Genomic DNA, 57671 nt, shown 5'->3' with positions numbered 1-57671 from the left:
GCCTATCCTGATACCTGTTGCCTATACCTTAATAGACGACTTTAAAAACCGGTTCTTTAAAGGCCGCAGGAAAAAGGAACCTGTTTCTGCCGGGGCATAACCCCGTTTAACGCCCGCATTGACAAACGCCCTTAACGCGGTAACAGATGGGCAATGCCTTGGCTCGCCTGTTTGTATCTCTACCGGTCCTTGACGTTAATTCTTTTTTGGAATAAAATTAGATATTATGCTTGGCTTTGAAAGGAGAACATACAATGAACTACATAAGTACAAGGGGCAACTTTGAAGCTGTTAGCTCCGCCCGGGCAATCAAACTGGGCATGGTTCCGACGGGCGGCCTTTTTGTTCCCGAATTCCTTCCTGTACTATCCATGAATGACCTGGCGAACATGGTTAACTGTTCTTATCAGGAAGTGGCGGAAAAGGTTTTGGGACTTTACCTCACTGATTATTCTGCAGAGGAAATCCGGGAGTGTATAGACAGGGCTTACAACGGTCAAAATTTTGATACCCCCGAAATAGCGCCTTTGTTTCAGTTAAATAACCATACCTATTTTCTGGAGCTCTGGCATGGCCCAACAGCGGCTTTTAAGGATATGGCCCTGCAAATAATGCCTCCCTTATTATCCAAGGCTGTGAAAAAAGTACAGTCAGACAAGGGAATAGTTATTTTGGTGGCCACATCGGGTGATACGGGCAAAGCGGCCCTGGAAGGTTATAAAAACGTTCCAGGCATCAGAATCATTGTTTTCTACCCCTACGGGGGGGTCAGCAAGGTGCAGGAACTGCAGATGACAACCACCGATGGGAATAACACATACGTTGTGGCTGTAAAGGGTAATTTCGATGATTGTCAGAATGCCGTGAAAGAAATTTTTGGCGACCCGGATTACAACCGTTTTCTGAATGAACACGGCATTGAGTTATCTTCAGCCAACTCCATCAACTGGGGGCGTCTGGTACCGCAAATTATTTACTATATATGGAGCTACCTGTCTCTGGTCAGACAAGGTCAGATAAATATGGGCGATAAAATCAATATAGTTGTTCCCACGGGTAACTTCGGCAATATCCTGGCCGGTTATTATGCTTACCGCATGGGTCTGCCTGTCAACAAGTTCATATGTGCTTCCAATGAAAACAAGGTTTTGACTGACTTTTTCCGTACAGGTGCATATGACCGTAACCGGGAGTTTATAAAGACGAACAGTCCTTCTATGGATATTTTAATTTCCAGCAATCTGGAGAGGTTCCTTTTCGAAGTTAACGGGCATAACAGCGAATTAATAAACAAATGGTTCAGAGAGCTGAATGCAACGGGTGTTTTTAACATTGATGCGGAAACCAGGGCCAGAATTGATGCCATACTGGCAGCCGGCTTTGCTACCGAAGAAGAAACTCTGGCCACAATAAGAGAAGTGTTTGAGAAAAAACACTATACCGTTGACACCCATACGGCCGTTGCCCTGAAAGTATACTGGGACTATGTTAAATCTACCAAAGACCATACGCCGACGGTAATTGCTTCCACCGCCAATCCGTTTAAATTTAATGCTGCGGTGCTGGAAGCTATCAAAGGGCCGGAAGCTATCGCCGGCAAGGATGAAATGGCAATCCTGCAAGAGTTGCGGGAAGTTTCCGGCATGGAAATCCACCCCGGCCTGCGCGACTTGGACAAAAAACCTGTCCGGCATAACAGAGTGGCGGCTAAGGAAGAACTGGTTCAGGAAATAAACAACATCCTGGGCGTATAAAAGTAAAAAGCATTTATTCTTATTATTTTTCGACCCGTTGTTGAAACGATTTCTTCAACATATAGCCGGTGAAAAGACCAAAAATGGTCAGGTCAAGAAGAGCCAAGATATTTGTCCAGGGTTCGCTTTGAATGTTTTCACTGATATTCAACATGGGCATAAACAAACCCATGGTGCCAAAACCTATAGCATTAGCGACAATAACTCCTTTTAACCATGCATAATCCGTACCCGTCAGTCTTAAAATTGCAGCGATAAATAAGGTAGTAGCTATGCCGAGGGCCAAAGTGCCTGCCATGCCAATAATCAAACCATATAAAGTTTTTATATTTGCACTTGTTAAGAACACATCGGCAGCGATATTCCAAGGTGGGGTGTTCAGGATGCCGAAGGTCATTTCCAGGTAGGAAAGTAAGATAATAAGCACGGTCCCCCATATACCTATCCAGGTGCCGGCAGCGACGGTATCTCTTTTCATTTAAATCAAACCTCCATTAGGGCTTCAATACAAAGTAATTGATACGTCTTTTGTCATTAGTATTTGTTTTGATTTCTGCAACTATTCCCGGGATGTACTAAATTTCCACCTGTTTGGTCTTGCATTTAAGCAGTCTTTATGGTAATATAATTGTTGCATCGAAAAAACGCCGAAGTGGCGGAACTGGCAGACGCACACGACTCAAAATCGTGCGGGAAACCGTGAGGGTTCGAATCCCTCCTTCGGCACCAGGCTAATAACCACAAGGGTTAGCAACCTTGTGGATTTTTTATTGTCTGTTGCAGGCTTTTCTATAGATTTTTTTAAGTAACGGTGGCCTCATTTTGTAGATGGCATAATTAAAGGCTTTTGTCATGATTCTATGATGATTGATTTCTTTTTCGGCATAGTACAGGCTTCACTGACATTTCCCAAAGTTGACCAATTTCGGCCCACTTAACCAAAAACGTATATTGTCGAACAATGTCAAATAATAGTGATATTTGTAGATATTTTCTTATTGCAATTCAATTGGAAATCTGCGACAATTATAATACAAATGTTTGTTAAAAAATAGAAGATTGTCCCGATAAAGGCAAACCCGTCGAAAGGCGGGGGCGCAAAGCTGCGGGTCTAAAGCGGAAACGCTATGACAGCCGGGCTGCCGAAGGAAGTGTATATCAGCATGGGAAGAGCGCCTGTCTTCGGCATGGGGGACAGGGGCTTTTTGTATTTTTATTTGTGTTTTTAAAGGAGGATAGGCTTGTGAGAAAGGTATTTGGCAGGAAACTGTGGATGCGGGTGACGGCTGTTGTGTTGGCCGTGGCCATCAATATGGGGGCCCTGGACGGGGTAATCAGGTATACCGTCCAGGAACTGGCCCTGGGAAGTTTTGGCGGTTTTCTGAAGACTGCTGAGGCCAACACTCCGGAGGCAGAAAAGAATAAAAACAGCCTCCCGGAAACGGCCGGGCCAAAAAAACCAAAAAACCCCCGGGCAGAAGAAGCCAAGGAGAAAAATGAAGTTATCGAGAAAAGGACCATAAATGCAAAAACTTATAAAATCGGTCCGAATGAATACAAGACCGAAGTCTACCAGGAAGCTATCCACTACCTGGATGAAAATAATAAGCTGGCGGACATAGATAACACCCTGGTGGAGTCAAAACAGAAAGGCTACGCCTTTGCCAACAGGGCCAACAGCATTAAGGTGTATTTCGCAGGCTCAGCAGGAGAAAACTACCTCGGGCTTATCCAACAAAGGGATTATTCCATCAGATGGGGCCTGATCAAAGGGGAGGACGTCCCGGGGGAAACAGCCGGGAACACCATTACATACAAAGGGTTTAAGGCAAATGCTGACCTGAAGTATACTATCGACGGGTCTACCCTCAAAGAAGATATCATCCTGTACAGCCCTGATGCGGCGCCGGAGTATAGTTTTATACTGGATTTAAAGAACCTGACAGCTAAAGCCCGGGCAGACGGTGCAATTGAGTTTACCGACCGTTCCGGGAATGTCCGTTGGTTTATGCCCAGGCCATTTATGTATGATAAGGGAGGAGAAAAATCCCTGGCCGTGACGGCAGAAGTTGAGAATCATGTTGGGTTTACGGTTTTAACAGTAAAGGCAAATGAAGAGTGGCTCAAGTCAACCGGCCGGCAGTATCCGGTGGTGATCGACCCGACCCTGCAGCCCGGCCCTGTTGAGGGGCGGGATACCTTTATATCATCCCGGTTCCCAAATACCAACTACCGGGCCGCCGATTACCTCTATGTCGGTGATACGAGCGCCTATGGCGACACACGGAGCTTTTTCCATTTCGATAACCTGACCAGTGAGGAAGACATCACCGTAACTTCAGCCACGTTTTCCGTTTTTGCCCAGGAAGGGTCTTTAAGTTCCATCAGGTTGTTCCCCGTAGAAGCTAACTGGAGATGGGATTATTCCACCCTGACCTGGGATTTCTGGCAGAGGAGCGGGGGGACGGGAGCGCTGGTGGATACTTCCAGCGGTCCGGCCACAGGATGGTGGGATTTTGATGTTACCAGCTTAGTCCAGCAGTGGGTAGACGATCCTGCTTCCAATAATGGACTGGCCCTGTCCCCCGGGTCCGGTGAAGGATACAAGGAGTTCATATCCTGTGACCACGGAACAGCAAGCAAGCGGCCCAAACTCGTCTATACCTACATCAAAGGGGATCCGGTGGCAGGTCCGGCCAATTTCAGATTACATATCGACAGAAAAACCGGCCTGATCAAAGCTGACGGCACAGCCGTGGCCGATGCCCGGGTTTACCTTACCACCGATGACGGGCAGTCTTTCGGCACCACCGCTGACAGCAGCGGTAAGTGGGAACAGGATGGCATGTCTTTTGAAAAGGGCAAAACCAGGACCATTTCCATGTACTACGAGTACGATGTGGAAAGGACCGATGAACAAGGCAACACCTATATCGAGACCATCACCAGCGAAACCACCAGCCAGAAGTTCCTCATTGCCATTTACAGCAAAGGGGCCAGGACCAAGAAACTGGCCAAGTTCTACTACAAGGACGGGACCAGGGCCGCCAAGCTGAAGGAAGACAACGGGATCAAAACCGAGCTGGAGATGGTGGTCGGAGACTACGTACTGGTCCTTGACCCTATGCGGGACATGCCCTATACCGCAGGGGATATCATCAAAGACCCTGATGAGGAATACCGGCTCAGGGAAAAAATCAGGCCTTTATACAGTAACGGCGAGGTAGTGGGTGACTCTATCGACGCGGCTACCGGGAACTTCTTTGCCTTTGCGGCGGACCTGTCCTTTGACGCCAAGGGGCTGCCGGTGGAATTCACCCGGGTCTTAAACTCTCAGGAACCCGAAATGTACCGGGGGCCGCTGGGCCAGAACTGGAAGTTGGGCTATGACAAGATGCTCATCATGTATGAGGACGGTTCCATCGAAGCCACCGGAGGTGACGGGGGCGGATATTTCTTCCGTCCATCAGGCAGCGGCTATGTCAGTGATGCAGACGTGACCGAAAGACTGGTGAAAAACGGCGACGGCACTTATTCTGTGATTACCAAATACAACACGGTCTATCATTTTGATACCGACGGCATGCTGGACAGTATCACCGACAGGAACGGCAACACCATCACCCTCTCTTATGACCCCGAGGGGCTCCTAAGCGAGGTCAGCGATGCCGCGGGCCGGAGCTGCAAACTATACTATGACGAACTGGGCCGGATAACTTTGCTGGAAGACCCGGCAGGCCGCCAGGTGGAATATGTCTATGACAGCTGGGGCCGGTTGAGCGAGGTTATTGACCCCAACGGCGGGGTAACAAGCTACGATTATGACCCGAATGATGCTCACAGGGTAACCGGAGTGACCGACCCCATGGGCTATAGGGCTGTCACCAACGAATATGACAGCCAAGGCCGGGTGACGACCCAGTATGATGCCGAGGGATATTATGTAAACCTGTCCTATGGCGGCAGAAGCACGACTTTCAGGGACAAGAACGGTAATGAATTCATCTACACCTTTGACAACGAGTACAGGGTAACGAGTATAGACGGGCCGGATACGGAGAGCCTTATGGCTTTCCGGGAGGAAACGCAAAAAGCCCAGACATTACGGTTCGGGGCCGGCGGGAGAGGGGTAACCCCTGATCCGGAACCGGTGACCACTACGGCAGCGCCGGGCAGCATTGACTCTGAACCGGTCACAACTACTTCCACAGACCTGCCGCTGGTGCAGTACCGTTATGACGAGAGGGGATACCGCTATCAGGCCATTGACGCCATGGGGTACGCAACATACTACCAGCACGATGCCCGCGGAAACCTGCTGGCGGTATTGAACAGTGAAAACAAAGGCACCATATACCGCTATACCGACCCGGATAACAGGGATTACCCCACCGAAGTAATCGATGCCATGGGCAATACCACCCGCATGACATATGACGACAATGGGAATGTCCTGACCGTGACCGACCCGGAGGGGAATACCACTTCATACGAATACTACGATTCCGGCCTGGTAAAAAGCGTCAGGGACCCGGCGGGAAAAGAGGTGGCCTATACCTATAATCCCAACGGCAACGTGGAAACCGTAAAGGATGGCCGTGGTTTCATCACCCGTTACCACTATGATGAAATCAGCAGGCTTAAAGAAGTTGTCGATCCCAAAGGCAACAGGACCACCTATGAATACGATAACAACGGCAACCTGCTGCGGGAATTAAACCCCGCCGGTGAAATTGTCAACAGCTACGACTACAACAACAGGCTCCTGGGCACCAGGGACGCGGAAGGCAATGTGACCACCTACCGCTATGACAAGAGGGGCTATGTGCTGGAAGAAACCGACCCCCTGCTTAAGTCTACCCTTTCCCACTACGACGGTAACGGTAACCTTCTCTGGACCAAGGATGCCAACCTGAACAAAACCACATATACCTATGATGCCCTGGGCAGGCTGAAGAAGGTGATAGAGCCCACGGGTGATGCCGTGGAGTATTTCTACGACCCGAACGGCAACAGGACAGCAGTGAAGGACGCTAAAGGCCAGGTAACCAGGTATAACTATGATAAGTTCAACCGCCTGGAGAAGGTCATTGACCCGCTGCAGCAGTGGGCGGAGTACACCTATGACGACCTGGGCAATACCCTGTTCTACAGGGATTTTGACGGTTCGGTAACAGGGTATAAATATGATGCGCTGTCCCGGGTCATTGAAGTTACCGACAATATGGGCCATACCACCAGGTATACCTATGACCGGTCCGGCAACCAGGAGACGGTGACCAATGCCTTAAACCAGACTTATACCTACCGGTATGATGAAAACAACAACCTGAAACAGGTTATTGACCCGGCGGGCAACGTGACGGAATTTGAGTATGATGAAAACAACAACCGCATAGCCATGAAGGACGCCCTGGGCAATGTCACCAGGTACGAGTATGATAACATGAACCGTCTGGTCCGCGTAATTGATGCGCTGAACCGGGGCAATGAATTCGGCCTGGACAAAAACGGCAACAGGGTCCGGGTCACCGACGGCAACGGGCATACCACCCATTTCAAATATGACGGGGCCAACAGGCTGCGGTTTGTCATTGACCCTAAAGGCAATACGACAGAGTACCGGTATGATGATGTGGGGAACCTGCGGTTCTGTATCGATGCCAACGGGCATACGACCGAGTACAGGTACAACAGCAGAAACCTGCTTACCCACAGCATCAACCCCCTGGGCCAGACCACCGTATTTGAGTATGACGAAAACGGCAATATAGTTGCCAAGACCGACCCCAACGGAAACCGGATCGAGTATGCATATGACGAGTTAGACCGCCTGCTGGGAGTCTACTACCCCGACGGCAGTTACGTGGAATACGGCTACAACGACCAGGGCAAGCGCGAGTGGATGGAAGACATGTACGGCACCGTCTGGTATGATTATGATGCCCTGGGCCGCCTGACTGCAGTCACCAACCAGGACGACATGACCGTGGAATATGAGTACAATGCGTTGGGGCAGAAGACTCTGGTGAAATACCCCGATGGGAAGAAAGTAAAGTATGGCTACGATAATTTAAACCGGCTCATCACGGTAACGGATCGCTTAAATAAGGTTACTTCCTACGAATATGACCAGGTGGGACGCCGCACCAAGACCATTCTCCCTAATGGAGTTGTAACGTCCTACGGCTACAACACTGCCAACCAACTGACATCTATGGCCAGTATTAATGCTGACCAGAAACTTCTGGCGAAATATGAATACACCTACGATCTGGCGGGCAACCGGACCAGGCTGATCCAGACGGTGGAAGGGTCGGTATACACCACTGAGTATTTCTATGACCCGCTGAACCAGCTGGAGAAGGTTATTAACCCTGATGGCAGCAGGGTGGCATACGAATATGACCCGGTGGGCAACCGGATTAAGATGACCAAAGTAGAAGGAGATTCCATCAACACCACGAAATATTACTACAATGCGGCCAATGAGCTGACCAAATTCAATGTCAATGACGGGCCTTTCACCGAGTTCCGTTATGACAACAACGGCAACCGTATAGCCAAGATAGAGCCGGGCAACAAAGTTACCTCCTACACCTGGGATTACGAGAACCGCCTGACTGAAGTCAGGTTTCACCAGGGCAAATGGGTAGGCTTCGAGTATGACGGGGACGGTAACCGCATCACCAAGCTGTCGGCCATGACCATGCCCACATACAAGCATGACAACGGCAAGGGCAATAACCCCGGCTTCACACCGCCCGGCAAAGAGAAGGCCAAGAAGCAGCAGTCTGACCTGATATATATGCTGCTAGCCAATGGCGGTAACGGCAAAGGTAATAGTGGCGGTAATTCAGGTGGCAACGGTGGAGGAAATTCCGGCGGCAGCGGGAAGGGAAATTCCGGCAATGCGCCTGGCCAAAACAAAAACAAGTCCGGGGACGGCAAGAGTGACAAAACCCAGAACAAGAACCTAAGCAAAGAAGCCAGGGAAAAGAAAAAAGAAGCCGCTAAGTCCAAAGGCAAAGGCTACCGTAAAAAAGGCAAATACACCAACAAAGGCAAACACCTGGGCTGGTACAAGAACGGCAAGATCCCGGTTGGACCTAATGGTGAAAAAGTAGAAATTGCCTACTACCTCAACGATGTCTCCGACCCGCTCACCCAGGTACTGATGACCTACGGTGAAGACGGGAGGTTTGATGCTGCCTACACATACGGCTTGGAGCGTATTGAGGTAGAAGCCGTAGATGAAACACGCCCCGAATCACAAGACCCGCTGTATTACCTGTATGACGGCCTGGGCAGTGTGGCTTACATGGTGAAACCGGACGGCAACATACGCGACCACTACCGTTATGATGAGTTCGGCAACCCTGCGCCGGGCAGCAAGCTATCCGAAGATGGGCGAAACGTCCTGCATAACACCTTTGGCTATACAGGTGAGATGTGGGATGAGGAGACAAACCTGTTGTACCTGCGGGCCCGGTGTTATGAGCCGGAGACGGGGAGGTTCTTGAGCAGGGATACGTATGAGGGGGACCTGGAGAATCCGCTGAGTAAAAACCTTTATGCGTATGTGGAGAATAATCCTATTAGGTTTATTGATCCGAGCGGTAATAGTTTAGTAGACATTATTCTTCAGCAATTAGCAAAGGTAAAAAACACTGTAAAACAAAATGTAAGACATTACATATGGCAAAGCGGAATAAAATACTGGTTAAAACCTAAAGGATATACAGTTGCAGCGGATTTTTTGAATTATTCTTTGCAGGATAATCCTAGGACAAGGTATTTTTGGGGAGGTTCGGAGGTTGTTGAAAAGATAAAGAAATCTAAAATTTATAAAACAACAATTAATAGCATCATTAAAAATTATAAAACAGGTAAATATAGCGTTTATTATGACAAGGGTATTGAGTTCCGAAAAAACGAATCAAGTGAAACGGACTTATTTTATGCAATACATATTTCGCGAATGGTGGTTAAGGGTAAAGTATATACAGGGAAGTGGAGATTAAAGGTATGGTTAGGAGATAAATACGATTTTACTGAATGGTTAACCATTAAAAATAGAGAAATTAATATTGGAACTTTAGCAAATGACGGGGCGCACATTAGTCAGTTATTAAAAATTATAGTACCGTATCGTTTTTATATTAATTTTGAAGATACGGTCCAGTGGGTTAGATAGGTAAGGAGGTTATAATTTATAATGAACAGATATTTAATTAAGTTTTTATTAGGATTTTTATTACTTGGAACGATAATGGGTTGTCAATCATATAAATATCCAGCTGGAAGAGATACTGAGAGATTGTTTGGGGATGGAAAATACCAAATATTAAAAGTAACAGATGATGTTTTTTCTTTAAATAATGTTGAAACAGCGGAGCCTATAGAATCCCACGTTTATAAATATAAAGAAATAAATCAATTTATCTATGTTATTGGAAGAGATAATGGATATACTGTGTTAAACTACGAAACTGGGCAAATTAAGAAAAGTAAGGAATTAAAAAACTTTAACCAAAGTGAAAGAGAAAAATTTAGTAAGATGCAAGATAATTGATCTAAGTAATATAGTCAACCAATCCCCGAATAATAAGAATGGGTTCTGCGGTAACGTGGTGTAATGTCGCTTCCTGAGCTATTTGTCAGTGGCATTCCAGCCGTCAATGGCAGTTAGAAGTGGGCATTTCCCGAAATGCATGACATTTTAGAAATGTTTAGTTCCAACTGCCATTGACAGTAGAAAGGGTGAAAAACAGCTCTCTTTGTCAGAGGGCTGAGACAAGTCACTGGCGTTCGGCAATAACCCTGGCAACAGTAGTGGCGTCAATAGTGTGCTGCTGGCGGGTGACGGCGTCCACTAGGCAGTCGGTACATATAGCATTAATCAGGCGCGGGATGCCGTTAGAATGGACATAGAGGGCCTTAACCGCATCATCGGAGAAAAACATATGGGTGCCGCCGGCTTTTTGCAGGGCATGGAAAATATACTTTTTAGTTTCCTCTTCGGACAGGCCATTTAAGTGAAACCGGACATTAATGCGCTGGTCAATGGCCCTAAGCGCCCTGAGTTTGAGGCGGTCCCGGAGTTCAGGCTGGCCTGTAAGGATTAAGGCAAGGGGAGAACGGGAATCCACATCAAAATTAATGACAAAGCGGAACTCATTAATCATGGCAGTAGAGAGCTCCTGGCCTTCATCGACAACAATGACCGGCAGGACATGGTGCTTATCATAAAAGTCCCGGATGGTTTCCACAAACCGGCGTTTGGCCGTGGCCTGGAGGAAGCCGGGTTCCGTATCCAACTGGTAGAGCACCTCCTGGTAAAATATGCGGGGACTGAGGCGGGATTCGGAGAGGTAAACAAACCTGTACTTGGAAGGGTCCAAGCTCTTACAGAGCGCCCGGATAGCCGTAGATTTACCGGCCCCGATCTCGCCGGTAACCAGGGACAAATAGCGGTTTTCGATAGCGTAACGCAGCCGGGCGGTTAACTCCTGATGCTGCTCCGAAGGAAAAATGAAATCAGTGGCAATCTCTTTGGTAAAAGGGACGTGAGAAAAACCAAAAAACTCTTTAATCATGAACATCCTCCTCCTTAATCAGCTTGGCAAAAGACAAGGAATTACGCAGGCTTTCAGCCTGTTCTTTGGCCAGGGCCGCTTTGGTGGCTTCAAGAAAATTGAGGCCGGTAGACTCTCTTGGCTGTTCCTCCAACTCAGGCAAGGCCTTATGGCGGTGGCGGGTCATATTGAGGGGCAGAGCATCAGGGTATTGCTCACCCTCAAACCATACCTCCAACCGGGTTAAGTCCTGAGGGTCAAATCGTAGAGTTACCTTCTTTTTGACCAGGCGCAGGTCCACTTCGTAGAGATTACCCTGTAGGCTGACACAACCGGCCCCGTCAACCTTGCGGGTTTCCTCCCAAAGGAAGTATTTATCCAGCAGCACGGGGTCTAAATAGCGCAGTTCTTTATCACATTGGGCGAAGCGAACACGAGGTTTTTCCTTGGTTGTACCGTGAACCCTGGTCTGATAAGCCTTCTCGAGCCAGGCCCAGAAAAACTGGTTGAGGTCCTCCAGAGTTGTCAGCTTTCCCTGTTCGATAAGGAGATAAGCCTCAGGTTTAAAACTACGGTCCACGAAGTGGAAAAACCGTTCCACCTTGCCCTTACCCTGAGGTCGGTAGGGTTTAGCATGCACCAGGTGAGTTTTCAACCGGGCACAGATTCCCTGCAGATGCCGGGAAGCGTAGATAGCGCCGTTGTCCACATAAAGCTTTTCAGGAATACCGTGTTTTAGGATAGCCTTCTTAAAAACCTGTTCCAGGCTTAAAACATTTTCCTCAAAGAAGAACTCCCCGTGGGTTACGAGTCTTGAATAATCGTCCAGGAAGACAATCAGATAAGCCAGGCGGCGTTTATGGGGCTGTTTGGGATGGGGCAAATAGAGAGTATGGTGGGTATCAGCCTGCCATACCTGGTTACGGTAAGCCATCTCATAGCGGCGGCAGGCTTCTTTATTGCCTTCCATAAGTTTTTGCACCGGTTCAGTTGCATAGAGATGACTGCTTAAAGTGCTGGGTTTAAGAAAACCCTCCGGACAGGAACCGGTAAGCTCCAGGATCCGGATAATCTGCCGCACACTTCTGTCCGGCGCCTCCAGCTTGAGAGCTACCGCATTGTCCAACAAGTCAGGAGGTATGACCCGGCAACGGGCAGCGTCTTTTCGCCCTTTAGGAATTAGCCCTGCCAGGCCCTCCTTTTCATAAGCCGCCACATAACGTTCTAAGGTCCGGACACTGAACCTTTTGCATTCCCCCTTGGGGGTAAGGTGGGTTTGACAGGCCAGCTCCGTTAAGATTCTTTGGCGTTCTCCCTTGTTTAACTTCCGGGTTACCAGTGGGGCAATCAGGCTGAAGCGGAAATTGGCCAGCATATCTCGTTCCTCTTGGTTCATGCAATGCACTCCTTTCCTTGATAAAATCCACCATAATTTTCCCACAGGCAACCCGAACCGGGGAGATAGCAAATTCTGTGGACGGTTTTGGGGAGATCCGGCCAACTCGCCGGGTAACAGGGCAAAAGCCACCAAAATTTCATCAAAAAGACATAAAAAAAATCCCCGCAAAGGATGAGTTATACCAGCAAGTTACCCGGAAGGAGTAAATTAAGCATGTCAAAAACACCGTAAGAATGCAAAGGTTCTTCCGGTAAAAGAGACTGAACTATGAGATTTAAAACCTGCCCGGCATTTAAAACAAAGGCTATATCCGGTAAACCTTTGGGAATAGATAAACCGGGACGTAATTCCAATAGCCGTGTGGTAAGGTGTTTACTGACTTCCGGGGCAATCTTTTTAAACCTCTTTAGCCAGCGTCTGAAGGTACAGGTACTGACAGAATGCATCCCATGAGCAGACGAATAGGACGGGGTCTGTCTGATAGATATCCCATCAACCACATGACGTTGAAAAAGGGCGAAACGATAGGAATTCAGGAACCGGGCGTAGGGTTTAATGAAAGAAGGGATAAATGAAAAAGTCACTCTACAGTTTGGACAGCGCCGCCGGAAGATTGGGATAATAAAGCACTCGTCTTGACTATATACGGTTCGTAAATATTTACCGTGGCGATGGGTTTTACCTTTGCAGAGGGGGCAGAAATACGGGGTTGTCCGATACCAATCTAAAATTATAGATAAATAGGCAGTGACGCCGCCGGAAAAGGGTAGTATAATAGTCATTGATATCCCCTCAATTGGGGGTGTTGGGGGACCTTTGCGGGAGTGGCGTCGGCAAACAACACAGCCCGTAAAGGTCTTATCTATTTTTCAGGCATAAAAACAGCCCTATCGACCGATAGGACTAATATATCGGACAAACGATTTTGTGTCAAATAATTTTAAAAAAAAGCTCTTTTTACTGACATAGAAATTTGGAAGCGACAACTTCTGACCCTCCTTCTATTTTGGATTGGACACCATATCAAGTTTCAGAGAGCACCCATAGGTGGATAGCAATTAGAGCTGTAGAAAAACTCAAAAAAGATGGGCTAACAAAATGGTACAATACTGCGCAAAAATATAGTTATTGGTTGTATAAAGGTGTAGACGACGCTGATAAGGGGCAAGGTGCATACACTGGACACTTTTATAGTCCAAAAACTAAAAAGAATTACGTTGGTGGTACGGATACAGCTCTAAAAAGGATGAAAAACTTTTTTGAAAAGGCTGTGGGTCTCTTTAATAAGAATAAACATTATGCTTTCTATAATTTAGGGTTTTCGTTACATTATTTACAAGATTTGGGCAATCCCGCGCATGCATCCAATAACATAGCTCCGATTACTGCACATTCAGAGTTTGAAGAGGATGCAGATTGGTATAAGAATAATTTTGAAAAAGAATTATCAATAGCTAAAACTAAAATATATTATGGATTAAAAAATTTAGAGGACTTTGGCCACAGCGTAGCCGTGCAATCAAGCCGATATGCTTATGTGCTAGATGATAGAACAGATGTAGCGCAACATAGCTTAAATCCGGAATGGTGGCATAAAGTGATTAGAATTACATTAAAACAATCACAAGTAGACAGTGCTAAACTTCTAGCCTATTTCTTTGCAAAGCAGAAAATAGCTCCAAAATAAAAACTAAATAAAAATATTGGAGGAAAGGCAATGGTTACGTTTTGGATATTTTATTTCTTAACTAAAGGGATTATTATGAGCCTTCCAGCGATCTATAAACTTCAAAAACCAAAGCTATCCTTCAAAGAAAATACCTTGTTACTCATGTGTATTTTATTTCTAACATTTATTTTTGGGAGAGATCCGATTGAAGGTATTTATCAAGTAGAGGTAATTGGATACAACTTATTGGCTGCCGTCTTTGCTATGGTATTAGTTTATAGTTTTTCAAGAGTTTCCTCTTTTAAAATAGTAGTTTTAATAGCTACTTTGCTCTCTCTAATTTTATTATCTTCGGGCATATACTGTTTTAAAAAAGGTTATGACTGGGTTGCATATGGACTTCTATTATTTTCCTCTATTCCACTAGTCAATGTAACTGTGTTTATTGTTCAGAAAGCTGGTTTCGTTAGACTAATTATTAATTGGTTGCAGGAGAAAAAGTAGGAAAAGCTATGATAAAGAGGAAAAGTAAGGGGAAGAAGTAAATGTTATTTGTAGTAAGGTTATGGGTCCTCGCATTATTAAAGAAAAAAGTACAAAATCTAGTAAATAGGGAGGCAGAAAGTAACGCCTCCCCATTAATTGTTCACCTGATAAAGAGGTTACAGGCGGCTCTGATGTACATGTTAATGTCCAAAGGCGGTAATGGCGCTGGGAATAACGGTGGTATAGTAGAGGCATAGCAGCGGGCCAACTTGCTGTACCTGCGGGCGAGGTATTATGAGCCGGAGACGGGGAGGTTCTTGAGTAGGGATAGTTATTGGGGTAGCTTGGGAAGTCCGTTAAGTAAAAACCTTTATGCGTATGTGCAGAATATGCCAGTTATTTCTTAATGTGTATGATTCACCTGCTATGGAGAAGACAATTGGAAGAACTCCGTGATAACCGTCAATTAGTTCTCTCTTTTGTACTTGAATGGTACTTTCTGACATTAGGCACACCTCCTGATTTAATACAAATATTTACATAAGTATGTTATTCCGTTATTCATTTTGCAGTTAATACTTCTATTCTGGCCGGACAAGCACATCGCCTAATGCCATCGCCAGTCCTCACAATAATACCGCGTAGCCATTCGTGGCGATAAACTGGACTTTCAGGAGCTGAACAACAAAGAACGGCATACAATAAGGTATAGCCAGATAAACTAAAACAGACTGGTTCAATCAAAGTATATGTTCAATTTTAGTGTCAATTAAAGAAAAAAGGAGCAATGCAATTGATTGAAAAGTTAAACGGAGTCAGTGAGGAATCGTTAAAGGGTAAACCGCCGAGAGCTTCCGAAGTTCAGACCACAGAGCTGGTCCTCCCCAACGATACTAATTTGTTGGGCAACCTGCTGGGCGGCCGATTGATGCACTGGATGGACCTGGCCGGGGCTATGGCCGCTTCCAGACACGCTAACAGCATTGTGGCTACAGTGGCTGTCGACAGCCTTGATTTCAGGCATCCCGTCCGGCAGGGTGAAATGGTGGTCCTAAAGGCGAAATTGACCTGGGTTGGGAATACTTCCATGGAAGTTATCGTTCGCGCGTATGCCGAGAATACGATTTCCGGGAATGTGATTCTGACCAACGAAGCTTATTTTACCTTTGTCGCTCTCGATGAGAACGGCCGACCGAAAAAGGTGCCGCCGTTGGTACCGGAAACGGAAGAGGAGATGAAGGCCTGCAGAGAGGCGGAAGAGAGAAGAAAGAAAAGACTGCAAAGAAGGTTCCCGCATGTTTGAAGATGGCGAAGGGTGCTGCACTGCAAAAATGTGCCGCTGGGGAGGTAAAACAATAAGTTGCGACTTGGTGAAGGGCGGGTAGACAGTGTTTACGATAGTGAGGGCTTGAAATCGCTGTTTCCGGCACGGACGCCGGAAACCCGGCCACGAGCCATGGACGGCGATTTGGCCGGGTTCAGCGATTTCAACTGAACGGAGTTTTACACTGTCTCCGCCCGTAACCTCGGAGCAACAATTGTTTCACCTCCCCAGCAGTTATAGCCTTCTTGGCCAGGTTTTGCAGCATAAAGCTCCGTGGTAACGGAGAGCCCACCCACCCCTCCTATAGACCGGCCTGAAAATATTGGAGCGGAGGAATCATTTAAGCTCCCCTCAATCGTGCTAATTTGACTTTGTCTAAAATCTGAAGGGGTGTTCTCTTTGAGAACACCCCCTGACGTATCTCCGAATTACTTGCGGACAACGTTGGCAGCCTGCGGCCCACGATTACCCTGAACGATATCGAAGAAAACCTTTTCGCCTTCTTCAAGAGTTTTAAATCCCTCGTTCTGAATAGCTGAAAAATGAACAAACACGTCGCTGCCGTTGCTAGTTTCGATAAAACCAAAGCCTTTCTCGGCGTTAAACCATTTTACTGTACCTTCCATCACGTAACCTCCTTTTCAACAAGACTGATCAAAAAGTCAAAACCCAAAATCCTTTTGTCCAATCCTGCAGAAACAAGAGGCCAAAAACGGTTTGTGTTTCAAACTCTTTAACACGTGTATTAACAATAACATATTTCCGGAACAAAAGCAAGCAATTCAATGAAAAAAGTTTAGGTATGGGGTTCATATTATTCTTGCCAGAAGCATTTTTCTTGACCAAAGTCGGAGTAACTACAGTTATATACAATTGGACAAACTGCCCGGAGGCGTTACACTGTTATCCTTCTTTGCCCACTTCACCAGCATATAGGCCAGTGGCGTTCCGCCCAGGGCTTCGCAGGCCACTTTGAAAAGATATTGAGTAACTATCATGGTGACCAGCACTTTATTGGGCACAGTGCCATAGAAACCAATGGTAAAGAAGAACAAAGTGTCTAAAACCTGCCCTATGACACTTGAGCCTATAGTGCGAATAAACAAAAAGCGTTCGCCGGTAAATTTCTTGATAAACTCCAGGGACCAGGAGTTAGTCAGTTCGCCGAAAATATAACCTGCGAAACTTGCCAGGGTAATCCTGGGCACCGCGTTAAAGATAAATTTATAATGTTCCTGGCCCTGCCAGAAATCGGGGTAGGGCATGTAAACTCCTATATTGGTCCAGACGACCAGCAGGAAGTTGGCAAAAAAGCCCAGCCAGATTACTTTTTTAGCCGTCTTATAACCCCAGACTTCTGTCAAAACGTCACCCGTCATAAAACAGAGGGGATAGGCTATGACGGCAGCCGGAAGGACCATACCCCAGAAGGTCACCAGTTTGGTGGCCATCAAGTTGGAAATAATCAGCAGGATAATATACAGGGAAGTAATGACGGTGAATTTGTTAAAGGGACTGCCGGTGTCCATGTTTATCCGATTGCTCATTTCTTTTTGCTTACCTCCTAAAAGGTTATAACAATTCTTCATAAGAAATTGGGTCTTTTAAGCCGGCTTCTTTGAAACCTTTCAACCTCAACAGGCAACTGTCGCATCTTCCACATGCCTTTTCCCCGCCGCGGTAGCAACTGGTGGTCAATTCCAACGGCGCTTTATTAGCTACTCCCAGTTTCACAATCTCAGCTTTGGTCAGGTTTAGTAATGGGGCCTCAATTTTAATTTCTCTTTTGTCCTGGGTTGCTGCTTTGGTTGAATAATCGGCTAACTGCTGGAACCTTTCAATGAATTCGGACCGGCAGTCAGGATAACCTGAATAATCTACAGCGTTAACACCAATAAAGATTTTTTCCGCACCGATTACTTCCGCATATCCCAGGGCGTAACTTAAGAAAATCAGGTTACGGGCCGGTACATAGGTCACCGGTATTTCGGACCTGTTTTCGTCTCCCTCGGGTACATCTATGTTGGCGGTAAGTGCACTGCCGCCGATGGAGTCCATATTGGTGGTAATAATGAGGTGCTTTTTTACTTGATAATACTCAGCAACTTTTTTTGCACATTCAATTTCCCTGGAATGCCTTTGGCCATATAGAAAACTGATCGGGTAGAGCCCGTAACCTTGTTTTTGAGCCACGCTCATGCAAACTGTTGAGTCCAGTCCTCCAGAGAGCAAAACTACCGCTTTTTCCATAAATCCTCCTCTAAAATTATATACAGATATTATTATAAAAGCGAAAAACAATTTTCTAATACCTTCAGCCATAATAAAGTATTTACGACGCAAATCCTTAAAATCCTTTAAGAATTGTGGGTGTGGAAAATAAAACAAGGTAAAGCCGGCATCGCAAGTAATTATCTTACTCTTCTTCCTCCGCTACTACTTCGTAAGGTCTCATCATTTCATTATCTTCATGTTCTAAAATGTGGCAGTGCCATGGGAAGATGCCGGTAAAAGAAGCAAATCGTATAATAATCCTGGTAACTTCTCCCGGGTTAGCCCGAACTGTATCTTTCCAGCCCCTTTCCGTTGGATCAGGGGGTTCAGCCGGCCCGGTAAATACAATCTCGCCGGTCTCTTGAAACCTTTTTACATCAAAGGGTTGGCGGTCAAGAATCAGGAAACGGACCAGGTGCAGGTGGATGGGGTGGGTATCCGGGGTCGTGTTGATCAACCGCCATATTTCAATATTTCCCAATTCCGGCTCATCGGTAATAGGGTCAGACCAACGCAAGCCTTCGAGCAGTAGGAGCAGCCGGCCAAATTCATCGGCACTCTCTACCAGCGTTTGATCCCTTACCACACCAGCCATTTCTTCCTTTAACCTGGGTAGCGAACATAAGCGCGAGGGTACAATGCTGGTATCCGGCTCCGATAAGGGCAGATTAACCCTGAACTGCATTAGCTGACCTACTGGGTCGGTGTTGGGATCAACAGGGTCTCCATTTGGGAAAGGTGATGGCGCATCATTGGTAAGAATGATATTTTGGCCTGTAAAGGCAGTAAAATCAAGAACAACATCTGCTCTTTCTCCCGGACCGAGGGTGATTTCATTGGTAATTACAGGCTTTTTGAGGAAGCCCTGATCAGTACCTATCTGGATAAAGGGCTGTCCGGAAGTGAGCTTCATCCTGTAAAAACGGGAATTGGAACCGTTCAGTAGGCGGAAACGGTACTTCCTCGGTTCAACCTCCAGAAAAGGCCAGACTTTACCATTAACAAGAATGGTGTCTCCAAAAAATTCAGGGACTATTGACGGGTCCGGGAAACCGGGCGGGAACCCTTCGGGCGGCGGGTCCGGCTGCCTTGGATAAAAGAGGGACCCATCAGGGTTAAAGGACCTGTCCTGAATTACAAGGGGAATTTCAAAATTGCCTTTTGGGAGGTTCAACTGATCCTCACAGTCGTCACGGATTAGGTAAAATCCAGCCAGCCCTGCGTATACATTAAGACGGGTTATACCCAGGGCGTGGTCATGGTACCATAAAGTAGTTGCCGGCTGGGCGTTGGGGTAGTCATAAATCTTTTGAGTGAAAAAAGGTCCAGTTTGTTTAAAGCCGTTTGTGAACCAGGCTTCCGGGTATCCATCGCTTTCATCAGGGACATTTCCTCCGTGGAGGTGTACCACAGTGCGTACAAGGGGGTTAGAAGGCTGTGCTCCGTGGACCGTACTGTCCACCGGAAGGAGATGCCTGTTCACTGGCAGGTTATTTTCCCATTTTACTTTAATAGGTACGTTCTTTCTGACCTCAAAAGTAGGGCCCGGATAAGTTCCTTCATAACCCCAGACCGTTGTCTCAGGTAAGTCCCTGTGCAGTTTCTGTTTAAACTCTCTCATTGCAACCCTATAGAAATCGACGCCATTTAATTTACCTACCGGTTTCAGTATCCCTGGAATTGGCAGAGGGTCAACAAATTTTTCGAGGGACATGTGTTCACCTTCTCTTTTAAAAATTTTTTGTATTATTAATATTCTATTTATATTCAATGTAGTGATATATTGTTCAAAAGCAAATTACTATTTTTTGGTAAAGTCAAAATTATGCTGCAACCTGCTGTTTAATTGACCAAAAATTTAAGGCTCGGGGTAATTACCCAAAGCCTTATCAAATAAAAGAAGATATTTACATTATTCTAACCACTCAACTTGGCCGGTATCCAGGTGGTACTTGGCGCCAAGAATTTTAAGTTTCCCTTGTTCAACCAGTTCTTTGACCACCGGGCTTTTGGCTTCAATTTCAGCTATGACGGCTTTAATGTTTTCATTCTCAGCATTTTTGAAAAGGTCGTCACCGGAAGCGCCAGCAGCTTTAACCTTGTCAACAGAAGGCTTAATTTTAGTGAGAATAGCCCCAATGTTACCTTCCATTTTATCGCCTTTTTCAACAGCTTCCACTGTTGCCTTAACAGCGCCGCAGTTGGAATGGCCCATAACCACCAGGACAGGGGTATGCAGGTGCTCAACGCCATATTCAATACTTCCGATATCTACAGGCTCGACAACATTGCCTGCGGTGCGGATGATAAACACATCGCCCAGTCCCTGGTCAAACAGGATTTCGGGGGAAACACGGGAGTCGGAGCAGGTCAGTATGGTGGCAAAGGGATGCTGGCCTTTTTTGACCAGATCTTCCCGCTTGCTGCTGCTCAGGTCGTCGTTCAGCACCTTGCCTGTAACATACCTTTGATTACCTTCGACCAGCAGTTGTTTAGCCTCTTCGGCGGTTTTTACCTCTCCCCTGGTATAGAGTTCAGGCGCTGCCTTTTCTTTTTCGGTCGTTGGGGCAGCCGTTTGCTGTTGTACGGCGCATCCTGAAACAACGGCCACGGCGACAATGAGAAGTATTGCCAGGATGTACCGCAAGGTTTTACCTCCTTGCATGAACAAACACCTCCATGAATTATTTGATAATTTATAAAATTCTATATTCTTTGTCTGAGGTTAAAATTCCTACCATATAATAGATAAATTTTTCTTTAAATACCGAAGCATGCAAAAATTGCTGCCTCTCTTTTATACCAATATGGTTTGGGGCAGGATTATTTTTGGCACCAATAGAAAGTTGGTTTAAAAATTTTTTGCTGCCCGGAACTTTGACGGTAGGTCAAGCGTCAAAAAAATGAATGTGTTCAGGAGAGGGGAGGGGTAGTGGGTGTGTCTGTCGGACGAAGTCTTGATTGCCCAAAGCAAAGAAGGCGATGTGGAGGCCTTTACCAAACTGGTGGCCAAATATGAAAATAAGGTTTATACCATTGCCTACCGTTTTTTCGGCAATCACGCAGATGCGTCTGATATTGCCCAGGAGGCCTTCATCCGTGTCTATAAATCTCTCCATTCCTTTCGGGGAAACTCGGCTTTTCTGACATGGATGTACAGGGTGGTTACCAATGTATGCAAAGACGAACTGCGTAAGCGTGCGCGGGAAAAAACCGTTTTTATTGAAGAATTGATGGATAATAAGAAGGGATCTGCAATGCGTAAAGAAGGCAGTATCTCAAAGCTTCCGGAAGATGCTGTCATCCGGAAGGAATGGCAGCAGGAGGTTCAGGAAATTTTAAATTCCCTGTCGGTGGAACACAGGACAGTAATTATTATGCGCGATATTCAGGGGTTTTCCTACGAAGAAATTGCATCCATGCTGCAGTGTTCGCCTGGCACGGTGAAATCCAGGCTTAACCGGGCCCGGCATGCCCTGAAGGAAAAATTGCTGGTGAGGCAGGAATTGCTTGACGGCATTTCCTGTTCCAAATAGAAAGGAGGGATTGCTGTGGAATGTAAAGATTTTCGCGATTTACTGTCTGCATATATTGACGATGTTTTGGACCCATCTGACAAAGAGACCGTGGCACAACACCTTGCTCTTTGTGCAGGGTGCCGCCAGGAACTGGCAGACCTCCAAAAAGCAGTGGCTGTTATAAAGTCTTTAGGTGAAATAGCCCCGCCGGAACATTTTCGTGAGCAGTTGAAAGTCAGGTTGCAGGCTGTGCAAAAGGAAATTGGAGATGAAAAACGGGGAATGGGCAGTGCAAAAAGCAGGCTATCATTTATCAGGGATTGGAAAAAGAGCTTAAAAGGGTGGAATTTTTTCCGTGCCCGGTGGATTGTTCCGGCGGCAGTGTTATTACTTGGTATTGGTATCGGTTTGGTGGCAGATAAGGTTATGAACCAGAGAGGATTATATAACATAAGTGCATTACCCCAAATGGGCGGTTCGAAGGCTAAAGAATATAGTCTAGTGACTGGAGCCAAGGATGGTCAAAAAGCTGTAACAAAAGAAAGTGGCTCGCAGGAGCGGTACAAAGCATTGCATAATGAGGCAGTCCCAACATATGGCGGGCCGACGGGCAGCGGCGAAACCAACGATAAACAGGTGTCAATGGCCGAAAGTGATAAAGCGGATATCCTGGCCGCGGTTCCCGCAAATAACGGGGGAGCGGATATAAAATCACAGGCCGGTACCGGCGTGCAGCAGCGGCAAATTATAAAGAACGGTTGGTTAACTATTAAGGTGCAGAAATTTGATAAATCGGTACAAGATATTGGTATGTTGGCAGAAAGTTTTGGCGGTTACGTGGAAAACTCCGAGGAAAATAATGATGGCACGAAAACCGGCCGTTTCGTAGTAAGGGTGCCGGTAAACAAGTTTGCGACTGCCATAGCTGAATTTGAAAAACTGGGCCAGGTGGTTTCCAAACGACTGGCTGGTGAGGACGTTTCCATAGAATACAGGGACGCCGGTGCCCGGCTGAGAAATCTTAGAAGGCAGGAATCACGGCTGTTGACGCTGGTAGACAAGGCCGCATCCCTGAGCGATGTCCTGGCTCTGGAAAATGAGTTAACCAGGGTGCGGCAGGAAATCGAAAGTATTGAGGTGAGAATTAATTATCTTGGCAATGTTACAGAGATGGCTACCATTCACCTGGAAGTGCGGGAAGCTGGCGATAAAAATGCGCCCGACTCTCAAGGAGTTGTTAAGAGGGCCTGGAATGCTTTTGTTGAGAGCTGTCGGGATCTGCTCAGGTTACTTGAACGGTTGATTGTATTGCTGGGTTCTGTCTTGCCTTACTTGATTGTCATAATAGGTGGATTGTTAATGTTTAGATACTTCAAAAAAAGTAAGCAATAAAAAAGACACCTGGCGCTTAAGCTCCATAACAAGGGAGATTTCCAACCGAGCGACATTTCCAAGCTGGTGGCCGGGTCATCTGGAACCACACTGTTAGTTTTGCCGGATGGTCCGCTGACTTGGATTTATAGCCTATGGTGGCATATTTGAAAAATAATTTGGGACTAATGTTATCAGATTTCTGGGCGGAACATCGATTTCCAGCCCGTCAGGCAAAAAGACAGTGTTATATTTATTTGTGGTGTAGGCTGTCAGTTTAATGTTCACAAAGGTTGCATCCATAAACCTGGCACCTCGTAACAATGTAATGAATAGGAGGGATGGTAATATCCCCCCTTAATATTTTTTGCAGCCTTATTTCTGAGCCTGGAAGACAATGTTCAGCGTTACGGCACTGGCTGAATTGATAGCTGCATAGCAAAGGTCCATGCGTTGTAGCCGATACGGTTTCGTGCTCTGGCGCCGCTGTATGTGGTAGATGTTTTGTTGGCAACTACTTCAACGGCTTCAGTGGGAGACGGACTTTCAATGGCTGTGCCCGGTGGAGCACCATCTGTTGTAATGCTGACGGTACCGAAGTTCACACTTCTTCTGACACGAAAATTTTTATACGCATTTGGTCAGGTTGTCTTGAAGTACTTTAAGGTTAGGCATTTTTTTCCGTTCCTTATAATGTGTTCAAAACTGTCAATGAGTAATCTTTTGAGTTATGTTTACATAAACCCGCCTTTATTTACAGTATGCAAATATGTTATTAAATGGTTCTTACTTTCGGTATAACGGGCGGGAACTTTTATTACGGACTGACCATATTATAAGGCAGAGCAACAAAAAGAGGTGTTTCGGAAGTGGAAGGGAAGAGGCTGAGTATCTGTTTGGTGGTGAGAAATGAAGAAAAATACTTGCAGCGGTGTTTGGCGAGCATAAAGGATATAGCCGCCGAAATAATCGTGGTCGACACCGGTTCCACTGACAAAACAGTAAAGATTGCCAAACAATTTACTGATAAAGTCTATGTTATCAGATGGCGCGATGATTTTAGCAAGGCACGCAACTTTGCCCTGGATAAGGTTTCCGGCGATTGGGTTTTATTCCTGGACGGCGATGAGGAATTAGACCGTCAATGTATCCCGGCGCTGCTGGCAAAGATCAACCACGGGGACGCGGAGGGTTACCTCATTAAAGTCCTTAACTACTATGAAACCGGAGGACGGGTCGAAATATCACCGGACGTAATCTTCCGGCTCTTTAGGTATAACAGGAAATACCGTTATTCCGGAGCAATTCATGAACAGATATGTGACAGCATACTGGCTGTTAACCCTGATGCCAAAATAAGCATTGCCGAAGACATTTGTATTATCCACTATGGTTATCTAAAGGAAGAAATTGAGGCCAAAAATAAGGCGGAACGGAACACCAGGCTGCTTGAGAAAGCCGTCAAAAAGAACCCCAATAATTTACTGGACCGTTTTCACCTGGGGGTAGAACACTTTCGGGTTGCCCGGCTTGACCAAGCCCTGGAGGAATTTCTTTTCGTTCTTGATAAAGTCAACTTGCAGGCAATTTACGTTCCCAAATTAATGCGCTACATTACAAAATGCTACTATTTGCTGGGAAACCTGCAGGAAGCCCTCCGCTTCATTGACAACTCGTGGATGAAAAACTTTCCGGACTGTGGTGACCTTTATTACCTGAGAGGAACTGTTTGCCGGGAACTTGGCCTTTATACCGAAGCTTATGATTCCTTTAAAAAGAGCTTGTCTGTCTCCCCCCAGCCTGCCTATTACGGCAACCAGTACTGCCATTATAAAGATAAAATATATCACTGGCTCGGTGAATTAGCTGAATATTTTATGGATAAGGAAACGGCTCTTGATTACTACATAAAAACTCTCAGGGAGAATCCGCGAGCTATTCATTCCCTGGCCAGAATCATCAGTATTTTAAGACCGAAAGACAATCCTGAATATACCATGCAGGCTCTCAACAGCGTTTTTGACCTTTCTGACCCGGTACTCCAGGTGGATTTGGGCCGCATATTTTTCCGGGAGAGGGCTTACCCACTGGCAGTCCAATGTTGCGATACGGCGATGAGTCTTGGGGTGGAATCGGCCCCAATACATCTAATTAAAGGGCTGAGCCTGTTAAGAACCAAACAATACGTGTCCGCTATTCAGGAGCTTAACCTAATTCCCCCTGAAAACGACTTTTATTCTATGGCGCAGGGTAATCTGTTCATTCATTACTGGTTAATGAAAAAGAACAGAAAAGCTGCCACCTGCCTGAAAAATATTAAGGCCGCAGGTACTAACCCGGCGCTGGCCGAAGTTCTGGAAATTCTTCGTGAGGGCAGGCAGGTCGGTCCTGAAGATTTAAAGAACCCCAAAGAATCGGTGCTTCCTATGGTTAATGAATTACTGGAGAATTTGATAGAATCAGGTGAACTTGATAGCTTGGAGAATGCCTGGGCCTGTTTTAAACGCCTTTTTGACAGGCGGCCGGCCAGGTTATTGGGAGACCTTTTTTTTAAATATGAAAGATATGATAAAGCGGAACTTGAATACCGGCAGCTTATGGAGGAAGACAGTGCGGATCCGCAAGTATTGTATCGTTTGGGGAAATCCTGCTGGGCCCAAAACAATCTGGCTGAAGCGGAAAAACATTTATACAAAGCTTTGCAAACAGGCTGCAATTCGCCGCAGGTTAACTGGGAACTGGCCCGGCTTTATCAGGATATGGCAATAAAAATCCTGGAAGAGGGCCTGCAAAAATATCCGGAGAATACCGAAATGTTAAAACTGCAGCAAAAAATTAAGGATAACCTGATCGAGGTGCAACCATGCACTCTTTACCACTGTTATCCCTGTGTATGATTGTAAAAAACGAGGAAGCCATGCTGCCCCGTTGCCTCAAAAGCGTCTCCGGCCTGGTTGACGAAATCATTATTGTTGATACAGGGTCGACTGATTCTACCAGGGAAATAGGGAAAAAATTTAACGCCAGGGTATTTGACTGTGCCTGGGATGATAATTTCAGTAATGCTCGTAACTTTTCTCTGGCCCAGGCTTCAGGCGAGTGGATACTTGTGCTGGATGCCGATGAAGTGCTGGTCTTTGAAAGTAGAGACCAGGTGAAAAAACTTTTAAGTGATCCCGGGGTGGAGGGGTATTTTATCAGGATTGTCAATTTACTTGGAGCTCTACGGGAATTTGAGACCAGTGAAGATTTTGTAGTCCGTCTGTTCCGCAACAAACCGGAATATCGTTTTACAGGAGCAATACATGAACAGGTCAGGCTCTCCATAAGCCATCATGCCGGCGAAAACTTCCTGAAAAGAGCACCATTAACTATTTACCACGACGGGTACTTATCAGAATTAATCCAAAAGAAAAGTAAAGTCAAGCGCAATACCAGTGTTATTATCAAAGCCTTGAGGGAACAGCCGGGTAACCCTTTTCTGCTGTACAGTTTGGGTTGTGAATACTTTGTTTCCGACTGTTTCAAGGAAGCCCTCAGTTTATTCAGGCAGGCCCTGTCCGCACTTTCCGTGCGAGAAGGCTATATGCCCGACCTGATTATCAAAATGGGATTATGTCTTTATAAACTGGGCGAACTTTCAGAGATGGACCTGCTAATCACCCGATATAAGGACCTTTACCCCCTGGCGCCGGAACAGTCGTTTTTATCAGGGTTGACCAAGCTGGATATGGGAAAGTTATCGGAAGCTGAAAAAGATATCAATGAATGTATGATGCACCTGTCTTTTGGTTCCCCACATCACCTGGGAATAAAGAAACACCAAGTATATCAGGTCTTAGGTGAAATAAATGAGGCAAAACACTCCTGGGATAAGGCTGTAAAATTTTATTTTTTGGCATTACAATCCCAGCCCAATTATCTATACCCTTTGCATAAGTTAATAAACATTTACAAAAACCATCACCCGCGAGTCAGGCTAGAGGATTTTTTGGGTTTCTGCCCACCGGACACGAAATATAGGCTTTTGACAAAACTAGACTGGGAAATTGATGATGAGGCTGTAATATATCTGATTCTCGGTCTCATCCGGGATATCATGATCAGTGATTTAAATATTGCCCAGCTTTTTATTCCCAGATTTTTAGAAATATTAAATGATAAACAAATTGCGTTAAAAAATTTGCGTACTGCTGCAACTGCTGCCTTGGCAAAAGCAGCAGTTACCCTGGCCTGCTACAAGGCTGTTGAAGTAGGCAATACTTCTGAAATATGCAAAAAACTAATGGATAACATTAAGGATATTTTGCTTTGGAAAGATGAAAACAAACCATAAAGAAAACAAAAGAAACATAATAAACATAATAAACTCAGCCTGTGCATGATTGTCCGTAACGAGGAGAAAAATCTGGCCAGGTGCCTGTTAAGTTGTATCGATCTGATAGATGAAATTATTATACCTAAAGTGGCGGAATACAAAAGAAGGATCAAACCGGCAAAAAAGAGGCGGGAATTCCGGCAAAAAAAGCGGGGGGGAGAACTGGCAGAGGAAGAGCTGTGGTAATAAACTGACCTTGTCTATGATTGTCCGGAATGAGGCGGACGGTACCTGGTCAGGGTTTTGGCCCATGCCCGACACTATGTTGATGAAGCTGTTATAATTGATGATGACTCCATCGATAACACGGTAGATATTTGCCGTGAAATCCTGCAAGGAATAGCTCTTACCTCGATAACCCCAAAACGATCTACTTTTTCTACCGAATACAAGGCTACGCAAAAAGCAGTGGCAGGAAAATGTGAAAACTGACCCCGACTGAATTTTAATCCTTTACGTCGATGAGATGTTTGAAGATAAAGTTGTTGAGGAAATGCCAAAACTGATTAACCAGACGGAATTTGAATATTACGCTTTTCGTCTGTATGATTTTTGGGATGAAAAGCATTACAGAGAGGATAAGTTCTGGCAGGCCCATAAGATTTACCGCCCTTTCCTGGTCTGTCACATCCCCGGCTATGTGTACAAGTGGCTGGAGGCACCACAGTACTGCGGCCGTTTCCCCTGTAATATTACAGAGCTGAAAGGCGCTCTATCGCCATTGCGCGTTAAATATTTCGGGTGGGCCAATTCCCAGGACATAGAAAAAAGTACAAAAGGTATCTAAAGTTTGGTTCGCAAGGTGTGGCACCAAAGCCATCCCGCAGGCTTTGCCAGCCCGAAAAAAATTTAACTGGAAGCTGAGAAAAAGCAACAGGAACTGGTAAAAGAAAAGATACGGCCTGGTTTTTCTTATAACCCTGATGTGCTATAATGATACTGATATAAATGGCCTGTTACAGGATAAGGAGGGCTGCCATGACCCAGGGCAAGTTTATTATTATAGACGGAAACAGCCTGGTTTACCGGGCTTTTTACGCTTTACCGCTCTTAAAAACCACTACGGGCGTTTATACAAATGCCGTATACGGCTTCACAACCATGCTGATGAAGGTTTTGAACGAAGAAAAACCAGCCTGCCTGGCCATAGCTTTTGATAAGGGGAAAACTACTTTTCGCAATGAGCATTTTGAAGATTACAAGGGGCACCGGAAAGCAACACCTGACGAACTGAAGCCCCAGTTTCCCCTGGTGAAAGAAATTGTGCGCGCTTTTCGCATTCCCGTTTACGAAATAGAAGGTTATGAAGCTGATGATATAATAGGTACAGTTTCCTTGAAAGCAGAAGAAATGGGATATGAAACTGTAATTGTTACGGGCGACAGGGACGCGTTGCAGTTGGTTTCACCCAAAACAAGAGTTATGTTAACCAAAAAAGGCATATCAGAAATGGAACTTTACGACGAAAACAAGGTGGCCGAACGTTACGGGCTCAAACCTGCGCAGATAATAGACATGAAAGGATTAATGGGCGATACTTCCGATAATATCCCCGGGGTGCCGGGTATTGGAGAAAAAACGGCCGCCAAACTGGTCAGGGAATATGGCTCCGTGGAAGAACTGCTGGCCCAAAGAGGTACAGTTGCCGGAAAACTCCGGGAAAAACTCGAGCAGTACGCGGAACAGGCTCTTCTCAGCAAAAAACTGGCTACGATTATCAGGCATGTGCCTATAGAGATAGATTTACGGGAGTGTGTGGTGGAAGAACCTGACTACGCGAAACTTTTGGAGTTGGGACGGAGTTTAGAATTTAAGGCTTTGACAAAGCTGGCCCAGGAAAAGGCGCCGGAACAGCCGGAAAAATTATTTGAACCTGTTGATGAAGCCAAGCAATTGCAAATTAATGGCGAGTACAGACAGTATAACTTTGACGAGGCTTTAGCTTCTATAACCCGATTTGCGGAACAGAAAAAAGACATGGCCCTTGTTTTACGAACCTCAAACCAGGACCCATGGTCTGCCGGCATTCTTGGATTGGCCTGGTCAGCCGAACCGGGGAGCGGCGGGTATCTTGCCGGTGAGGAACTGCAGCCTGCAGATAAACTTACCCGTATCCTGGATGCGATCTTTTGGACGAAGGGCCGGGTATGCTTCCATGATGCCAAAAGGACCGATATCTTACTGCGACGTTTAGGCAACAAGCCTGTCCGCGCAGGATTCGACACCATGTTGGCGGCTTACCTTTTGGATCCTTCTGTTTCCAACCTCGACTTAGCTGCTTTATCTATAAAGTATTTGGGGCAGGAGTTGAGCCCTGGAGAAGACTACAGGTCTTTTTGTGCCCAGGCCGATATTATATTGCGGCTGGTACCTGTACTGCATGAGAAGCTGGCCGAGCTGAACATGCTTGACCTGTATTTTGATGTGGAAATGCCCCTCCTGCATATTCTGGCCGATATGGAATTCAGCGGGGTCAAATTGGACAAGGAATACCTGGAAGCCATGTCTGTGGATCTAAGTACGGAAATCGACCGGATTACTGGGGATATTTACAGGCTGGCCGGGGAGGAATTCAATATCAATTCTACCCGGCAGTTGGGAACCATTCTTTTTGAAAAACTGGGTTTACCGGTCATTAAAAAGACGAAAACAGGGTATTCGACAGACGTTGAGGTCCTGGAAACCCTGGCGGAAAGGCATGAAATTGTGGCCAGGGTGCTTCATTACCGCCAGTTGGTCAAGCTGAAGTCAACCTATGTGGACGGGTTAATTCCTTTGATAAATCCCGTTACGGGAAAGGTCCATACCACCTTTAACCAGACGGTTACGGCAACGGGGCGGTTGAGCAGTACTGAACCAAACCTGCAGAACATACCTATCCGTATGGAAGAAGGCCGCAGGATCAGGAAGGCCTTCGTACCTTCCGAACCAGGCTGGATAATCCTTAGTGCAGATTATTCCCAGATCGAGCTCAGGATTCTGGCGCACCTTTCCGGGGATGAAAGATTTGTCCAGGCTTTCAGAAATGACGAGGATATTCATACTCGGACTGCCGCGGAAGTATTCGGCGTGTCTTTGGAGGAAGTAACCGGGGAGATGCGCAGCCGGGCCAAGGCTGTTAACTTCGGAATTGTTTACGGCATCAGTGATTTTGGGCTGGCGAAAAATATCTCTGTAAGCCGAAAAGAAGCCAGGCAGTATATTGAAAACTACTTTGCCCGGTACGCGGGTATAAAAAAATACCTGGAGGAGACAGTCAGGTTGGCCAGGGAACAGGGATATGTAACCACCTTGCTCAACAGGCGCCGCTACCTGCCCGACATCTTAAGCCCCAACCGGAATATTCGCAGCTTTGGGGAGCGCACTGCCATGAACACTCCAATTCAGGGCAGTGCCGCCGATATAATAAAACTGGCCATGGTCCGGGTTGCCGATTGCCTCAAAAAAGAAGGCTTAAAAGCCCGCATGCTGCTGCAGGTTCACGACGAACTTATTTTTGAGGCGCCGCCTGAAGAACTTCCAAAAGTTACAGGCATTGTAAGGGAATGTATGGAGAACACCGTTAAATTAACGGTTCCATTAAAAGTAGACATGAAAAAGGGGTTCAACTGGTACGACATGGAGAAAATTAACGATTAAAGTTACAGAATGGGTTTGCTATAATTAAGGTTGTGGACACCTTATGTAAACATTTGAGGAGATGATGTTATGCCTGAACTACCCGAAGTAGAGACAGTTAAGCGTTCGCTGGAAGAAAAGCTTTTGGGCAAATCAATTCAGCATGTGGACATATTTATGGACAAGGTGATCAAAGAACCTTCCGTTGAGGAATTTCAACAAATACTAGCCGGCAGGGAAATATTAAATTTAGGACGGCGGGGAAAGTACCTGCTGCTGTACCTTTCCGGCGGATATGCTATCGTCTTCCACTTAAGGATGACGGGACAGTTGATATATTCGGAAAGAACGGCTGTCCGGGCGAAACATACCCATCTTGTATTTCACTTAAGTGACGATAATGAACTAAGGTTTACAGACCAGAGGCAATTTGGTCGCGTGTACCTGCTGCCTGACGACCAGTTGGATAAAATCACGGGGCTCAGAACTATGGGCGTGGAGCCGCTTACAGAGGAGTTTACCAAAGAATTTTTAAAGAAAGAACTGAAAAGAAAAAGGACCAAAATAAAGGCTTTACTTCTGGATCAGACCTTTATCGCGGGAATCGGTAACATATATGCCGATGAAGCCTTATTCCGGGCCAAAATAAACCCGGAGCGCCTGGCCTCTACCCTTAATCAGCGTGAAATAAGCAGGCTGCACCGGGCTATTGTCGAGGTTTTAACCGAGGGCATAGAAAACCGCGGCACATCCATTAAAGACTATGTTGACGGTGAAGGTAAGAGCGGTAATTACCAGGACTTACTTAAAGTCTATGGGAAAGAAGAAAAACCCTGTCCCGTTTGTGGTTCAGTCATTCTACGGAAAAAGATCGGCGGCCGCAGTTCATATTACTGTGGCAGGTGTCAAAAGGCGTAAAAAAGAGTGCAGGTCCGGTTCCGGACCTGCACTCTTTTTCTCCCTTTTTCATATATTGCAGTGATAATCAGAGGGGAGGGGGAAAGACCGGCGTGGAATGGGTATCAGTCCTGCTTTTTGCCCTGGCTTTGAGTCTTGACGGGTTTGCGGTCGGCGTATCTTACGGTATACGCAAAATAAAAATACCTGTACTGTCTCTTTGCATAATAAGTCTGACTTCGGTCTGTGCTATAAGTGTTTCCATGTTGGGGGGCCAGGCAATAACAAAAATTGTGTCCCTGAAAGTGGCTGAAACTGTGGGTGCAGCTATTTTAATTACTGTTGGCGGCTGGATAATTTACCAGACCAGGTTGCGGGCCCGACAGTCCGGCCAACACGGCGAGGCCGATGAAAGAAACGGGGAAAAAACTGAGTTGCTGAAGATTCAGTTACGGCCCCTGGGTTTAGTAATACAGATTATCAGAGAACCTGTCCGGGCGGATATTGATAGGTCGGGGGTCATTTCCTGGAGAGAAGCGTTTTTACTGGGCCTGGCCCTGGCAATGGATGCGCTGGCGGCCGGTTTAGGAGCTGCCATGACCGGCTTTAGGCCCTATACGGCACCCGTTATAGTGGGGGTAACCCAGTTTGTTCTGGTAGGCACAGGGGATTGGATCGGCCGGCGTTATGCCGCCAGGTGGCTTGGCGAAAAGGCTGCAACCGTCCACGGCTGGGTACTGGTTTTGCTCGGAGTGGTGAGAGTAATAAAATTATAGAGTTGGGCGCGCAAGATTACAGGCGCGTTTTTTGTTTGGCCCTTAAGAGACCATTATGGGCAGGAAAAGAATAACTTTGGTAGAACTATATTAAACTATTACGCTGAGGAGGCTAAATTTGAAGCCAACCAGGGGTCACGGAAAAGGCGGAGGTAAAGATGAAGGTTATCGGCCTTACGGGCGGCATTGCTTCAGGGAAAAGCGCTGTCAGTTCAATTTTGCGGCAATTGGGAGCCGAGGTAATCGACGCTGATGTAGTAGCGCGGCAGGTTGTTGCTCCGGGCGAACCGGCCTGGCAGCGAATTGTACAAGCTTTTGGCCCGGAAATACTGAAGGATGATGGCAATATTAACAGGCCTCTTTTAGGGCAGATAATATTTAATGACCCTGTGAAAAGAAAGATATTGAATGAAATAACTCATCCGGAAATAATTAAAAGTATAGCTGCGGAAGCAGAAAAATACAGGGCCCAAAATAAAAAAGGGCAGGTGGTGGTAATTGATGCGCCACTGCTGTTGGAAGTCGGACTCCATAAACTGGTTGACGAAGTCTGGGTTATCTATGTCAGCCCGGAAACGCAGATTGAACGGCTCATGAAACGGAATAATTTTACCAGAGAGCAGGCCCTGGCGCGAATTAACAGCCAAATGCCGCTGGAAGAAAAGCTGAGGTTTGCCGACAGAATAATCAACAATGACGGTAGTTTGGCCAATACCAGAAAACAAATAGAGCAATTAATGAAATCCTTAACTGAATAAGGGATTTTGGAGTGATTTTCTTGCTTATAGATTTAAGAAAAGTTTTGAAAAGGACGAAATGGCTTGGTTTATTGTTGCTTCTTGCCCTGCTTTTGACCAGCAAATGGTTTTGGCGCAAATTATATCCTTTTCCTTACCGGGAAATGATATTCAAATACGCGCAGGAATATGAGGTGGATCCGTATTTGGTAGCAGCCATCATCAGGGAGGAAAGTCATTTCGTCGAGGAGGCGGAATCGTACCGCGGGGCGCGTGGAATCATGCAAATTATGCCCGAGACGGGAAAATGGGCTGCTGAACAGATGAATCTGGAAGGTTTTCAACCTGACGACCTGTACGACCCAAAAATTAACATAAAAATAGGGTGTTGGTATTTAGCCGACCTGAGCAAAGAGTTTGGCAATGACAAAATACTCATGATTGCTGCCTATAATGCAGGGCGGGGTAATGTAAAACAATGGATACAGACCAGACAGTGGAGCGGCCGGCATGAGACTGTGGAAGATATACCGTTTCCGGAAACAAGGGAATACGTGAAACGTGTTTTGAAAGGATATGAAAAATACCGTTGGATATACGGCGAGGGCTAGAAAAAAATATGCTTTAATTTGTGGGTCGCAAAACCCCTGAAAATTTTCAAAAACATTAAATGAATGTAATATGTTTGAAGGAATAAAAGGAAAAATTGGGAAAGTCGTCGAATTTAGACCTAAATAGCCGGGATGAGGTGAAAACCTGTGGTATTTAGGTTTAATTGGAGGCTGTTCTTTTATACTATATTTATATGGACTTCCGTGATTTTTACCGGGTGTTCAACGGCTGCAGATAAGCCGACTCAAGGTTCAGAAAACCCACTGCTCGGAGGCGTACTCAGGGCTCACCTCCCTGCTCCCGTACAATCCCTCGACCCTGCTCACCTCTACGATTCAGCAAGCATTGAAGTAGGCATGCAAGTATTTCGGGGGTTACTTACTCTTGACCCTCAAAATATGGAGATTAGGCCGGCCCATGCTGAACGGTGGGAAATTAAAAACAACGGCCGCTTATATATTTTCTACCTGGCTAAGGGAGCCCGGTTTCATTCGGGGAAGGAAGTAACAGCCGAAGATTTTAAGTATTCTTTCGAACGAATTTTAGATCCCCATACAGCTTCCGAGCTTTCCGGGCTGTTAACGGTGGTCAAGGGAGGACGGGAAAAGCTTGCAGGTAAGACAAAGGAAACAACCGGTATAAGGGTTAGAGGCAAATACGTCCTGGAGATGGAATTGGCCGAGCCCAGCCCCACATTCTTATATGTGTTGGTCCACCCAGGTTTGGCTGTTGTTGACAGGTCTGCAGTGGAGAAAGCGGGAACAGACTTTGGGACTCAGGCGGCTCAAGGATTGCTCGCGGGGACAGGACCGTTCCGGGTAAAAGACTGGAATAACAGCCAAATAGAATTAAAGGCCAATTCCGATTATTTTAAGGGCAGGCCATATCTGGACAAAGTAATCTATCGCTTTATCAAAGAAGAAACAACAGCTTTAAATGAATACAGGGCAGGCAACCTGGATCTGGTTGACCGGATACCGCCGGGACAGCTAAAAGCTGTGGCTGGTGAATTTCCGGGGCAGGTCAAGACCACAGACCTGCTGGAAGTTACCATGTATGTGTTTAATGTAAACAAGCCTCCCTTCAACAATAAATATCTAAGAAAAGCTATAAATTATGCAGTTAACCGTGAGGAGATTATAACGGCTCTTGAGGGCCAGGCAGTATATGGAAAGGGGATTGTGCCTAAAGGTATTCCGGGATTTGGGGATGATGTCCGAGGTTATGAATACAACCAGGCGAAAGCCCTGGAAATGCTGGATAAAGCTGGGTATCCGAAAGGGGCAGGGTTGCCTGTTATAGAACTGAAATATAACACGTCAGAGCTCAATCAGCGGGTAGCGGAGATTGTTCAGGCCCACCTTAAGAAAGTTGGCATCAATGTGCGGTTGGTAAACATGGAGCCGGCGGCTTATCTGGAAGATTTGGTGGCAGGGAATTCGCAAATGTTTCGCCTCAGTTGGGTTGCGGATTACCCCGACCCCGAGACATTTCTCTATCCCCTATTTGCCTCCACTGAGGTCGGTAACGCCAATTTCGCCTTTTATAAAAATCCCCGGTTTGACCAAATTCTTCTGGCAGCAAGGGAAACAGCAAATAAAAGGAAGCGAACGGAACTATACAAACAAGCGCAGCAGATGCTGATGGACGACAGTGTGGGAGTAGTGCTTTACTATTCCGCCCAGACCGGTTTGGTAAGCCCCAGGGTGAAAAATTTATATATGTCAAGGCTTAATATAAAACCGTTGGAAAGAGTTTGGTTGGCCAGGTAGTCAGACGATTGGGAGTATCAAGGGGGTTTCCCGTTGAATTATTTGCTTAAAAACTTTTTGGGTAGTTTTATTACCATAGCCGTTATGGTTATAGTAATGTCTGTACTAACCAATTTTATACCGGGGGACCCGGCCCGCATGGCTTTGGGGAAGCATGTCAACAAGAGCTCCTATCAGTTAATGCGGCAGGAAATGGGATTGGACAAACCCGTTATTAAAAAGGTTGTGGACTATGCCGGCAGCCTTTTACAGGGCGATTGGGGACGTTCCTATGTGTCCCGCAAGCAGGTAAAGGACATCATTGCTGAAGCCTTGCCGGTGACAGCAAAGCTCTTTCTGGTTTCCCTGGTTTTTGCCTTGCTCATAGGCCTGGCAGTCGGAACTTTGTCCGCCTATCATGAAAATGCTTTTATTGACAGGTTGCTTACCGCTCTGTCTGTGGTTGGATTTTCGTTACCCCATTTCTGGCTGGCCCTGTTGCTGCAGACCTTGTTGGGAGTGACCCTGGGCCTGCTTCCCATATCCGGGGCAGGAGAAGGGCAGTTTTATTTCTATGTACTGCCGGGCCTGGCTGTCGGCATCCCACTGGGCCTGACTTATGGCCGGTTTATCAGGTATTTTCTTTTGGATATTTTAAGCAAACCTTTTATAAAGGCTGTAGAAGGCTGGGGATTACCGGAATTCCGGGTTTTCTGGCAGCATGCAGCGCCCAATATTGTTTATCTGTTGCTGATCCAGGTTGTTACCGATGCGGCCTACTTCTTTACCGGGGCTGTGATAACGGAGACCATTTTCAGCCTGCCTGGCCTGGGTAATCTTTTGGTAGACGCAGTCCTGCACAGGGATTGGCCTGTGATTAACGGCATAACTTTAATCACCGCTTCTATTATCACGGGTCTAAATTTATTTGTAAAACTTATTGGGCCTGTGCTGGATCCCAGGTCAGCGGAAGACCTTTATGAAGGGGGTTTTGGCGCATGAACTTTCCCTGCAGTTCTGCCCGCCGACCTGTTTTGATGGGCGTAGTCCTCTTAATGCCAATAGTGATTCTTATAATTTTGGGCCCACTTTTTTTGCCGAACCCCCTGGAAGTAAACGTGGAAAATGCTCTGCAAAAACCTTCCTTGGAGCATCCCCTCGGTACTGATGTTTTGGGACGGGACAACCTAAGCCGCCTCTGTTACGGAGGTAGGCACAGTTTTTTCATTTCCCTGGCGGCGTTGGCCGGATCATTGCTTTGCGGCGTGGGTATGGGTTTTTTAAGCGGCTGGTTGGAGGGATGGGGACGCGAAATTATCGACCGGATTTTAGAGGTAGTGATGTGTATACCCGGGATAATTCTGGCCTTAATTCTGGTTACGTTTCTGGGTAAAGGTGAAACAAGCATTGTCGTGGCATTGACGGTCGGTGGAACTGTTTACATGGCCAGAATGGTGCGGGGGTTGGTCCGGCTGAATAAAGGGGCCGGTTATATTTTAGCGGCACAGGTTTCCGGGCTACCCAAATGGCGAATTATAGGATTTCACCTTTTGCCTAACATATCGGGGCCCATTTTTGGTTATGCCGTAGTTCTTGCGGGTGTCAATATTATGGCTGAATCGGGTTTCAGTTTTTTGGGGCTGAGTGTGCAGCCGCCTGAACCGAGTTGGGGTTTCATGCTTTACCAATCCAGAAACTATTTGACTACGGCTCCGTGGTTGGCCCTGGCTCCGGGGACGGCAATATTTATTACTGTACTTGGGTTTAACCTCCTTGGCGACGGTCTGCGGGGATGGTTTGATCCAACAAGAAAATGTGGGGCTGGAGTTGGAGGACGAACAATTGGACAGTGTATTTTTGGACGTCAGGGGGTTAAATATTAGTTTTTCCGGGACCGGCCGTGATGTCAGGGTGGTTAGGGACTTATCTTTGCAACTAAAAAAAGGCGAATGCCTGGGTCTGGTTGGCGAGTCCGGTTGCGGTAAAACTGTTACTGGTCTTGCGGTGGCGGGGGCGTTAAAGTATCCGGAATGTAAAGTGGAGGGAAGTATCAGGTTTTTATCAGACCGTTATAATAAAGCCCCGCATAACATTAAAAGAAAAAGGATTGCCATGGTGTACCAGGAAGGAATGGCAGCGCTTAATCCTGTGCTGACAGTGAAGAAACAAATGACTGAGTTAATCCGGTTTCATTGCAGATTATCTTCAGGAGATGCCCTGGTGAGAGCGCGGCAGTTACTACAGCGGGTCGGTTTCAATGATGTTGATGACATACTCAGGCGATTTCCGGGAGAACTTTCTGGCGGTATGGCGCAGAGGGTTTGTCTGGCCATGGCTTTATGCTGCGAACCGGAGATTTTGATAGCCGATGAACCCACAACTGCGTTGGATACTATAAACAGCGCCATAGTGATGAAAGCATTGGCAGTTTTGAAGAAGGAGATGGACCTGGCGGTAATCCTGATTTCTCATGACCTAGCTGCGGTTGCCCAGAGCTGTGACCGGCTGCTGGTTATGTATATGGGCAAAGTGGTTGAGGAAGGGTCGACTTGGGAATTGTTAAGTACTCCGTTGCACCCTTATTCGCGCCGGCTCATTGAAACCTTTTTTGCTCTGGAAGAGGGAAGGCACGATATTGAACCAATTCGCGGCCAGGTCCCCGGTTACCATGAACTGCCCATGGGCTGCGCTTTTTACCCGAGGTGCGAAGAGGCTTCGGAAAATTGCTCAATATATGAACCAGAGCTGCTGAAAATATCGGAAAACCGAAAGGTAGCCTGCCACTTATACTCGGGCAGAAATAAAGGGGCGCTGTGACATGAAGGGTAAAACTCTTTTGGAGTTACGGGGAGTTACCAAGGAATACTGTATAGGCTCAGGTTTTTTGTCTACCAGGCGTGTTACGGCCGTGAAAAACATAAGTTTAGATACCCGGACCGGAGAAACTTTGGGGTTAATCGGTGGGAGCGGTTCCGGAAAAACAACCATCGGAAAGCTGGCCCTTGGACTGGTTAAACCGTCACAGGGAATGGTGCTATACAAAGGCAGGAATATAGAAGAATTTAAGGCCGCGGAATTTACGGAGTACCGCAGACAAGTGCAGTGTATATTCCAGGATGTCACCGGTACTCTTAATCCCTTAATGACCGCTGGCAGCGCTATTAAAGAAGTGCTTTCTTTTCATCATGGCAAAGGTGCGGAGGATATAAAGCAAAAGACAGCCCGGTTATTAAACCTGGCGGGTTTACGGACCGATATTTTTTACGCCTATCCCCACGAATTGAGCGGCGGTGAGAAGCAAAGAGTTTGCCTGGCCAGAAGCCTTGCTACTGAGCCTGCATTGCTGGTATGTGACGAACCTCTGGCTTCGCTGGACATTTCGGTGCAAACGCAAATTTTGCAGACTTTTCGCCGGCTGCAAGTTTCTCAGAATTTATCTTACCTTTTTATATCTCACGATCTCAGAGTGATAAGATATATCAGCCACAGAATAGGGGTTATGTATAAGGGCGAACTGGTAGAGCTTGGCCCTGTCGAAGAAGTGTTCAGCCATCCGGGACATCCCTATACACGGCTTTTAATTTCTGCCATGCCCCGGATTTTTGGGGGTGGAAAACAGGAAGCGGCGCCTGAATCGGAACGTGGTCCGGCGGAAGCATCGGGCAAACAAAAAAGCCATGGTTGCCCTTATTATGACTGGTGCCCTGAACGGGCAGAGATTTGCCGCAGGAACGCTCCTCCTTTGCGGCTGCTGGGTCCGGAACACTGGGTCAAGTGCTATATGTAACGCACAGGGGAATTTTGAATTTAGCGGCGGAGTCTCCTTCGGATTCTTTGAATCAATGCTCAGCATTGATATTGGGAAGATTTTTTCTGCGCAAAACTACCTGTACACCCTTGCAATTAGCACACTGTTCAGTTATAATAATATTGCTGTTACCGAAAGGGCAGCAGCAAAAAAGGCGGTAAGCCTTCCAAACGCGGATGTGGCGGAACTGGCAGACGCGCACGTTTGAGGGGCGTGTGGGCAACCGTATGGGTTCAAGTCCCATCATCCGCACCAAAAAAGCCAATTGTATCAAGGCTTCGCGGGTTTTTGCCCCGGAGCCTTTTTAAAATGTTTTTTGAAAAAATCGTGCGCGCGCGCACGTATTTGACTTGAAATAAAAAAAACGTGTGCGCAGAAAAACGTGTGCAACCAGGAAAATTAGTTCGCCATGAAAAGAGAAAATCCTTCCCTGTTCAGGAGCCAATCTGGTGTCAACCGGATTGGCTCTTTTTTTGTGTGTGTAGAGAGGAGGTGATTGGTTTGTTGCAGATCAAGCCGGGCCAGACATTAACCATCTACGAACTGAATCTTGACGCATATGACAGCATTTTTGAGATTGAAGGGCTTACGGCATACGACATTCTAGCCTACCTGTACCTGAGCGATTTCAGTGGTGAAGAGGATCGTTACGCCCATGCTTACGAAACCATTGCCCGGAAATGCAGGATCAGCGAGGAAGAAGCAAAACAGGTGCTGCGGCGGCTGGAAGAAAAGAACCTGCTGTCCAGGCTGACCCTGCAGATTGTTGAGCCGGAAGAAAAGCCGAAACTGCACCTGGCCGGGCCCAAAAAGCCCGTATCGGTGAATTAAATTAAAAACGGGGGAGGAATTGGCGGTGGTTGATACAAACCAGCCAGACCGTTACACACGGGAAATTGTTGGCCGAGCCGCCAAAACAGCGGTAAAATCCGTTGCAAAAAAAGCAGTCAAGGCCCTTGCCAAAAAACTCCTGGTTATACTGGGACCGTGGCTGCTGTTGTTTCTGTTCCTGGTAATGTCTGTCACCGTATTTTTCGGCATGACCTATTCAGCCATGCCGACAGAACAGGCAGTAAACCGGGAAACCGTCACCGCGGAAGATGCGGCAAGTATTGAAAAAATCCGGAACCTGGTGAATGAAGCCAACCGTAAGCATTTGTACGTGGTGAACAGCCAGCCGTCCAGACCGCTGTATCCGTCGGAATACGCCGGTAAACTGTCCGGTTTTACGGACCGGTACGGCCAGGACGTGCAGTTGCAGTTGGAATGGGGTGTGGCTCAGGCGCTGGCATTGTTCCAAACCATAGCCGAAAACGGCGACCGGATAACCGATGAAATGCGGGAACAATTTGTGAAGGATCTTGAACCGTATTTCTACTACCGTCCATCCAAGGTTTATGTCACCACAACAACAGAAACCGGCGGCAGCCAGACCTCTGTCCAGGAAGTGCATCTGCTGGTGGAATCCAATACCCTGTACGGCTGGCGGCAGTACGAATATGAATGGGTCACGGAACAGCTTGATGAAAACACCAGCATAAGGTACGAAAGGCTGAAAAATATCCGTACCCTGGAACAGTGGACCAGGCTGGACAATGCCATAAAGAATTATCTGAAACCGCGGGACGCGGAAGATTTGGCCCTGATGCGCACGGCGGTTTTGGAAAACGCCAGGGCGTATTCCAGGAAAGCGGAAAACATGGATTGGCTTTTGCAGTATGCCGATGCCGCCGAGTACCTGTCCGGGGCGACCGTCCCGCCGGAACTGACGGGGTTCTTCCGTGAGGCCGAGAAGCAGTACGGCATACCCTGGTGGTTTCTGGCCGCTGTGTCTTTCAAGGAATCCGGGTTTAACCCGCAGGCGGAGAACGAATCCAGCGGCGCGTATGGCCTGATGCAGTTGCTGCCGGAGAACTGGGCCAGGGTATCGCGAACCCTGGGCTTTGACCCGCAGGCGGACCGTGACAACCCCAGGGCGCAGATTTTGGCCGGGGCATACATGCTGTACCACTTCGGCCTGAAAAGCGTTGACTGGACCGCCGACGATTCTGTCTGGCAGAAGGCCACGCTGCCGGTGTTAAAGGTATACGGCGGGTTTGTGCACGTACCGGTGGCGAAGCGCGTGCTGTACGGCGATGACCCGCTGAAATGGGCCGAAGCGGAATACGCCGGCCCGATCTGGAAGATGGCCGTGCAGTTGCGGGACGGCAGCATATCAGGCGGCGGCGTGTGGCCGGTCTCCGGTTCCACGCGCATAACCGGCTACTTTGGCGAAGACCGCGGGTCTTACATACACAAAGGGCTGGACATAGCCGCGCCGGAGGGGACCCCGGTTTTGTCGGTGTCCGGCGGAATAGTGACCCATGTCGGCTGGGAAAACCCGCGTGATCACAGCCAGGGGTTCGGAATGTACATTACCGTCCGGGATAACAACAACCTGTATTTTTACGGGCACCTGCAGGCCGAATCGCCAACGGTCCGGAAAGGCGACACCGTGCAGCCCGGCCAGCGGATAGCCGCTGTAGGGAACACGGGCCGCAGCACGGGGCCGCACCTGGACATACGGATCAAAAACCTGCAGACCAATGCGTGGATAGACCCGCTTTTGGTCTTGACGCAAAAATAGGGGGTATGCCATATGCTGGCAAAAACACACATGAGGATAGGTCTGATCGGCACCATGCTGGTCTGGCCGGAAATGTTAAAGATTACTACAAAAGACTACAGCGCAGGGATAGTCCTGGCGATGGCCCTGGCATATATATCAAGCGGAAAAAGAATGTTGACAAACCTTCTGCAGGCGGCGTTTATAATGTACTGGACCTATTGGCTTGCTTACGAGTTTAAGGAATACTTCACCTTTTCCGCAATTATTGCGCCGGTGGTTATGATGTTCGCGGCGGCTATCGGCTCACTGCTGCCCGACCTGGACCACCCGAACTCCACTATAACCCACGAGGTAGTGCCTGAGATACCGGTACTGGCGGGTACGCGAATAGCGGAACTGATAGCAGGTGCAACCATGCTTGCCGCGGCGTGGTACATGGGCAAACACCCTGTGCTTCCCGTTTTTCAGGGGGTATTGAATTTTATCCTGATCGCAACCGGCCTTACGGTATTGATATTTACCCTGGCCGGCCACCGCGGGATGACGCACTCACTCCTGGGTCTGGCAATAACCTCAACGGCAGCATGGTATATCCAGGACGCAGTGGGGATATGGCAGCGTTGGGGCGTCAATATCCTGCCCGCCTTTGTGCTGGGGTACAGCCTGCATCTTTTGGCCGATGCCCTGACCAACAGCGGCGTGCCGCTTTTATACCCTTACAGGAAACGTTTTGCCCTGCCCTGGTTTAATACCGGCAGCCTGAAGGAACGTTTTTTCAGTTACCTGATGCTCTGCACGTACATAATCCTGCTGCTGTACCAGACCGGGTTTCTTAACCGCGGTTTTGCGCTGCTGGCCATGCTGGAAGGCACAGGAAGGGGATGGTAGAAGTTGCGACTGTTGCTGGCAACCGGTTACGCCGACGTGGATAAAAAAATCAGGGAATATATAGGGGACAAGGTAATCGGCGATATTCAGTACCGCGAAGGCGTGGTGGACGAAGCGTGCCGTATAAACGCCGACACAGTGCTGCTGTCCTGGTACCTGCCGGGGAAAGGCAGTATGCCGGAAATCCTGTTCCGGCTGCTGAAAGCCGATATTCGTCCGGTCCTGATGATGGGCGAAATGAAGTACGACAGCCCGGAAGTGCTGCAGGCGTTTCTGCTGGGTGTCCGGGATTTCACATTCAACCCGGTCCGTGTAAGCGAATTGATTCGGCAGCTTGAACACCCGTCGAAATACGGTGAACTGATAGAGAAGATGAACCCGGTCGATGCGCCGGGCGAAGCGAAAAAGCTGACCAGGCTTTTCAGAAAACTTGTCAAAGCGGAGGAAAAACAAACCATACGCTTGCCGCCAGTCACGGCGGACAACCGGCAGAACGGAACCCGGAACGACAGCGGCGAAAGCGCCGCTTTAAACGATATAAAACAAATAAAACAACAGCTTCAGGGCATAATGGCCCTGCTGAACATCCCGCCGCAGACGCCTTTGCCTGAAGCAGCGCTGATGATAGAACAGAAAATAATCAATCTACTTTAAGAGGGGGAATGTGTCCTTGTTTAAAAGCAAAGTGATCAAACTGGCCTTTATCGTGTTTATCCTGCTCCTCGGGGCAGGCGTCATGGCTTCGCAGGCCATGTACGGCAAGAAAAACGTGGTGGTGGCAAAGACACGGATCGCGGCCGGGGCGGAAATACAGCCGGGTGACGTGGAAGTTAAAAGCGTGTCCAATACAGTAGCCGTTCCCGGCGCTGCTACGTCTCCTGAGCAGGTTGTGGGGAAACAGGCCATGTCCGAGCGCCTGCCGGGGGATATGATTTATACAGACTATGTTCAGGACAAAAAAGATTTGCCCCTTGGCCCGGAGACAGGGCTGATCACCGTACCTGTAACTGAGACAGAAACAAAATACCTGCATCCCGGATCTGTCGTGTCCGTGGTAACATGGAAGCCCAGCGGCGAGGGCGCGGTCTATGACAATCTGGCAGTGGTCAGTATAAGCAAGACCGAAGGCGACGTTAACATGGGCGGCAAAACGGAGTACATGGCCGTGCTGGCGGGCAACAAAAACGCCCTGGCCGGCATAGCGCCGTTCGTAAAAAACCAAACATACAGGGTCATCATTCAGGGCAGGCAGGGTTGATTAACCCACCTGCCTTTTTTCTTTTTGTGAAAAAAACGAAAGGGGGTATTTGTTTTGCTGATTACAACAATGTCCGCCGTGGGCGGGGTTGGAAAGACCTCTCTTACCCTGGCCCTGGCGGAGGAAGCGTCCCGGCGCGGGATCAGCACCTGCGTGGTTGACATGGACTTTTCGCCTGGGACCATGCACGCTTTATTCGACCTGGACAGATACAGAAGCATAACCGACGCAGCCGGGAACCCGGAAAAAGCCGTGGAATATGTTCAGGTGCCTGCCGGTAAGACTTACGGGGTATTATCCGGGGGCCTGCCCCATGCGGCAGACGTTATGACCAAGCCAATAACAGAAACCATGCTGCAAACACTTTTGCAGAATTTTCAACTGGTGATCGTGGACACGTCATCCCAGCCCACCGAAGGATCGCTAACCGCTGTACAGAAAAGCAATACCACACTGTTTGTTATAACGCCGGAACGATACACCGGAATCCGCGGCGCTATTTTGCTCGACTACATAAAAAGCTACGGCATCGTGAACAGCAACCGGTTCGAGGTAGTGATAAACAACTGCCGGCCCGGAAAAAAACAGAAATACGTTGACATTATGAAAGCGCCGGTGTCAGTGGTAGTCCCATACCTAAAAAATCACAGCCCGGACAAAAGGACTATGCTGCCGTATGTGTCCGGCGTGGTTGACGCCTGGTTCCCCAATACCATGAAACCGGGTAGTTGGAGCTTTGGAAAAAGCGGTTTTCTGAGCAGGCTGAAATTCTGGGCGTGAGGAGGAAATGGTGTTGGAAAAGATAACACTGATTATCCCGGGCCGGCCTGTACCCATGGTCCGCATGACCCGGCGCGGGAAATACGTCAAACCAAGGGCGCAGCAGTACCTGGACTATCTGAATGCCATAGCCGGATACTGTTACACTGTCCGGCCCCGGCCCCTGCTCTGGGACAATATATCCGTTGATGCAGCAGTATACCTCCCCGAAGGCCGCCGGGGCGACCTGGACAACTACCTGAAGGCGTTCCTGGACGGCCTGCAGCGCGGAGGGGTGTTTACGGACGACAAAATTGTCACAGAGGCAAGGGTTAAAATCATCCCCTGCCCCAGAGGCCGGGAAAAAGCCGAAATCACAATTAGAAAAATAGGATAAGGAGTTGGTCTGATGGGCGTATTAAACATGATCCAGCACAACCGGCAGTTAACCCCTGCCGAGAAAGAGGACATGGTCAGAGAAATCCGGCGCGAACTGAACAACCTTCGATTGCACGGCCAGGACCCGAAAGAAAAGCTCCATACTCTGGCCAAAACATACCTGGAGCAGAACGCGCCGGACTGCCTGGGCAATATCAATGCCATTGTCCAGGAACTGCATGACAGGTTGTTTTCCCTGGGCGCGCTGGAGAAATACCTGCGCGACGATGAAGTGACCGACATACACGTATTCGGCACCCGAATAATGGTTGAAAAGAACGGCTGCCTTTACGAGGACAGCGAAGGGTTTCTGAACGAGGAAGAAGTGCGGCTGGTAACCGAGCGTATAGCGTCCCAGGCGGGCAAGGAAATATCCGAGGCCGTGCCTTCCATTGACGCGGAACTGTACGACGGCAGCCGGGCCATTGTCATCATCCCGCCCGAGGCCGAAAAACCGTACATCACTATCCGCCGGCACACCATGATGCACCGGGTGAAAGCCGGGCTGGAAGAACTGGCTGAAACCCTGGGCGGGCTGGACACGGAATATTTCCGCCGTATCGTGAAGGAACGGAAAAACATCCTCGTCTGCGGCCAGACCGGGGCGGGCAAGACAACCCTGATCAACGCCCTGGCGAAGGAAATCCCGCGTATGCACAAGGTGGCCGTGCTGGAGGACACAAGGGAACTGGAACTTGACCTGCCCTATGTCATGTACCTGAAAACCAGGGAAGGGACCGAGGACGTAAAGCCCATAACATACAGCACCATACTGCAGGACTGCCTGCGCAGCCGCCCGGCGCGGATCATCCTGACCGAGGTCCGGCACCCGCGGGCGGCCTATGAACTTATCCAGTGCCTGAACTCCGGCCATCTCGGGTCCATGACCACCATCCACGCCAACAGCGCCATGGACGGCCTGTACCGGCTGGAAACCCTCATCCAGGAACACAGCAACTTAACCACCAAGATAATCCGCCAGTTAATCGTGCGGGTTATAGATGTTGTTGTGTCCATAGTGCTGAAAGAAGATGAGGACGGGAATGTCTGTGGCCGGGAGATCAGGGAAGTGGTGGAAGTGGAAAAAACCCTTGACAGTGGCCGGTACATGGTCCGGTTGGTGGGCGGAACAGACAAAAAGCAAGGGGGTGAGGCGGGTTGTTAGCGGCAGTAATGCTTGCAGCTTTGGCGGGTTTTGTACTGACAATACTCATTGCAGGCTACAGAGAAGAGAGAGAAGCAGTTCTCAGGCAGAAGGTTGAACGCCAACTGATCAAGGGGGTAAAGACAAAATTTAGTTGGCTGGAATTTGTCGGCCTGGGGCGTTTGCTGGAAAACTTACAGCAAAAAATTATTGAGGCTGGCTGGGAAAAGGACCCGGAGGATATGATGCTGGTGCTTTTTGCCCTGGCTATGCTCCTGTTTGTCATGGGTATCGTCATGGGCCTGGGCCTGCTGGCCGTGTTCCTGCCGGCGGCCCTGTTCGCCGTGTTCTATTATTTCCTGAACGCCCAGGCCAAAAAACGGATAAGGCTGACGGAGGAAGAAATGCGCTACGCCCTGAGTGAAATGATCTCATCGCTCAAGGTGCGCCCGAACCTGGAAAGCGCCATCCGTTACGCCCTGCAGAACGCCAGGGAACCGCTGAAAACCCAGTTGCAGAACGTGCTGGACGCCGTAACAGCCGGGCATGTGCTGGACGACGCCCTGGACATGTTTGCCAGGAACACGGGCAGCACCATCATTGCCGCCTGGGCGGACAATATCAGGTTTGCCCGGCAGGCCGGCACAGACCTGGCGGAAGCCTGTATGCGGAGCATGAAGCAGATAAAGGTGAAACAGCAGTTGAAGGAAGAAAAGCGCGTGGCTGCCACGACGGCCAAAAGCACGGTGGCAGGGATAGTTATAATACTGTGCCTGACCATCTGGTTCATGGCGTCCGGGAACGATGACTTCATCAGGGCTGTGCACACAACCATCGGCAGGGGGGTGGTAGCTTACGCCGTCATAAGCATGGCGGCGGCCAGTTGGTATATCAAAAAGCAGATCGATGACTAATAGGATTAGCGCGGGAAAACCCCGGAACTAATTCCGGGGATGGGAGTGCGCACTCTCAAAAGTAAAGCGGCGGCCTGATGGCGACCGCATAGAGGCTACTTGTACAGCCTGCCAGGCTCCTGATGGAGACCTGGGAATCCTCGCGTTTTAACGCGGGGAGGAAGTCAAGGAAGGAGATGATCTGAGGTTGCTGGCAGCAGCAGGCGAAACAAAAAGGAACTGGTTGCTGAACAGGTGCGCGGTAAGCCGGGATACGGTGAAGAAGGTTCTTCGCAACGACAGCTTATACGACAGAATAGACCTGGAGTTAAAGGCGGTTGGCGGGGTGAACTACTATGGCCTGTTCCAGGTAAACAGCGCCGCCGAGTTTTTCGGGCTGCTGGCCCTGGTACTGGGCCTGCTGGTTGTGCTGACCGCCATCGCGATTGTAAACGGCGCTAACCTTATTGCCGTGGTGCTTGCCGGGCTGGGGCTGTTTATTCTGACCTATAACAGATACGCCGGCAAGGTAAAGAAATACAAGGCCAGGGTTGTGTCCGATACCGAACTGCCGCTGGTCCTGCAGACAATCGCCAATGCGGTCGAAGTTGGAATACCCTTTGACAATGCCATACGTTACATAGTCCGGACCAAAAAAGGCATAATCCGGGACATAATGGCCGAAGCCGTGGCGATAGCCGATACCGGCGTGCCGCTGGAAGAAGCACTGTTAAGCGTTGCGGACCGCGCCTTAAACCGCAGGTTCCTGAACCTGGTGCGCATTGTGGGCCAGGCGAAAAAATCCAATGCAAACGTCAGGGACCTGCTTCTGGAGCAGATTGACGAGATTGACGAGGAAGCCCGCAACGCCGCCAGGGAAAGGATGGGCAAGCTGAACACCAAACTGTTTTTCCCTATATTTATCGGGTTTTTCATACCCACAATAGCACTAGTGGCCCTGCCCATGCTGGTAAGTTTCATGGGCCTGGGCATCAAATTTTGATTTTATTTTAAGGAGGATGATTTTCTTATGTTCAACAAACTGGAAACAAAATTTTGGGAAATGCTTCTGCGCCTGAAAAACGACGAGCGCGGCCAGAGCGAACTGCTGTCAGCCATAGGTCTGCTGGCACTGGCAGTGGCAGTTCTGGTCATTATCTTCCCTCAGATAAAGCAGGCACTGACTGATGCCGTTAACCGGGTCATCACTTCTGTTACCACACTGTTTTAAACAAAAAACAAAAAGAGAGGGCTGTGTCGGGTCAAACCGGTCGGCCTTCTTTTTTTTGTGTTCAACATTTTTTAGATTTTTTAGAGGGGGAATTTTATGTCAGGTGTAAAAACAAAGAAAAAGGTTCTGTCATGTTTGCTCAGTCTTTTTTTGATTTTATTGCCGGTTCCCGGTCCCGCAATGGACCAAGCACTTGCAAGCGGGACGGAAATTCAAATAACATCTGATCCTGCAAACCAAGGTGCGCTTGCTTTTTATGGGGATAAAATAGTTTACCAGGACGACCGCAACGGCACTAACGACATCTATATGTACGACCTAGGTACTGGCACCGAAACTCAGATAACAACTGACCCTAATGATCAAAGCAACCCAGCTATCTATGGCGATAAGATTGTTTATGAAGATTATCGCAATGGGAATGCCGACATTTACATGTACAACCTGAACACTGGTACCGAAATCCAGATAACTAATGATCCGTTTAATCAAAGTATCCCTGCTATTTACGGCGATAAAATAGTTTACCAAGACGATCGTAATGGCAATAACGACATTTATATGTACGATTTAGCAACCGGCACAGAAACGCAGATAACCACCAATACAGCCGGGCAATATGAACCTGCTATCTATGATAACAAAATAGCATGGGTGGATGACCGCAACGGCAACTTTGACATCTACATGTACGACCTGGGCACCGGTAATGAAACTCAAATTACTTTTGACCCATCCAATCAAAGTGGTCCTGTCAATATTTATAATGACAAAATAGTGTGGGTTGATTACCGTGGTGGCACTGCTGACATTTACATGTATGATTTGACTATGGACAGAGAGGTTCCGATTGCCGTCAATTCTGCAGAACAATATTACTGCAACATTTATTTCGATAAAATTGTATGGGAAGATTGGCGCAACGGCAACGCCGACATCTATATGTACGACCTGAACACTGGCAGGGAAAACCAGATAACAAATGATTTGGCAAACCAAGGCAGTCCGATAATTTTGGGCGATAAAATAGCATGGGTAGATGACCGCAACGGTAACCTTGACATCTATATGTATATTCCACCTGTGCAGGCAGATGGCACCGAAACCCGAATAACAACCGACCCGGCAGATCAAGGAAAACCTGCCATTTACGGTGATAGAATTGTATATGAGGACAATCGCAACGGAAACGGCGACATCTACATGTACGACCTGAGTACCGGTACAGAAACCCGGATAACAACTGACCCGGCAAACCAAACAAATCCTGCCATTTACGGGGACAAAATAGTTTACCAGGACGACCGCAACGGGAACAACGACATTTACATGCACGACCTGAGTACCGGCACCGAAACCCAGATAACTAATGATCCGTTTAATCAAAGTATCCCTGCTATTTACGGCGATAAAATAGTTTACCAAGATGACCGCAACGGCACTAACGACATCTACATGTACGATCTGAGTACCGGTACAGAAACCCGGATAACCACCAATACAGCCAATCAATATGAACCTGCTATCTATGATAACAAAATAGTATGGATAGATGACCGCAACGGCAACTTTGACATCTACATGTACGACCTGAGTACCGATAATGAAACTCAAATTACCAACAATTTGGCATACCAGTATCACCCCATAATTTATGGGAACAAAATAGTGTGGTCAGATGAGCGCAACGGCACCCAGGATATTTACATGTACGACATAAGCACAGGAACGGAAACCCCTCTTATAACTGATCCGTTAAACCAGGAGAAACCTGTCATTTATGAAGATAAAATTGCATATATAGAAGATAATGGCTCATATGTTTATATGTACGACCTGACAACCGGAGTTAAAACTCAAATAACCACTAACCCAGAGAGTTATCCTGATCACGTAGCTATTCATGGTAATAGAATTGTATGGGAAGATTGGCGAGATACTGTCAACTGGACCAGTGATATTTATATGTTTACGCTGGCTCAGCCCGACACCACTCCGCCAGCAGTGACACCTTCCGTTATAGGCGGAACCTTTAGGGAGCCGCAGGTTGTAACATTTACCACAGATGAACCGGCAACGGTATATTACACAACGGACGGCTCTGACCCGACTGTTTCCGGTATTGTATACAGTGAGCCCATAACGATTGACACAACCACTACCTTGAAATATTATGCCGTTGACAGTGCTGGTAATGCTTCGGCGGTAGAAGCACAGAATTATGTAATAGATACCGTTGCACCTACCATTACCGCAGCTCCGGCACCGGGGACATACACGACGGCTCAAACAGTTTATTTGACAGCCAATGAACCGGCGACGATATACTACAGCTTCGATAGCACCAACTGGACAGTTTATACAGAACCGGTGAGTATCAATAACACCGTAACCCTGTATGTTTACGGTATTGATGCTATGGGCAACACAAGCGCAACGCAGGCATTCAATTACACCATAAATATCAGCACCACCTCAGCCAGTTCCGGCGGTTCCAGCAGCAGTCCGGGCACCACCAGCCCGACAAGTACAGAACAGCCCCAAACAACTGTTGTCACATTAACCGGCACTATCAGCAACACAGTAGTAGACCCGGCCAAAGGGCCAAGCTTCACCGACGCAGTACACCACTGGGCTGTGAGAGAAATAGCCGCAGTGGAGCAGTTGGGGCTGATGAAAGGGTACAACAACCAATTCTTTCCCGACCGGAACATCACCCGCGCCGAGTTTGTGGTAACCCTGATGAACGCATTGGATATACCGGAGGACCTGCCGGACACCGGCAAATTTGATGATGCCGACCAGATACCGGGCTGGGCAAAAGACAAGATTCAAGTGGCCAAACAGTTAGGTTTGGTGGTAGGCTATGAGGACAATACCTTCCAGGCGTCCAAAACCATTACCAGGGCGGAGATGGCAGTGATAATGGCAAAATACCTGTACATTACCGGGCAGGACCTGTCGCAGTTAACCGGTACCGTATCGTTCGCCGACAAACTGCCTGACTGGGCCGAAAACTCGATTAAGGCATTAACCACCGCAGGTATTGTGAAAGGGTACCCCGACGGCCTGTACCGCCCGGGCAGGAACATTACCCGCGCGGAAACGGCGGTAGTTGCCTATGAAGCAATAGGACTGATCCGCGAACACAAAAACATAGACAAGCTGGCAGTAGCCAGGAAAATCAACGCATATTAGAAAGGCGGGCAAATAGCCCGCTTTTTTTTTGTGATGCCAAATAGAGAGGAGGAATTTATCGTTGAAAATACTGCTGATAACAAACGACTACGATCTGATAGGTAAGGCCCAGCAAACAGAACACAGCGTCATATCGACCACTACAATATCTGGAGCAACCGATCTGCTGAAACAGCACAATTTTGACATGATTGCACTCGGCGTACCATACTGTGACCTGCCGGACATAGAGGCAGGTTTTAAAAAGAAGTATAAGAAGGTAATTAAAATACGCGGCAAAGACTTTATTATTCCCGGCGATGATAAAGCCGAAGCGTCAAAAACATCTGAACAGCAATCGTTACAGCCACCTGCACCGTCCCGTGCCGGAGCACAGCAGGTACAGACAACCGTTCAGCCTGTACAGCCAAAACAGCCTGAAGCGAGACCACCGGAACAGCCGCGAACGGTGGCACAGTTGCAGGCGGCACCGCAAAAACCTGCGGCGGAGCCGGTAAGAACCGAACCGGTAACGGCAGGCAGTAAACCTCCGTCAGACCTGCTCCGGAGCTGCCGGCAGATACTGCTGATCAGCCAGAACAGGGAAACCATAGTTGCTGTCCGTGAAGGTCCCCACGGCGGGAAAACCACGGTCGCCGTGTCCCAGGCATCGGCAAAACAGATAATGACCGGGAAACCCGTTGACCTGGTTATTTTCGACCTCAACGAAACACCCGCATTTGACTACGGCTGTCCGGTAATCAGGCTGGGCACGGATATACCTGTCAGTGACCTTTCGGAGCCGCAGGAAAAGCTCCGGGAAGATAATCAGGAAGAAACATGGGCAGAAAAACCGGGTGGAACGTCAGGCGGTAAACCTGTGGAAGAAAAATCCGGGACGCTGACAGAACCGGTGCCGGAAAAGCAGGCTGAACCGGAGCCCGCACCCGTGCCGGAAGAACCGGGTGCACCGGCAGCGGACAATTCGGTCCCCGTACCGGAAACCCGGAATACCGTGGCAGCGGCCCTGGCTGATGAAGGACCTCCCAAAGCCCGAACTCAGCCGGGACAAACAGAAAGCGATATACTGCTGGACAGCGACCTGTTTGAGTATGCCGTGGGACCTGCGCCGTTGGTTGTGGGCGACGACGAAGAAGCCGGGCAGGCGGATGAGGGCGAAGGGCTTCTCGGCCACCTTGAACGGCTGACACAGACGGCAAAAAGGCAGATCAACGAAATAACCGGGACAGCCGCAAAAGCGGGGGGTATTGGAAGCATACTGGGAGGAACCGTTAAAAACCTGAGAAAGCCGGGTAAAAAACAGCAGAAGGTCAAAAAAATATACCAGCATGTAATCGGGATAACCGGCACCAAAGGCGGGCTTGGCCGGACCACCCTGGCGCTGGACATGGCACAGGAACTGAGCAGGGATGCAAGCGTACTTATAATTGACCTGAATTTCCAGGCCGGCGGATCAGACCTTTCATACCTCGCCGGATTACCCCAGGTCCCCAATTTTTTGACCTTCAGGAGCGAAAAACTCCTCCAGGAAGCCGTTTGCTGGTGCGGGGGAATATCTATATTGCAACCCCCTCCCTGTGATGCCTTACAGGCGAAATTAGAGCCCTCTGACGTTGAATTTGCGGTCGGGGAGGCAGTACGTAATTACGATGTTATTATAATCGACCTGCCGGCCACTGAAGATGCAGTGTGTGCCGCGGCCAGGCAGCAGGTTACAGCCACTGTCATTATGACCTCTGGCAGCATGACAGAGGTCAACAGGCTGTTGAAGAAAGTGGAGCAATGGCCCCGGCCCGTGGTGGTTGTAAACGGCAGTAACGAAGCCAAAGCAGAAAACCATATACAAACTGCAACCTGCTGGCTGCTGCCGAAGAAAAACAGCAGTGATTACCGTTCGGTGGTGGAAGCGCTGGCGGAATCAATTATTACGTCCAGATAGGGAAAGGCGGTTGATGTTATTTGCTGGACTTGTGCAGTTTAAGTAACGGGAAAGACATATATCTTGCCAGGCACCACGCCGGGACGGCGTTCTATGCCACAGGCATCGCCCTGGCCGCAGGACTGGACGCAGAACGCATAAGCGCTCTGCAGATAGCGGCTTTGGTACACGACATAGGGAAGATAGGCGTACCGCTGGCCATACTTCAGAAAAACGGTCCATTATCATCGGAAGAATGGCTGATAATCAGGCAGCACACCATTGTCGGCGCGGAAATCTTTCTGCAGAAATACCGGTACATGGACAGATATGCAGAGGAGATAGTTCTTGCCATTAAACACCACCACGAGCGCTGGGACGGAACCGGCTACCCGGACGGACTGAAAGGGGAACAAATACCGTATTTGGCACGGATACTGGCGATTGCGGACAGCTTCGACGCCATGACCGGCGGACGCCCGTACAGGGAGCCGCTTGATACCGCCGCCGCCGTAAAGGAAATCGAAAAAAACATGGCAATCATGTATGACCCGGCACTGGCAGCCTGTGCTGTTCGGGTGCTGGCAAAAAACAATATTTTTTTAAAAGGGGATGATAAATGTGTTAATTTCGGTTGATCTTGGGTATGGGTTTACAAAAGCAGTGAAGGAAAACGAAGAAAAAGTAATCTTTCCGTCAACCCTGGCCATGGGCGGGGTTGAAATGCTGCTGGAATACTGTGACAGCAGTATTGGGCACAGACTGACGGTGAAAAAACCGGGCGAACCGGAAGCCAGCGACTACTATATTGGTGACCTGGCGTTAAAAAGCGGGCGGGCAGTACAGGGCAGCCTGGCAAGGGACAAGCACCTGCAGCAGAACTCCGTATTGTTCGCTCTGACCGCGGCCTATCTTTTAGGCGCGGAAGGCCCTGTGGACCTGGCCCTGGGCCTGCCTATAGCGTACTATCGGACACAGAAGGACGACCTGAAAAAGACGTTTCAGGGCGTGGAAGCACAGTTATCGGTCAACGACGGGCCGGAGCGCATGATCTGTTTCGACAGCATCCATGTGTTCCCGCAGGGTGTGGGGGCAATATATGCCGGGGGCATCACTCTGCCGGAAACCGGCCTGGTAGGCGTTGTGGACGTTGGTTATCACACAACCGATTACCTGCTGCTTGAGTGCGACAACGGATCTGTACAGCCAATACCGGCGTATGCCGGTTCCATAGAAGTAGGGGCCGGCACAACCATGCAGATGTTTGGCGATCAGTTCACACAGAAAGTTGGGATACCGCTTAACCTGCCGAACATCCAGGGCATGTGGAAACGGGACCGGCTGACTGTCCGCGGCAAAGAAATTGACGTTGCAGGGATAAAGCGTAAGGCCAGGGAAATGTCTGTCTCAGCTATAGCGGACGGCCTGCAGAACGCCTGGACAGAAAAGATAGATTTTGTTGACCAACTGATTTTCTGCGGCGGCGGTGCGCTGGAGTTCGCCGAAGGGTTGAAACAGTATTTTCCCAACATGCACCTGATACCGGACGCCCAGTTTGCCAACGCAAAAGGTTTTCTGAAAATGGCCCAAACAGGGCGGTAACACAAGAAGCACAAGGGAAGGTGTATTTACCTTTTCTTGTGCTTTTTTTGACACGTGAAGTGCTTACGGCGGCAAGGGTTGAGGGTGCGAAAAAGAGGTCATTTGTCAGTTAGATTTCCAAGTAAAGTTTATTTTGTATACAGGTTAGCGTGAAACAATGGCAGGGTGGCAGGAAGAGGGTTAAGTGTATACACTAAAAACCCAGTAAAATCAAGGGTTGAGGGTATAAAAAAAGGCAAAATGTATACAGCAGAAAAGTGTATACAAAAACGCAAAAAAGATGGTTTAAACCCTCGATATGACAGGGTTTATTTTGTATACAGGTTAGCGTGAAATAATGGCAGGGTGGCAAAAAGTGGATTGGGTGTATACACTAAAAACCCAGTAAAATCAAGGGTTGAAGGTATGAAAAAAGGCAAAATGTATACAGCAAAAAAGTGTATACAAAAACGCAAAAAAGATGGTTTAAACCCTCGATATGACAGGGTTTATTTTGTATACAGGCAGGTGTGAAACAAGGCAGAGTGAGCCGGAAAAGCCTATGGTGTATACAAAATAAACCTTACAGCGGCAAGGGATAGAGGTATAAAAAAAGCAAAATGTATACAGCAAAAAAGTGTATACAAAAACGTAAAAAAACAGGCTTAAACCCTTGCGGGAGTAGGGTTTATTTTGTATACAGGTTAGCGTGAAACAATGGCAGGGTGGTAGGAAGGAGGTTGGGTGTATACACTAAAAACCCAGTAAAATCAAGGGTTGGAGGTATGAAAAAAAGCAAAATGTATACAGCAAAAAAGTGTATACAAAAACGTAAAAAAACAGGCTTAAACCCTTGTTGGAGTAGGGTTTATTTTGTATACAGAAAAAACAACGCGAAAGGAGTGTCTATTTATGCCAAAAGTTAAAAGAGACACGGATGATGCCAGCCGTGTCATCTCAATCAGGTTTCCTGCGGATCATCCAGTTTGGGACCATCCCGAAGGCAACCGGTCCGATTACGTTCGTTATTTAGTAGACATGGGCCTGTTAGTGGCTTACCAAACGAATGACATTGAAGCTATCCGCCAGGACGTGCTGGCTTTACGCCACAGCGACATCCGGGAAATAAAGCAGTTGCTGCAGGAAGTAAGGGACAGGCTGAACAATGTACAGCCGTTGCAGAACCAGGCAACAGAACCGGCACAGGAAGAAAAACCAAAGTCAGACCTTGGGTTGGACCCGCGCCTGATCAACGCGCTGGACGACTTTTTGAAAATATGAGAGGAGGTCATAGTACCCACGGCTAAAGCCGTGGGCTTGTGTCAAGCACAAGCCCGGCTATGACCAGCCTGAGCGCTTTATGCGCTACGTTATTCCGGTCATGACACCCTGGGGTGCTTCTCCAGCCCCAGGCCCTGTCGTCCGGCATTAAACAGGCCTGTCGGGTAACAGCCAGTGTGCCGGGCATAGGAAGCCGGGATAACATAGGCGAGGAGAGACGCCGGTAAGGCGCGTAACCAGGCCCGTAAGGGCACTCCAAAAGGAGGAGAGATGGATGGTATTTGTGTTGGACAAGCACAAGAAACCGCTAATGCTCTGCACCGAGAAGCGTGCAAGGCTGCTGCTCAAAAGGGGCAGGGCGGTAGTCCACCGTATGGCTCCCTTCACAATCCGGCTAAAAGACCGGGTGGTGGAAGAAAGTGAGCTGCAGCCATTGAGGTTAAAGTTGAAACCAGGTGCAAAAGCGAGCGGCATAGCCGTATTGCGAGAGGTTGATTCCCGGAAGTCCGAGGCCGTGTTTCTGT

At 48.0% G+C, this 57671-nt stretch carries 54 protein-coding genes, 2 tRNA genes, 1 pseudogene and 1 riboswitch (2 of these 58 running past the window's edge); of the genes and pseudogenes, 46 read left to right on the top strand and 11 right to left on the bottom strand.

Annotated elements, in window-relative coordinates; all coding sequences use genetic code 11:
• Positions 1-100: the 3' end of an efflux RND transporter permease subunit gene (locus Tfer_RS04680; RefSeq protein ID WP_052217104.1), read on the top strand. The gene continues 3032 nt to the left of window position 1, outside the view; only the last 100 of its 3132 coding nucleotides appear in the window; its start codon lies beyond the left edge, outside the window; its stop codon occupies positions 98-100.
• A gap of 154 nt (positions 101-254) precedes the next feature.
• Positions 255-1754, top strand: coding sequence for a threonine synthase (gene thrC, locus Tfer_RS04675; protein ID WP_052217103.1), 1500 nt, complete (start codon positions 255-257; stop codon positions 1752-1754).
• 22 nt (positions 1755-1776) lie between these two features.
• On the opposite strand, the gene Tfer_RS04670 is transcribed toward thrC, so the two are convergent.
• Positions 1777-2232: a hypothetical protein gene (locus tag Tfer_RS04670; protein ID WP_013119820.1), complete on the bottom strand. Its 456-nt coding sequence runs from the start codon at positions 2230-2232 to the stop codon at positions 1777-1779.
• A 168-nt stretch (positions 2233-2400) separates the two neighbouring features.
• On the opposite strand from Tfer_RS04670, the gene Tfer_RS04665 reads away from it, so the two are divergent.
• From Tfer_RS04665 to Tfer_RS04655, 3 genes are all read left to right on the top strand, one after another.
• Positions 2401-2483, top strand: a tRNA-Leu gene (locus Tfer_RS04665).
• A gap of 333 nt (positions 2484-2816) precedes the next feature.
• A riboswitch (cyclic di-GMP riboswitch) is annotated at positions 2817-2901 on the top strand.
• Between the two features lie 96 nt (positions 2902-2997).
• A complete protein-coding gene (locus Tfer_RS16285) occupies positions 2998-9951 on the top strand; it encodes a DNRLRE domain-containing protein (protein ID WP_052217102.1) in 6954 nt (2317 codons plus the stop codon).
• Between the two features lie 21 nt (positions 9952-9972).
• A complete protein-coding gene (locus tag Tfer_RS04655) occupies positions 9973-10329 on the top strand; it encodes a hypothetical protein (RefSeq protein ID WP_052217101.1) in 357 nt (118 codons plus the stop codon).
• A gap of 226 nt (positions 10330-10555) precedes the next feature.
• Here Tfer_RS04655 and Tfer_RS04650 read toward each other — a convergent pair whose 3' ends face one another.
• From Tfer_RS04650 to Tfer_RS16280, 3 genes are all read right to left on the bottom strand, one after another.
• Complete coding sequence (locus tag Tfer_RS04650) at positions 10556-11353, bottom strand: ExeA family protein (protein ID WP_052217100.1); 798 nt, start codon at positions 11351-11353, stop codon at positions 10556-10558.
• On the bottom strand, positions 11346-12728 hold the full coding sequence (locus Tfer_RS04645) for a DDE-type integrase/transposase/recombinase (protein ID WP_052217099.1): 1383 nt from the start codon (positions 12726-12728) through the stop codon (positions 11346-11348). Before Tfer_RS04645 ends, Tfer_RS04650 begins: the two co-directional genes overlap by 8 nt.
• 179 nt (positions 12729-12907) lie before the next feature.
• Entirely contained in the window at positions 12908-13513 is a 606-nt protein-coding gene (locus Tfer_RS16280) for a DUF6431 domain-containing protein (RefSeq protein ID WP_152908971.1), read from the bottom strand.
• 191 nt (positions 13514-13704) lie between these two features.
• On the opposite strand from Tfer_RS16280, the gene Tfer_RS04635 reads away from it, so the two are divergent.
• The 6 genes from Tfer_RS04635 to Tfer_RS17090 all read left to right on the top strand — a co-directional run bounded on the left by Tfer_RS04635 (position 13705) and on the right by Tfer_RS17090 (position 16381).
• Complete coding sequence (locus Tfer_RS04635; RefSeq protein ID WP_083436783.1) at positions 13705-14418, top strand: zinc dependent phospholipase C family protein; 714 nt, start codon at positions 13705-13707, stop codon at positions 14416-14418.
• Between the two features lie 30 nt (positions 14419-14448).
• Entirely contained in the window at positions 14449-14904 is a 456-nt protein-coding gene (locus Tfer_RS04630) for a hypothetical protein (RefSeq protein WP_052217096.1), read from the top strand.
• Positions 14905-14945: 41 nt separating this feature from the next.
• Positions 14946-15143, top strand: coding sequence for a hypothetical protein (locus Tfer_RS04625; RefSeq protein WP_052217095.1), 198 nt, complete (start codon positions 14946-14948; stop codon positions 15141-15143).
• A gap of 12 nt (positions 15144-15155) precedes the next feature.
• On the top strand, positions 15156-15293 hold the full coding sequence (locus Tfer_RS17260; RefSeq protein WP_083436782.1) for an RHS repeat-associated core domain-containing protein: 138 nt from the start codon (positions 15156-15158) through the stop codon (positions 15291-15293).
• Between the two features lie 386 nt (positions 15294-15679).
• On the top strand, positions 15680-16189 hold the full coding sequence (locus Tfer_RS04620; RefSeq protein WP_242843547.1) for an acyl-CoA thioesterase: 510 nt from the start codon (positions 15680-15682) through the stop codon (positions 16187-16189).
• Between the two features lie 57 nt (positions 16190-16246).
• On the top strand, positions 16247-16381 hold the full coding sequence (locus Tfer_RS17090; RefSeq protein WP_282432052.1) for a hypothetical protein: 135 nt from the start codon (positions 16247-16249) through the stop codon (positions 16379-16381).
• Between the two features lie 257 nt (positions 16382-16638).
• Here the strand turns inward: Tfer_RS17090 and Tfer_RS04615 are convergent, their stop codons facing one another.
• The 5 genes from Tfer_RS04615 to Tfer_RS04590 form a co-directional block, all read right to left on the bottom strand.
• Positions 16639-16836, bottom strand: a complete 198-nt coding sequence (locus Tfer_RS04615; RefSeq protein ID WP_052217093.1) for a cold shock domain-containing protein — start codon at positions 16834-16836, stop codon at positions 16639-16641.
• A gap of 237 nt (positions 16837-17073) precedes the next feature.
• Positions 17074-17757, bottom strand: coding sequence for a queuosine precursor transporter (locus Tfer_RS04605; RefSeq protein WP_052217091.1), 684 nt, complete (start codon positions 17755-17757; stop codon positions 17074-17076).
• 25 nt (positions 17758-17782) lie between these two features.
• Entirely contained in the window at positions 17783-18460 is a 678-nt protein-coding gene (queC, locus tag Tfer_RS04600; RefSeq protein WP_052217090.1) for a 7-cyano-7-deazaguanine synthase QueC, read from the bottom strand.
• Between the two features lie 166 nt (positions 18461-18626).
• Entirely contained in the window at positions 18627-20198 is a 1572-nt protein-coding gene (locus Tfer_RS04595; RefSeq protein WP_052217089.1) for a multicopper oxidase family protein, read from the bottom strand.
• Positions 20199-20396: 198 nt separating this feature from the next.
• On the bottom strand, positions 20397-21131 hold the full coding sequence (locus tag Tfer_RS04590) for a carbonic anhydrase (RefSeq protein WP_242843546.1): 735 nt from the start codon (positions 21129-21131) through the stop codon (positions 20397-20399).
• Positions 21132-21420: 289 nt separating this feature from the next.
• On the opposite strand from Tfer_RS04590, the gene Tfer_RS04585 reads away from it, so the two are divergent.
• Both Tfer_RS04585 and Tfer_RS04580 read left to right on the top strand, forming a co-directional pair.
• Complete coding sequence (locus Tfer_RS04585; RefSeq protein WP_052217087.1) at positions 21421-22020, top strand: RNA polymerase sigma factor; 600 nt, start codon at positions 21421-21423, stop codon at positions 22018-22020.
• A 15-nt stretch (positions 22021-22035) separates the two neighbouring features.
• A complete protein-coding gene (locus Tfer_RS04580; protein ID WP_052217086.1) occupies positions 22036-23394 on the top strand; it encodes a DUF4349 domain-containing protein in 1359 nt (452 codons plus the stop codon).
• A 16-nt stretch (positions 23395-23410) separates the two neighbouring features.
• On the opposite strand, the pseudogene Tfer_RS17255 reads toward Tfer_RS04580, so the two are convergent.
• Together Tfer_RS17255 and Tfer_RS16275 are read right to left on the bottom strand one after the other, a co-directional pair.
• Positions 23411-23572 (bottom strand): annotated as a pseudogene (locus Tfer_RS17255) (DUF6385 domain-containing protein); the annotation flags it as partial.
• Positions 23573-23780: 208 nt separating this feature from the next.
• The gene (locus Tfer_RS16275; protein ID WP_152908970.1) at positions 23781-23978 is read right to left on the bottom strand and encodes a hypothetical protein; all 198 of its coding nucleotides are present in this window, start codon (positions 23976-23978) and stop codon (positions 23781-23783) included.
• A gap of 264 nt (positions 23979-24242) precedes the next feature.
• Between Tfer_RS16275 and Tfer_RS04575 the strand changes: the two genes are divergently transcribed.
• The 33 genes from Tfer_RS04575 to iscB form a co-directional block, all read left to right on the top strand.
• Complete coding sequence (locus Tfer_RS04575; protein ID WP_052217085.1) at positions 24243-26270, top strand: TPR domain-containing glycosyltransferase; 2028 nt, start codon at positions 24243-24245, stop codon at positions 26268-26270.
• Positions 26237-27709, top strand: a complete 1473-nt coding sequence (locus Tfer_RS04570) for a glycosyltransferase family 2 protein (protein ID WP_083436781.1) — start codon at positions 26237-26239, stop codon at positions 27707-27709. Before Tfer_RS04575 ends, Tfer_RS04570 begins: the two co-directional genes overlap by 34 nt.
• Positions 27710-27754: 45 nt before the next feature.
• On the top strand, positions 27755-27937 hold the full coding sequence (locus Tfer_RS04565) for a hypothetical protein (protein ID WP_052217083.1): 183 nt from the start codon (positions 27755-27757) through the stop codon (positions 27935-27937).
• A gap of 57 nt (positions 27938-27994) precedes the next feature.
• The gene (locus tag Tfer_RS16270; RefSeq protein ID WP_152908969.1) at positions 27995-28183 is read left to right on the top strand and encodes a hypothetical protein; all 189 of its coding nucleotides are present in this window, start codon (positions 27995-27997) and stop codon (positions 28181-28183) included.
• Positions 28184-28217: 34 nt separating this feature from the next.
• Positions 28218-28538: a hypothetical protein gene (locus Tfer_RS04560; RefSeq protein WP_052217082.1), complete on the top strand. Its 321-nt coding sequence runs from the start codon at positions 28218-28220 to the stop codon at positions 28536-28538.
• Between the two features lie 191 nt (positions 28539-28729).
• A complete protein-coding gene (gene polA, locus Tfer_RS04555; RefSeq protein WP_052217081.1) occupies positions 28730-31390 on the top strand; it encodes a DNA polymerase I in 2661 nt (886 codons plus the stop codon).
• 69 nt (positions 31391-31459) lie between these two features.
• Complete coding sequence (gene mutM, locus Tfer_RS04550; protein ID WP_013119849.1) at positions 31460-32287, top strand: DNA-formamidopyrimidine glycosylase; 828 nt, start codon at positions 31460-31462, stop codon at positions 32285-32287.
• A 92-nt stretch (positions 32288-32379) separates the two neighbouring features.
• On the top strand, positions 32380-33042 hold the full coding sequence (gene ytaF, locus Tfer_RS04545) for a sporulation membrane protein YtaF (RefSeq protein ID WP_052217080.1): 663 nt from the start codon (positions 32380-32382) through the stop codon (positions 33040-33042).
• Positions 33043-33200: 158 nt separating this feature from the next.
• A complete protein-coding gene (gene coaE, locus Tfer_RS04540; protein WP_013119851.1) occupies positions 33201-33800 on the top strand; it encodes a dephospho-CoA kinase in 600 nt (199 codons plus the stop codon).
• A gap of 20 nt (positions 33801-33820) precedes the next feature.
• Positions 33821-34390 (top strand): lytic transglycosylase domain-containing protein, encoded by a 570-nt coding sequence (locus Tfer_RS04535; protein ID WP_013119852.1) that lies wholly within the window; start codon positions 33821-33823, stop codon positions 34388-34390.
• A 147-nt stretch (positions 34391-34537) separates the two neighbouring features.
• Complete coding sequence (locus Tfer_RS04530) at positions 34538-36163, top strand: ABC transporter substrate-binding protein (RefSeq protein WP_013119853.1); 1626 nt, start codon at positions 34538-34540, stop codon at positions 36161-36163.
• Between the two features lie 33 nt (positions 36164-36196).
• Positions 36197-37144 (top strand): ABC transporter permease, encoded by a 948-nt coding sequence (locus Tfer_RS04525; RefSeq protein ID WP_013119854.1) that lies wholly within the window; start codon positions 36197-36199, stop codon positions 37142-37144.
• Positions 37141-38025: an ABC transporter permease gene (locus tag Tfer_RS04520; protein ID WP_052217079.1), complete on the top strand. Its 885-nt coding sequence runs from the start codon at positions 37141-37143 to the stop codon at positions 38023-38025. Before Tfer_RS04525 ends, Tfer_RS04520 begins: the two co-directional genes overlap by 4 nt.
• Positions 37985-38959 carry an ABC transporter ATP-binding protein gene (locus Tfer_RS04515; RefSeq protein ID WP_052217078.1) on the top strand — a complete coding sequence of 325 codons (975 nt, stop codon included), beginning with the start codon at positions 37985-37987 and terminating at the stop codon, positions 38957-38959. Before Tfer_RS04520 ends, Tfer_RS04515 begins: the two co-directional genes overlap by 41 nt.
• Position 38960: 1 nt before the next feature.
• Positions 38961-39929, top strand: coding sequence for an ABC transporter ATP-binding protein (locus Tfer_RS04510; protein ID WP_013119857.1), 969 nt, complete (start codon positions 38961-38963; stop codon positions 39927-39929).
• A gap of 193 nt (positions 39930-40122) precedes the next feature.
• Positions 40123-40205, top strand: a tRNA-Leu gene (locus Tfer_RS04505).
• Between the two features lie 246 nt (positions 40206-40451).
• Positions 40452-40781, top strand: a complete 330-nt coding sequence (locus Tfer_RS04500) for a helix-turn-helix domain-containing protein (protein WP_052217077.1) — start codon at positions 40452-40454, stop codon at positions 40779-40781.
• Positions 40782-40806: 25 nt separating this feature from the next.
• Positions 40807-42576 carry a M23 family metallopeptidase gene (locus tag Tfer_RS04495; protein ID WP_052217076.1) on the top strand — a complete coding sequence of 590 codons (1770 nt, stop codon included), beginning with the start codon at positions 40807-40809 and terminating at the stop codon, positions 42574-42576.
• 12 nt (positions 42577-42588) lie between these two features.
• Positions 42589-43446 (top strand): metal-dependent hydrolase, encoded by an 858-nt coding sequence (locus Tfer_RS04490; protein WP_052217075.1) that lies wholly within the window; start codon positions 42589-42591, stop codon positions 43444-43446.
• Positions 43447-43449: 3 nt separating this feature from the next.
• Positions 43450-44100 carry a hypothetical protein gene (locus Tfer_RS04485; RefSeq protein ID WP_052217074.1) on the top strand — a complete coding sequence of 217 codons (651 nt, stop codon included), beginning with the start codon at positions 43450-43452 and terminating at the stop codon, positions 44098-44100.
• 16 nt (positions 44101-44116) lie between these two features.
• Positions 44117-44704, top strand: a complete 588-nt coding sequence (locus Tfer_RS04480; protein WP_052217073.1) for an SAF domain-containing protein — start codon at positions 44117-44119, stop codon at positions 44702-44704.
• A gap of 54 nt (positions 44705-44758) precedes the next feature.
• Entirely contained in the window at positions 44759-45484 is a 726-nt protein-coding gene (locus Tfer_RS04475; protein ID WP_052217072.1) for a CpaE/TadZ family protein, read from the top strand.
• A gap of 13 nt (positions 45485-45497) precedes the next feature.
• A complete protein-coding gene (locus tag Tfer_RS04470) occupies positions 45498-45860 on the top strand; it encodes a RusA family crossover junction endodeoxyribonuclease (RefSeq protein WP_052217071.1) in 363 nt (120 codons plus the stop codon).
• Positions 45861-45872: 12 nt separating this feature from the next.
• Positions 45873-47066: a TadA family conjugal transfer-associated ATPase gene (locus tag Tfer_RS04465; RefSeq protein WP_200901006.1), complete on the top strand. Its 1194-nt coding sequence runs from the start codon at positions 45873-45875 to the stop codon at positions 47064-47066.
• Positions 47060-47959 carry a type II secretion system F family protein gene (locus Tfer_RS04460; RefSeq protein WP_052217070.1) on the top strand — a complete coding sequence of 300 codons (900 nt, stop codon included), beginning with the start codon at positions 47060-47062 and terminating at the stop codon, positions 47957-47959. Before Tfer_RS04465 ends, Tfer_RS04460 begins: the two co-directional genes overlap by 7 nt.
• A gap of 187 nt (positions 47960-48146) precedes the next feature.
• Positions 48147-48941, top strand: a complete 795-nt coding sequence (locus Tfer_RS04455; protein WP_052217069.1) for a type II secretion system F family protein — start codon at positions 48147-48149, stop codon at positions 48939-48941.
• A 27-nt stretch (positions 48942-48968) separates the two neighbouring features.
• Positions 48969-49169: a hypothetical protein gene (locus Tfer_RS04450; protein ID WP_052217068.1), complete on the top strand. Its 201-nt coding sequence runs from the start codon at positions 48969-48971 to the stop codon at positions 49167-49169.
• A gap of 96 nt (positions 49170-49265) precedes the next feature.
• A complete protein-coding gene (locus Tfer_RS04445) occupies positions 49266-52367 on the top strand; it encodes an S-layer homology domain-containing protein (protein WP_052217067.1) in 3102 nt (1033 codons plus the stop codon).
• Between the two features lie 61 nt (positions 52368-52428).
• Complete coding sequence (locus tag Tfer_RS04440) at positions 52429-54306, top strand: CpaE/TadZ family protein (protein ID WP_052217066.1); 1878 nt, start codon at positions 52429-52431, stop codon at positions 54304-54306.
• 20 nt (positions 54307-54326) lie between these two features.
• Positions 54327-54923 (top strand): HD-GYP domain-containing protein, encoded by a 597-nt coding sequence (locus Tfer_RS04435; protein ID WP_052217065.1) that lies wholly within the window; start codon positions 54327-54329, stop codon positions 54921-54923.
• Positions 54907-55887, top strand: coding sequence for a ParM/StbA family protein (locus Tfer_RS04430; protein ID WP_052217064.1), 981 nt, complete (start codon positions 54907-54909; stop codon positions 55885-55887). The genes Tfer_RS04435 and Tfer_RS04430 overlap by 17 nt, the downstream gene beginning before the upstream one ends.
• An 891-nt stretch (positions 55888-56778) precedes the next feature.
• Positions 56779-57147, top strand: coding sequence for a hypothetical protein (locus tag Tfer_RS04420; RefSeq protein WP_052217062.1), 369 nt, complete (start codon positions 56779-56781; stop codon positions 57145-57147).
• Between the two features lie 274 nt (positions 57148-57421).
• A protein-coding gene (gene iscB / locus Tfer_RS04415; RefSeq protein ID WP_052217061.1) for an RNA-guided endonuclease IscB crosses the window boundary here: on the top strand, positions 57422-57671 show its 5' end (the start). Its footprint extends 1175 nt past the window's final position; only the first 250 of its 1425 coding nucleotides appear in the window; the start codon lies at positions 57422-57424; the stop codon falls past the right edge of the window.

The sequence above is a fragment of the Thermincola ferriacetica genome (genome assembly GCF_001263415.1).
In the GTDB taxonomy this organism is placed as follows: domain Bacteria; phylum Bacillota; class Thermincolia; order Thermincolales; family Thermincolaceae; genus Thermincola; species Thermincola ferriacetica.
Note: the sequence above shows the minus strand (reverse complement) of the source record. Positions and strands in the feature narration are given on the sequence as shown.

Coding starts and splice junctions, on each gene's coding strand:
- Tfer_RS16280 (WP_152908971.1), bottom strand. CDS start 13,513: ATGACTATTATACTACCCTTTTCCGGCGGCGTCACTGCCTATTTATCT.
- Tfer_RS04445 (WP_052217067.1), top strand. CDS start 49,266: ATGTCAGGTGTAAAAACAAAGAAAAAGGTTCTGTCATGTTTGCTCAGT.
- Tfer_RS04670 (WP_013119820.1), bottom strand. CDS start 2,232: ATGAAAAGAGATACCGTCGCTGCCGGCACCTGGATAGGTATATGGGGG.
- Tfer_RS04655 (WP_052217101.1), top strand. CDS start 9,973: ATGAACAGATATTTAATTAAGTTTTTATTAGGATTTTTATTACTTGGA.
- Tfer_RS04570 (WP_083436781.1), top strand. CDS start 26,237: ATGCACTCTTTACCACTGTTATCCCTGTGTATGATTGTAAAAAACGAG.
- polA (WP_052217081.1), top strand. CDS start 28,730: ATGACCCAGGGCAAGTTTATTATTATAGACGGAAACAGCCTGGTTTAC.
- Tfer_RS04465 (WP_200901006.1), top strand. CDS start 45,873: ATGGGCGTATTAAACATGATCCAGCACAACCGGCAGTTAACCCCTGCC.
- Tfer_RS04450 (WP_052217068.1), top strand. CDS start 48,969: ATGTTCAACAAACTGGAAACAAAATTTTGGGAAATGCTTCTGCGCCTG.
- Tfer_RS04645 (WP_052217099.1), bottom strand. CDS start 12,728: ATGAACCAAGAGGAACGAGATATGCTGGCCAATTTCCGCTTCAGCCTG.
- Tfer_RS04520 (WP_052217079.1), top strand. CDS start 37,141: ATGAACTTTCCCTGCAGTTCTGCCCGCCGACCTGTTTTGATGGGCGTA.
- Tfer_RS04510 (WP_013119857.1), top strand. CDS start 38,961: ATGAAGGGTAAAACTCTTTTGGAGTTACGGGGAGTTACCAAGGAATAC.
- Tfer_RS04630 (WP_052217096.1), top strand. CDS start 14,449: ATGGTTACGTTTTGGATATTTTATTTCTTAACTAAAGGGATTATTATG.
- queC (WP_052217090.1), bottom strand. CDS start 18,460: ATGGAAAAAGCGGTAGTTTTGCTCTCTGGAGGACTGGACTCAACAGTT.
- Tfer_RS04565 (WP_052217083.1), top strand. CDS start 27,755: ATGATTGTCCGTAACGAGGAGAAAAATCTGGCCAGGTGCCTGTTAAGT.
- coaE (WP_013119851.1), top strand. CDS start 33,201: ATGAAGGTTATCGGCCTTACGGGCGGCATTGCTTCAGGGAAAAGCGCT.
- Tfer_RS04420 (WP_052217062.1), top strand. CDS start 56,779: ATGCCAAAAGTTAAAAGAGACACGGATGATGCCAGCCGTGTCATCTCA.
- Tfer_RS04625 (WP_052217095.1), top strand. CDS start 14,946: ATGTTATTTGTAGTAAGGTTATGGGTCCTCGCATTATTAAAGAAAAAA.
- Tfer_RS04490 (WP_052217075.1), top strand. CDS start 42,589: ATGCTGGCAAAAACACACATGAGGATAGGTCTGATCGGCACCATGCTG.
- Tfer_RS04605 (WP_052217091.1), bottom strand. CDS start 17,757: ATGAGCAATCGGATAAACATGGACACCGGCAGTCCCTTTAACAAATTC.
- Tfer_RS04650 (WP_052217100.1), bottom strand. CDS start 11,353: ATGATTAAAGAGTTTTTTGGTTTTTCTCACGTCCCTTTTACCAAAGAG.
- Tfer_RS04595 (WP_052217089.1), bottom strand. CDS start 20,198: ATGTCCCTCGAAAAATTTGTTGACCCTCTGCCAATTCCAGGGATACTG.
- mutM (WP_013119849.1), top strand. CDS start 31,460: ATGCCTGAACTACCCGAAGTAGAGACAGTTAAGCGTTCGCTGGAAGAA.
- Tfer_RS04615 (WP_052217093.1), bottom strand. CDS start 16,836: ATGGAAGGTACAGTAAAATGGTTTAACGCCGAGAAAGGCTTTGGTTTT.
- thrC (WP_052217103.1), top strand. CDS start 255: ATGAACTACATAAGTACAAGGGGCAACTTTGAAGCTGTTAGCTCCGCC.
- Tfer_RS04560 (WP_052217082.1), top strand. CDS start 28,218: ATGTTTGAAGATAAAGTTGTTGAGGAAATGCCAAAACTGATTAACCAG.